Origin of the sequence: Escherichia sp. WS1368, from assembly GCF_046487485.1 — a bacterium.
Lineage (GTDB): Bacteria > Pseudomonadota > Gammaproteobacteria > Enterobacterales > Enterobacteriaceae > Escherichia > Escherichia coli.
In genome coordinates this window covers 1-57,671 of the sequence record NZ_JBJQJI010000018.1, presented here as the reverse complement: position 1 = coordinate 57,671, position 57,671 = coordinate 1, and the positions used below count along the sequence as shown (strand labels likewise).

Below are 57,671 nucleotides of genomic sequence, written 5' to 3'. Positions count from 1 at the left end.
ACTGGGGCATATTAAACTGTGGTAACTGGTTGAGGATTGAATACCCCACGCCGACCACCATTACCACCAGACCCAACCCCATGAGCACGTTACCGAGTAACGAAGCGTTTTTGCGTTTCATATGTCACCTCCGGAACTTTCTGGGTTGTAACAGGGAATACCCCTCTTCCTTATGTGTAAAGTATAGACAACACCCTGTGGGTTATGTGCGGGCGTGATCACAATTACAACCCTTATTTCAACAAAACTTTACAAATAAACGCCTGAACACCTTGACTTTCTAATAGTCCACTCAGGCAATTATTGCGTTATCTGCATTTGATACGCAGTTTTTTGTCAAGCGGGGCCGCAACCAGTAAACTACGCGCCAGTTATGTACACACTCAGGACAAAAAAACGTGACGATTAAATTGATTGTCGGCCTGGCGAACCCCGGCGCTGAATACGCCGCAACGCGACATAATGCTGGTGCCTGGTTCGTTGACTTACTGGCAGAGCGATTGCGCGCTCCGCTGCGCGAAGAGGCTAAATTCTTTGGTTATACTTCGCGAGTCACCCTTGGAGGCGAAGATGTCCGCCTGTTAGTCCCGACTACATTTATGAATCTCAGCGGCAAAGCCGTTGCGGCGATGGCCAGTTTTTTCCGCATTAATCCGGACGAAATTCTGGTGGCCCACGACGAACTGGATCTGCCTCCTGGCGTCGCCAAATTTAAGTTGGGCGGTGGCCATGGTGGTCACAATGGACTGAAAGACATCATCAGTAAATTGGGTAATAACCCTAACTTTCACCGTTTACGCATCGGAATCGGTCATCCGGGCGATAAAAATAAAGTTGTTGGTTTTGTATTAGGCAAACCGCCTGTTAGTGAACAGAAGTTAATTGATGAAGCCATCGACGAAGCGGCGCGTTGTACTGAAATGTGGTTTACAGATGGCTTGACCAAAGCAACGAACCGATTGCACGCCTTTAAAGCGCAATAAGTCGTTGTCTGCGGCATTTTTGCCGAGTGCCGTGTATAATAGGCAAAGTTATTTCCATTTCTGCAATCTGTTAGCAATAACAGGTTGATTATTAAGATATTAAGGTGATTTAAATCATGGGATTCAAATGCGGTATCGTCGGTTTGCCCAACGTCGGGAAATCTACCCTGTTCAACGCGCTGACCAAAGCCGGTATTGAAGCGGCCAACTTTCCATTCTGCACCATTGAGCCGAACACAGGCGTCGTACCAATGCCTGACCCTCGCCTGGATCAACTGGCTGAAATCGTAAAACCGCAGCGTACGCTTCCCACGACCATGGAATTTGTCGATATCGCCGGTCTGGTAAAAGGCGCATCGAAAGGCGAAGGTCTGGGTAACCAGTTCCTGACCAACATCCGTGAAACTGAAGCGATCGGTCACGTTGTTCGCTGCTTTGAAAATGACAACATCATTCACGTTTCCGGCAAAGTTAACCCGGCTGATGATATTGAAGTTATCAACACCGAACTGGCGCTGGCGGACCTCGACACCTGCGAACGTGCGATTCATCGCGTACAGAAGAAAGCCAAAGGTGGCGATAAAGACGCGAAAGCCGAGCTGGCGGTACTGGAAAAATGCCTGCCGCAGCTGGAAAACGCAGGTATGCTGCGCGCGCTGGATTTAAGCGCTGAAGAGAAAACGGCTATTCGTTACCTGAGCTTCCTGACGCTGAAACCAACAATGTACATCGCCAACGTCAACGAAGACGGTTTTGAAAACAACCCGTATCTTGACCAGGTGCGTGAAATCGCGGCGAAAGAAGGTTCTGTTGTGGTTCCGGTTTGTGCTGCTGTTGAAGCAGACATTGCCGAACTGGACGACGAAGAACGTGACGAGTTTATGCAGGAGCTTGGGCTGGAAGAGCCGGGCCTGAACCGTGTGATCCGTGCCGGTTATAAGCTGCTGAACCTGCAAACTTACTTCACCGCTGGGGTGAAAGAAGTACGTGCATGGACCATTCCGGTTGGTGCAACCGCGCCGCAGGCCGCTGGCAAAATCCATACTGATTTTGAAAAAGGCTTTATCCGTGCACAAACCATCTCGTTTGAAGATTTCATCACTTACAAAGGTGAACAAGGCGCGAAAGAAGCAGGCAAAATGCGTGCAGAAGGCAAAGATTACATCGTTAAAGATGGCGATGTAATGAACTTCCTGTTCAACGTCTAATTAATTTGTTGTCTCATGAGGTTTCGCTAAATCTCATGAAGAGCGCAAAAGTATATAAAATCCACGCAATTGCGTGGATTTTTCATTTCACCGAGTCCTAACCATTCTTATAACATCCTACACTTTTGTGCTTATTGCCTATAGTGAACCACGAGAATAATTAAAGACATAAGTGTTCAGATGAGGGATATCTCATTAGCAATGAGATAACGTAAGTTTGTGTTCCACTGCACATCAGACACCTTTTTACAGCTGATCAATATTGATCACGCTCCAATATGCTGGCGAGAAAAGGACTTACCTGAAGGGTAATATCCCGCAGATAAAATCCCCGAATAACGTGATTACGTGCGAACCTGGCAAGATGAAAATGATAACCAGTATCACGATAATAACGATATGCCAGAAAATCCATTGATCAAAAATGAATATCGATGTTTTTTGCTTTTTCTTATTAGTAATGCAAAAATGGCTCATATTGTTTTTGTTATGCAGATACATCAAGCGAAAATCCCATAACTAATTAGGATTATTACCAAAAATATTCACCAAATTATTTAACCGCTGTTTGTTGTAATGTTTTTGTCATATTCATAGTAACGAATTGGAGTAAGTAACGACAACTTAGGGAATAACTCGATCTAAACTCACCTTTGTAAGGGGGATGTTAAATATATATTAATTCCTGTGTTCCTGATTTTGCCCGGTAATAGAGAATTATTCTCAGAGCAGCTCATCATGATTGCACCATACAAATATCATGATGATAAGAGGATATTATTCATTGACTTAAACAAAATGACAAAATCCATAGACCCATAGCCTGGGTACTATATAGGAGTGGTATGGGCATCAAACAACACAATGGGAATACCAAAGCCGATCGTCTCGCTGAATTAAAAATCCGTTCGCCCTCCATTCAACTGATAAAATATGGCGCTATTGGTTTGAATGCAATTATCTTTTCCCCCCTGCTGATAGCTGCTGATTTAGGAAGTCAAAATGGCACCACTATTACTATTAGTGATGGTGACAGAATTACAGGAGATACCGCCGATCCATCAGGAAACCTCTATGGTGTAATGACCCCAGCAGGAAACACGCCTGGCAATATCAACCTGGGTAATGATGTCACCGTCAATGTCAACGACGCCTCTGGATATGCAAAGGGAATCATTATTCAGGGCAAGAACAGCTCCCTGACAGCTAACCGACTCACAGTAGATGTTGTTGGTCAAACCTCTGCCATCGGCATTAATTTAATTGGTGACTATACCCATGCTGACTTAGGCACAGGCAGCACCATTAAGAGTAACGATGACGGCATCATTATTGGACATAGCTCAACACTAACAGCCACTCAATTCACCATTGAAAACTCGAACGGTATAGGCCTAACCATCAATGACTATGGCACCAGTGTCGATCTTGGAAGCGGAAGTAAAATCAAGACCGATGGAAGTACAGGTGTTTATATCGGTGGTCTCAACGGCAATAACGCCAATGGTGCTGCGCGTTTTACGGCGACAGACCTGACAATCGATGTTCAGGGCTACAGCGCCATGGGGATAAACGTACAGAAAAACTCTGTTGTCGATCTCGGAACAAACAGTACCATTAAAACCAATGGCGATAATGCACACGGCCTCTGGAGCTTTGGCCAGGTGAGCGCGAATGCACTCACTGTTGATGTAACTGGAGCCGTGGCAAATGGCGTCGAAGTTCGTGGTGGTACAACCACTATCGGTGCTGATAGCCATATTTCTTCCGCGCAGGGCGGTGGCCTCGTAACCAGTGGTTCAGACGCGACAATCAATTTTTCTGGCACGGCAGCGCAACGAAACAGCATCTTTTCCAGCGGTTCTTATGGTGCCTCAGCCCAGACGGCAACGGCTGTTATCAACATGCAAAATACCGATATTACGGTTGATCGTAATGGCAGTCTGGCGCTGGGTTTGTGGGCGCTCAGCGGCGGTAGAATAACCGGAGACAGTTTGGCTATCACCGGCGCGGCAGGAGCCAGGGGGATTTATGCCATGACCAACAGCCAGATCGATCTCACGAGCGATCTGGTCATTGATATGAGTACACCCGACCAGATGGCCATCGCAACGCAACATGACGATGGTTATGCCGCCAGCCGCATCAACGCTTCGGGTCGTATGCTTATCAACGGTAGCGTTCTCTCCAAAGGTGGGCTAATCAATCTGGATATGCACCCTGGGTCGTTTTGGACAGGTTCTTCCCTCAGCGATAATGTCAATGGCGGGAAACTGGACGTTGCAATGAATAACAGCGTCTGGAACGTAACAAGTAATTCTAATCTCGACACGCTGGCGCTGAGCCATTCAACTGTCGATTTTGCCAGCCACACGTCAACTGCCGGCACATTTACCACATTAAACGTAGAGAACCTGAGCGGTAACAGTACCTTTATTATGCGTGCTGATGTTGTTGGCGAGGGTAATGGCGTTAATAATAAAGGGGATTTATTGAATATCAGCGGGAGTAGTGCTGGTAATCACGTATTGGCTATCCGTAACCAGGGCAGCGAGGCCACAACGGGAAATGAAGTTCTGACAGTGGTAAAAACCACTGACGGCGCGGCCTCGTTCAGCGCGTCTTCTCAGGTTGAGTTGGGAGGATATCTGTATGATGTGCGTAAAAATGGCACTAACTGGGAGCTTTATGCTTCCGGGACAATTCCGGAGCCGACTCCTAATCCTGAGCCCACACCAGCTCCCGCTCAGCCCCCCATAGTCAACCCCGATCCTACGCCTAACCCCACTCCCACACCTAAACCCACCACGACCGCAGATGCTGGCGGCAATTATCTCAATGTCGGTTACTTATTGAACTATGTTGAAAACCGTACGCTGATGCAACGGATGGGTGACCTGCGAAATCAGAGTAAAGACGGAAATATCTGGCTGCGCAGTTATGGGGGAAGTCTGGACTCCTTCGCCAGTGGCAAACTGAGCGGCTTTGACATGGGTTACAGCGGTATCCAGTTTGGTGGGGATAAACGTCTCTCTGATGTAATGCCGTTGTATGTCGGTCTGTATATTGGCTCAACACATGCATCGCCGGACTATAGCGGAGGCAACGGTACCGCACGTTCAGACTACATGGGAATGTACGCCAGTTACATGGCACAAAACGGTTTTTACAGCGATCTCGTTATAAAAGCATCGCGCCAGAAAAATAGTTTCCACGTACTGGACAGTCAGAACAACGGCGTTAACGCCAACGGCACTGCGAATGGAATGAGTATCTCCCTGGAAGCCGGGCAGAGGTTCAACCTGTCCCCTACTGGTTATGGGTTCTATATAGAGCCGCAAACCCAGCTCACATACAGCCACCAGAATGAGATGGCTATGAAGGCGAGTAATGGCCTCAATATACATCTGAATCACTACGAATCGCTGCTGGGGCGTGCCAGCATGATACTGGGATATGACATCACCGCAGGCAACAGCCAGCTGAATGTCTATGTGAAGACTGGCGCTATCCGCGAGTTTTCAGGGGATACCGAATATCTGTTGAACAACTCCCGGGAGAAGTACAGTTTCAAAGGTAATGGCTGGAATAACGGCGTGGGAGTCAGTGCACAGTATAACAAACAGCACACATTCTATCTCGAAGCGGATTACACGCAGGGTAACCTCTTTGATCAGAAGCAAGTCAACGGAGGATATCGCTTCAGCTTTTAAGTGGGGGATAGACAAGCCCTTAAACGATGCTGAAAATTGTTAGCGTGCGCCGGAATGAAATACAGATCACTCTGATGTATCATAAATCGTTTCTGTCTTTCATACCCGGCGCTTAAACTGCCCTGCATCAATGCCATGTTGCTTCATTTTCCGCCACAGCGTAGTGCGGCCGATTCCAAGTAAAGCCGACATTTCCTGAATGCGACCGCCTGTGACCTGGGCTGCGTTAATAATTGCCTCTTTTTCAACTTCCGCAAATGACAGACTGGTGGAAAGGCGGGTGGCGCTGACATCATCTGTCGCCTGCTCGGTAAACAGATGTTCAGGTAAATCACTGACGCGAATGCGCCCGTTATCACTACTCAGAGCAAGATTCTCGATGACGCTGTAAAGTTCAAAATCGTTGCCAGGCCATGCACAGGAAACCAGGCGAGCGAGGGCATCGTCATCAATTTTCAGCCGCGTAGAGAAGCGTTTTTCAAGACTGTGTAATTTGTTATTCACCAGCGCCGGAATGCTGCCACGCCGCATACGCAGAGGCGGGATGGTAATTTCAAATGCATGCAGCGCGTAATACAGCTGGCGACTAAAGCGATTTTGTTCCACCAGCATTGCGAGGTCCGCGGTCGTTGTGGCAATCACTTTGACATCAATGGGTATTAAACGCCGCGCATCCAGTCGCGTGATAACACCCTGCTTGATAACCTGAAGCAAAGCAGACTGTAACTCCACCGCCAGATATTCAATCTTTTCAAGAAACAGCGTGCCGCCGTGCGCCAGTTCCAGCCGACTCAGACGGCCATTTTCATTATCCGTGCGATCGCCACCAATAAATTCTTCCGCCAGCGCCGCATCACCATATAACTCACAATTGACGGCAATATAAGGCCCCGCTGCACGCTCGCTTTCATTATGAATTGCCTGACTTAGCAGTGCCTTGCCCACGCCCTCCTCTCCACAAAGCAGGACAGGAAAGCTACTGCGCGCCGCCTGGCGACCAAAATGAATCAAGCGGCGGGTTTGCGGATCCTCTTGTGGCATATGAGCGAAAGTATGGCTGACTTTTCCTAATTGACTGGTCATTAACTGCCGCATCTGTTCCACAGGATGGAGCAACAAAATAAAGCTGGTTCCCTGCGTTTCTATTATCGGTTTAAGGGTTATCACCGCATCAATAAACTGATGCTGACTTTCAAAGGTTGCTTCTACGTGTTTGAGCGGATGTGCCTGTTTTATTGCTTGTTGCAATACGGCGGGTAACGTTAAGAGTTCAGTGATCGCCCTTCCCTGACTTGCCGTCGCGTCAAGGCGCAAGACCCGCGCCGCCTGGGCATTGATAAATTGCAAATGACCCTGCTCGTCCCAGCTAATCACACCATCATCCATACTTTCTAACAGGGCATTAAGTTGATTTAAATGACGGTTAGTTTCAGCGAGCAAACTGTCCGTCAGCAGTAAATTTCCGACCTCGCGTGCGATTGCCAACGTCAACGGCAAATCAGCTGCGGTAGTTTGCTCAACCGGACACGCCAGCGCTATTGTTCCCGTCAATCGGCCCTTGCTGTCAAACAACGGCGTTGCACAAAAGGCCCAGTTCCAGAGTGCCTGTTTGAAATGTTGATCGGCCATCGTTTTCACGGCCTGACCAGAGATAGCCGCTAACGATAGCGCACAAGTACCAATAATTCCCTCGGCGCAATACGTGCCGTCATTGAATCCCAGTGTACTTAGTTGCTGCAAGGTTTGCGGATCGCCATTACGGCTGAGAATGCAGGCGGTTTCATCGAGGATAAGCAACGCACACTCTCGCGGTGCCATATATTCCCAGGCATCTTCCAGCGCAGCCTGCCCGAGCGTCAGCATCGCTTTCTTACGCCGATAAATAGAAGCAAATGTCACGCCCTGGGCCTGGTGTGGTACGTTCCATGTCTCCCGTTTCATCAGCTTATTGCATCTCTCCCAGGAGGTTGCAATTAAGGGAGATATGCCCCGACCATCGTTGTTAAAAGCGCCACTCATATCCCGCATCCCTTATGACAAAAGGTGTTCCGGCTCGCAATTTTAAGTATTAATACACGTAAAAGTTTCAATATGGAACATTCATTAAAGCATATGTTTCACTATGAATCATAATTTGGGCTAATTTTCTTTTCCCTTGCCTGATGCACAATGGATTCATCGGCAGTCAGTGGTCGCCGTGTCGTTGAACATCATCCATGCCCTACCGTAATTGCTGGAGCAAAATAATGAAAAAATTGATCAATGATGTGCAAGACGTACTGGACGAACAACTGGCAGGACTAGCGAAAGCGCATCCATCGCTGACACTGCATCAGGATCCGGTGTATGTCACCCGAGCTGATGCCCCCGTTGCAGGTAAAGTCGCCCTGCTGTCGGGTGGCGGCAGCGGACACGAGCCGATGCATTGTGGTTATATCGGTCAGGGGATGCTTTCGGGGGCCTGTCCGGGCGAAATTTTCACCTCACCGACGCCCGATAAAATCTTTGAATGCGCCATGCAAATTGATGGCGGCGAAGGTGTACTGTTGATTATCAAAAATTACACCGGCGATATTCTTAACTTCGAAACAGCAACCGAGTTACTGCACGATAGCGGCGTAAAAGTGACCACTGTGGTCATTGATGACGACGTTGCAGTAAAAGACAGTCTTTATACCGCCGGGCGGCGCGGCGTTGCCAACACCGTATTAATTGAAAAACTCGTAGGCGCAGCGGCGGAGCGTGGCGACTCACTGGACGCCTGTGCGGAACTGGGGCGTAAGTTGAATAATCAAGGCCACTCAATAGGTATTGCTCTCGGTGCCTGTACCGTTCCTGCCGCGGGCAAACCTTCTTTTACCCTGGCGGACAATGAGATGGAGTTTGGCGTCGGCATTCATGGTGAGCCGGGTATTGACCGACGCCCCTTCTCTTCTCTTGATCAAACCGTCGATGAAATGTTCGACACCCTGCTGGAAAATGGCTCATACCATCGCACTTTGCGTTTCTGGGATTATCAACAAGGCAGCTGGCAGGAAGAATCACAAACCAAACAACCGCTCCAGTCTGGCGATCGGGTGATTGCGCTGGTTAACAATCTTGGCGCAACTCCGCTTTCTGAGCTGTACGGCGTCTATAACCGCCTGACCACACGTTGCCAGCAAGCGGGATTGACTATCGAGCGTAATTTAATTGGCGCGTACTGCACCTCACTGGATATGACCGGTTTCTCAATCACCTTACTGAAAGTTGATGACGAAACGCTGGCACTCTGGGACGCCCCGGTCCACACCCCGGCCCTTAACTGGGGTAAATAAGGAGATAGCAATGTCACTGAGCAGAACTCAAATTGTTAACTGGCTCACTCGTTGTGGCGATATTTTCAGCACCGAGAGCGAGTATCTTACCGGACTGGATCGCGAAATTGGCGACGCTGACCACGGGCTAAATATGAACCGAGGCTTTAGCAAAGTGGTGGAAAAACTCCCTGCTATCGCAGATAAAGATATCGGTTTCATTCTCAAGAATACCGGTATGACGCTACTTTCCAGCGTCGGTGGTGCCAGTGGTCCGCTTTTCGGTACCTTCTTTATCCGCGCCGCACAGGCGACCCAGGCACGGCAAAGCCTGACGCTGGAAGAGCTTTATCAGATGTTCCGCGATGGCGCGGACGGCGTAATCAGTCGCGGTAAAGCCGAACCAGGCGATAAAACCATGTGTGATGTGTGGGTGCCGGTGGTGGAATCGTTACGTCAGTCCAGCGAGCAAAATCTCTCTGTTCCGGCGGCGCTCGAAGCTGCCAGTAGCATCGCCGAGTCCGCTGCACAAAGTACGATTACGATGCAAGCCCGCAAAGGCCGCGCCAGTTATCTCGGTGAACGCAGTATTGGTCACCAGGACCCCGGTGCGACCTCGGTGATGTTTATGATGCAAATGTTGGCGTTAGCCGCAAAAGAGTAAGGAATTGGTGATGGTAAACCTGGTCATAGTTTCACATAGCAGCCGACTGGGAGAAGGTGTCGGTGAACTAGCCCGTCAGATGTTAATGAGTGATAGTTGTAAAATCGCCATTGCCGCGGGAATTGACGATCCACAAAATCCCATTGGTACCGATGCCGTCAAAGTGATGGAGGCCATCGAATCTGTTGCTGATGCCGACCATGTGCTGGTCATGATGGATATGGGTAGCGCATTATTGAGTGCTGAAACTGCGCTGGAATTGCTGGCTCCCGAGATCGCCGCAAAAGTACGTTTGTGTGCTGCACCGTTGGTCGAAGGTACACTGGCAGCAACGGTCAGCGCGGCCTCGGGGGCGGAGATCGACAAAGTTATCTTTGACGCCATGCATGCGCTGGAAGCCAAACGTGAACAACTGGGTTTACCGTCCTCCAACACTGAAATCTCTGACACATGTCCTCCGTACGATGAAGAAGCCCGTTCTCTGGCGGTGGTCATAAAAAACCGTAACGGCCTGCATGTACGTCCGGCCTCCCGGCTGGTTTATACCTTATCGACATTTAATGCCGATATGTTGCTGGAGAAAAACGGCAAATGCGTCACACCGGAGAGTATTAACCAGATTGCGTTACTACAAGTTCGCTATAACGATACGCTGCGCCTGATTGCGAAAGGGCCAGAAGCTGAAGAGGCACTGATCGCTTTCCGTCAGCTGGCTGAAGATAACTTTGGTGAAACGGAGGAAGTTGCTCCACCTATTCTGCGTCCCGTTCCGCCTGTTTCGGGTAAAGCCTTTTATTATCAACCGGTTTTATGTACGGTACAGGCAAAATCAACCCTGACCGTGGATGAAGAACAAGAACGATTACGCCAGGCCATTGACTTCACGTTATTAGATCTGATGACGTTAACAGCGAAAGCAGAAGCCAGCGGGCTTGACGATATTGCCGCAATCTTTTCTGGTCACCATACACTGTTAGATGATCCGGAACTGCTGGCGGCGGCAAGCGAACTCCTTCAGCATGAACATTGCACGGCAGAATATGCCTGGCAGCAAGTTCTTAAAGAACTTAGCCAGCAATACCAGCAACTGGATGATGAATATCTACAGGCTCGCTATATTGATGTGGACGATCTTCTGCATCGCACCCTGGTCCACCTGACCCAAACGAAAGAAGAACTCCCGCAGTTTAACTCGCCAACTATTCTACTGGCGGAGAACATCTATCCCTCCACAATACTGCAACTGGATCCGGCGGTTGTAAAAGGTATCTGCCTTAGCGCCGGAAGTCCGCTATCCCACAGCGCCCTGATCGCCCGTGAACTGGGGATTGGCTGGATTTGCCAGCAGGGTGAGAAACTGTATGCGATACAACCAGAAGAAACGCTAACGCTGGACGTTAAAACGCAACGTTTCAGCCGTCAGGGTTAAACCACAGTTCGGATGGCATCGTTCTGATGTCATCCGGCAATTTATTCTGCACGGATGTTTTTAACTACCTGTTATATTTTTCACCAATTTGTGATGATTTTTCTTCGCTAATCGCGAACCCAACGCCGCTGGCTGGCTAACAAACAGACGTTATTTGATCACTCTATTTCGCCGTTATTTATCCCTTTAATTCCCTTTTCTAAAATGCCTGACCGTTCGCAGAATGAGATTTCGATCATGCAGCTAGTGCGATCCTGAACTAAGGTTTTCTGATACTTGAATACCGTTTTATTCGGTTTCGCCAAAGGAGAATGATTGATGAAATCCCCCACCCCTTCTCGCCCGCAAAAAATGGCGTTAATTCCAGCCTGCATCTTTTTGTGTTTTGCTGCGCTATCGGTGCAGGCAGAAGAAACACCGGTAACGCCACAGCCGCCTGATATTTTATTAGGGCCGCTGTTTAATGATGTGCAAAACGCCAAACTTTTTCCGGACCAAAAAACCTTTGCTGATGCCGTGCCGAACAGCGATCCGCTGATGATCCTTGCTGATTATCGGATGCAGCAAAACCAGAGCGGATTTGATCTGCGCCATTTCGTTAACGTCAATTTTACCCTGCCGAAAGAGGGCGAGAAATATGTTCCGCCAGAGGGGCAGTCACTGCGCGAACATATTGACGGACTTTGGCCGGTATTAACGCGTTCTACCGAAAACACCGAAAAATGGGATTCTCTGTTACCGCTGCCGGAACCTTATGTCGTGCCAGGCGGACGTTTTCGCGAGGTATATTACTGGGACAGTTACTTCACCATGTTAGGACTTGCCGAAAGCGGTCACTGGGATAAAGTCGCGGATATGGTGGCCAATTTTGCTCATGAAATAGACACTTACGGTCATATTCCCAACGGCAACCGCAGTTACTATTTAAGTCGCTCGCAGCCGCCCTTCTTTGCCCTGATGGTAGAGTTACTGGCGCAGCATGAAGGCGATGCCGCGTTGAAGCAATACCTGCCGCAAATGCAAAAAGAATATGCTTACTGGATGGACGGTGTTGAAAACCTGCAAGCCGGACAACAGGAAAAACGCGTTGTAAAACTTCAGGATGGTACCCTTCTCAACCGCTACTGGGACGATCGCGATACGCCACGACCAGAGTCATGGGTGGAAGATATTGCCACCGCCAAAAGCAATCCGAATCGACCTGCCACTGAAATTTACCGCGACCTGCGCTCTGCCGCTGCGTCTGGCTGGGATTTCAGCTCGCGCTGGATGGACAACCCGCAGCAGTTAAATACCTTACGCACCACCAGCATCGTACCGGTCGATCTGAACAGCCTGATGTTTAAAATGGAAAAAATCCTCGCCCGCGCCAGCAAAGCTGCCGGAGATAACGCGATAGCAAACCAGTACGAAACGCTGGCAAATGCCCGTCAAAAAGGGATCGAAAAATACCTGTGGAACGATCAACAAGGCTGGTATGCCGATTACGACCTGAAAAGTCATAAAGTGCGCAATCAGTTAACCGCGGCCGCCCTGTTCCCGCTGTACGTCAATGCGGCAGCGAAAGATCGCGCCAGCAAAATGGCGACGGCGACGAAAACACATCTGCTGCAACCAGGCGGCCTGAACACCACGTCGGTGAAAAGTGGGCAACAATGGGATGCGCCAAACGGCTGGGCACCGTTGCAGTGGGTCGCGACAGAAGGGTTACAAAACTACGGGCAAAAAGAGGTGGCGATGGACATTAGCTGGCACTTCCTGACCAATGTTCAGCACACCTATGACCGGGAGAAAAAGCTGGTGGAAAAATATGATGTCAGCACCACCGGAACAGGGGGCGGCGGTGGCGAATATCCATTACAGGATGGCTTTGGCTGGACCAATGGCGTGACGCTGAAAATGCTGGATTTGATCTGCCCGAAAGAGCAACCGTGTGACAATGTTCCGGCGACGCGTCCACTCAGTGAATCAACAACACAGCCGGTAAAACAAAATGAGGCGGAACCTACGCCTTAACTTTACTGTATATCGAGCAATGCCATTACGTGCATAAAATTGGCATTGCTCTTTCTTCACCACGAAATACCAAATACCACTCTTTCTACGGTCTATGCCTTTATTTTCTTTTATTAGAGAAGATTTTAATTTTATTTTATCAACTTGTTAATCATTACACCTCTATTTATATTTTCCCCCACTCCGCCATTCTCCCTGACAATTTTCTTGTGGAACAAAGTGTTATTTAAGAAACAAGCAAATCATTCTGTCTCTTTAGACAAATTTTGACATCAAACATGATCTTTTTCGCTATATGTGTAAGTATATAGCGGTTTTAATTATCAGGATATTACTTATGTCACTAACCAGACGGAGGTTTACACAGATTCTTGCGTCGACGTTGTTCCTGCATCATCTGCCGTCCTTTGCACAATCAGTCAAATTCTGGGCCTCACTGACGCTTCCCGAAGCCCAAAACATTACACGCATCGTCAGCGCAGGCGCGCCCGCCGATTTACTATTGCTGGCTGTCGCGCCAGAAAAAATGGTCGGTTTTTCCTCTTTTGATTTTGCCCGTCAGGCATTAATTCCATTGCCAGAGCACATTCGCCAGTTCCCCAGGCTGGGACGACTCGCCGGGCGCGCCAGCACACTCTCGCTGGAAGGGCTTATGGCGTTACATCCCGATTTGGTCGTTGATTGCGGCAATACGGATGAAACCTGGATCTCCCAGGCACGGCAGGTTAGCGAACAGACACAAATACCCTGGTTATTGCTTAACGGGAAACTGGAACAATCAGCAGAACAGTTAACAACGCTTGGCAAAACGTTAGGCGAAGAGCACCGCGCCGCAGAACAAGCCAATCTCGCCAGCCGCTTCGTTGGTGAAGCTCAGGCATTCGCCACCTCACCCGCCGCTAACCTCAGCTTTTATGCTGCGCGCGGTCCTCGAGGGCTGGAAACGGGCTTACAGGGTTCGTTGCATACCGAGGCGGCGGAATTATTAGGTTTGCATAACGTCGCGCAAATAGCCGATCGCCACGGTCTGACACAGGTTTCCATGGAAAATCTCCTGCGCTGGCAGCCGGATATTATTCTGGTTCAGGAGGCCGTTACTGCAGATTTTATTCGTCGTGATCCTCTCTGGCAGGGCGTGAAAGCGGTTGCGGAACAACGCATCTTATTTTTAAGTGGCCTGCCCTTTGGCTGGCTGGATGTCCCGCCGGGAATCAACCGTCTTCTGGGATTACGCAGACTTCACGCCTGGCTGGATCCCGCCATCAATCGCCAGTTTAAAAGTGACATGCAGCATTACGCCCAACTGTTCTGGCATTGCCCATTAAGTGACGCCGACTATCAAAAATTGGTGGCGAGCTAATGAGAACCGTAAACGGATGTATTTTGCTGCTGGCAGCTATCAGTATCACTTTTGCCGCCGTAAGTGGGGCTTATCATCTCGATATACAGCAACTGCTGGCGCTCATTCTGCGTCAAGAAAATGTTCCTGTGCAGGAACAAATTGTCTTCTGGCAAATCCGCGTGCCGCGTATTCTTGCTGCGCTGTTTCTGGGCGCGGCGCTGGCAGGGGCCGGAACCACCTATCAGGGAATGTTCCGTAATCCCTTAGTGTCACCGGATATTTTAGGCGTCTCCGCCGGTGCCGGACTTGGTGCCTGCGCGGCAATCCTGTGGGGATTATCCATTGTTTACATCCAGCTGTACGCATTTTGCGGCGGGCTGATGGTGGTCGCGGGCGTCTGGTTGATTACGCGTCGGGTGACCCGCCACGATCCGATCTTAACCCTGGTGCTGGTAGGCATTGCGTTAGGAACGTTGTGCGGAGCGGGGATATCGCTAATAAAAACGCTGGCCGATCCTTACACCCAGTTACCGTCAATTACCTTCTGGTTGCTGGGGGGGCTGTCCACCGTGACCTTACGCGATCTCTGCTATGCTGCACCGATCATTCTCATAGGCTCCTTGCCCCTGTTTTTTCTCCGCTGGCGCATGAATTTACTCACGCTTTCCGACGACGAAGCCCGTTCGCTGGGACTGAACGTGACACGTCTGCGCTTTGGATTAATTGTCTGCGCCACACTAATCACCGCCAGCACGGTAGCAATAGCGGGCATAATTGGTTGGGTCGGCCTGGTCGTTCCGCACATTGCCCGCTTGTTGACCGGTCATAACCATCAGCAACTGTTGCCCATGGCAATGTGTACTGGCGCGATTCTGCTCCTGCTTACCGATACGCTGGCACGCAGCATTGGAACAACAGAAATCCCACTTGGCATTCTGACCGCTTTTGTTGGTGCACCGTTTTTCCTGTTTTTGTTGTTACGCGGAGGTCGCCAGTGACTTTGCTTGCCGTCCGTCATGCGTCTCTGGGTTACTCCCGCCATCCGGTGCTACGCGACGTGTCCTTCACCCTGTCGCAAGGAACAATTTGTTGTCTGTTAGGAGCCAATGGTTGCGGCAAAACCACACTCATGCGCTCCATTCTTGGCGTTATACCGTTATTAAAAGGCGAGATCTTACTGGATAGCCTCCCTGTGCAGACACTCAGCCATCGCCAGCGCGCGCAGGCTATTGCCTGGGTGCCGCAGGCGCACGACGGCATTTTTGCTTTTAGTGTGCTGGATATGGTGTTGATGGGCCTGGCCCCCACCATAGGCGCTTTTTCCGTTCCCGGTAAGCAAGAACGCCTGAAAGCAACGGAGCAACTGGAAAAGCTGGGCATTTTGCATCTGGCGACACGACGCTGGAATACGCTTAGCGGCGGTGAACGTCAGCTGGCTTTAATCGCCCGTGCACTCGTCCAGCAACCGCGCTTGTTATTACTGGATGAGCCTGCCTCCAGCCTCGATTTCGGTCATCAGATCCAACTACTGGACACGCTGGCGCAGCTCAAAAATAACGGCATGACAATGTTAATGTCGACTCATCATCCGCTCCATGCCAACGCCATTGCCGACAGCATTATCCAGGTAGAGCCAGATGGACGAGTAACACAAGGCTTACCGACCGAACAGTTAACAACGAACAAACTGGCTGCCCTGTACCGGGTTTCTGCCGACCAGATTCACCATCACCTCTCTGCAATTAAGCACTAAGGAAAAATCATGCTCATTGACGATATTGATTTTGCAGACCTTTACCTTCAGCAACTCAAACTGGCCCACCGCACAGAAAAAACGCCGGATCACTGGGATCAACGGGCGGAAAAAATGGCGGAAAATTGCGCCTCGCCTACGGACAGCTACCTGCAACAACTGACCGCTAAAATTGATCTGCAAGGCGCGCAGACCTTATTCGATATGGGCTGCGGACCGGGTACCGTATCGCTGGCGCTGGCTGACAAACTCACGACGATTTATGGCGTTGATTACAGTCAGGGGATGCTGAAGGTTGCCGCCCGTCGCGCCGCCGCGCTAAAGGCAGACAATGTCCACTGGATCCAGCGCGCCTGGGAAGAGGACTGGAGTGACCTGCCACGCTGCGATATTGCCATGGCTTCCCGCTCCACTCTGGTGGCTGATATGCGCCAGGCAATGAGCAAACTGAATAATCAGGCACGGCTTCGCGTCTATACGACTCATCTGGTCAGCACCTCGTTCGTCTCTCCAGCCATTCAGCGGGCTGCTGGTCGGGAAGTGATCGAATTACCCAACTATATCTTTGCGCTCAACGTCCTGTATCAGATGGGAATTTATGCTCACGTTGATTTTATCCGTGGACAAAATTGCCAACAGGATAACAGCACCTGGGAACGTTTTGAGCAGAACGTCAGCTGGAGTCTGGGCGCGCTTAACGACGATGAGCGTGAGCGGTTATATCGCTGGTATCAACAACAAGATGCTCGTGCCCTCGCCCCTGCCAGCCGCGACTGGGCGCTCATCTGGTGGGATAGCGTGCAGCCGGAGGCACTGCGATGATTTTCCTTTCTCAGGCACAAATCGATGCGTTACTTCTGGAAGATATCCAGGGCGGTGACCTGACCACGCGAGCATTAAATATTGGACACCAGCATGGCTATATAGAGTTTTTTCACCGTCAGGGCGGCTGCGTCAGCGGAATTTCTGTCGCGTGTAAGATGTTAACCACGCTGGGGTTAACCATTGATGACGCGGTCAGCGACGGTTCACAAGCGAACGCGGGTCAGCGGCTAATCCGTGCGCAGGGTAATGCCGCAGCACTTCATCAGGGATGGAAGGCAGTCCAGAATGTGCTGGAGTGGAGTTGCGGTGTTTCTGATTATCTCGCTCAAATGCTGGCGTTACTTCGTGAACGTTACCCTGATGGCAATATCGCCTGCACCCGAAAAGCGATTCCGGGCACCCGCTTACTGGCCTCGCAGGCAATTCTGGCTGCCGGAGGACTGATTCATCGTGCCGGATGTGCGGAAACCATATTATTGTTTGCCAACCACCGTCATTTTCTTCATGACAATCAGGACTGGTCAGGCGCAATCAATCAGTTACGTCGCCACGCACCCGAGAAGAAAATAGTTGTTGAAGCCGACACGCCGAAAGAGGCAATCGCCGCGTTACGCGCGCAACCAGACGTACTTCAGCTCGACAAATTTAGTCCACAACAGGCAACTGAAATTGCGCAAATAGCACCGTCGCTGGCTCCCCACTGCACGCTGGCTCTGACCGGCGGAATTAATCTGACAACACTCAAAAATTACCTCGACTGCGGCATTCGCCTTTTTATTACCTCCGCGCCTTATTACGCGACACCGGCTGACATTAAAGTCAGTCTGCAACCCGCAGCCTCTATTTAATTCTTTGTTAAACGGAATTTATTCTATGAGACTCAAAAAACGTTATCTCTGCACAGCATTATCACTTGCCTTTACCCAGCAGGCCGTAGCGGCTCAGGAGAGTGACACGCTGACCGTATGGTCCAGTCCGGTATCATCGACGACGACCACCGTTCTCGATCAACCCACCATGAAGGCCCTGGATAAACAGAATGTCGCTCAGGCATTAAGTGTCGTCCCCGGCGTGGTGCTGCAAAAGTCAGGTAGCCGCAACGAAGAACAGGTCAAAGTTCGTGGCTTTGATAGTCGTCAGGTGCCGGTCTATTTCGACGGTGTGCCCATTTATGTTCCCTATGACGGCAACCTCGATCTGGCGCGGATTCTGACCAACAATTTGGGGGCAGTTGAAGTTTCCAAAGGGTATTCGTCGCTGCTTCAGGGGCCTAATCAGATGGGCGGAGCCATTAATATCACCACCCAGAAGCCAACAAAACCTCTGGAAGCAAATCTGGGATATCGCCAGGGATGGAGCCGTAGCCAGGACAATGCCTACGATATGCATGCTTCATTTGCCGCCAGCAGCGATCTGGGGTATTTGCAAGTCAGCGGTAGCCAGCTAAAGCAGGATTTTCTCGGCCTGCCGCATGGTGTAAATAATGATATTGCAGGCAAACACGGCAAGATGATTAATTCATCGGCTGATGATAAACGCGGCATTGTGAAGCTCGGTTTTACACCACGCGAAAACGATGAATACACATTGACTTACATTAAGCAGGATGGTGAAAAAGATAACCCGCCATACAGTGGAAATAGTGGTCAAAAATCACGCTACTGGCAGTGGCCAGAGTATGACAAAGAAAGTTTTTATTATCAGGGAACGACCCAACTAAACGATCGTTTTACCCTGAAAAGTCGGCTGTATCGCGACACCTTTGAAAATACGCTGATGATGTACAACTCGCTGGCTGATTTGAAAAATAAAAAAGGCAGCTACAGCCATTATTCCGATTACAGCGACGGTGCCGGGTTACAACTGGCAGCCGATGTGCGTGAAAACGATCTGCTGTCGTTTGCCGTTAACTGGAAAGATGACGTACACCGGGAAAAAGGTGCGCCGCACGCCGCTTACGATCGCTATGAAGATCGTACCTGGTCGCTCGCCAGTGAATATCAATGGGCTGCTGCCGATAATGTCGATGTCGTGGCTGGAATCAGCTATGACTGGCGCGATAGCGTAGAAGCGAAAAAACATGAGAAAGATGGAAGCATCACCCATTATGACGACAACAATCAGTCAGCTTTTAACTGGCAGGTGATGGGGAAATACCACTTTGCCAATGAAGACACGCTGGCGCTTTCGTACTATGACCGCACACGCTTTCCGACGCTGAAAGAACGCTATACCACGTCCAAACCTGCGTATAACCAGATAGCGATTGTTAACCCGCAGCTCAAACCGGAACGCGCGCGCGGGGTGGATTTAACCTGGAATGGTGCCTTCACGCACGACTGGGGGTTTGAGGTCAGCGTTTACTATAACCGGGTGAGTGATGCCATCCTCTCGCACAATATCGATGCCGATACCATTCAAAATCAGAACAGCGGCACGGTGGATTACAGCGGTCTGGATGCCGGTATTAAGGGGAAAATCAGCAATATACTGGATGTAGGATTGAGCTACGCCCTGATCCACGCTGATGCCAAACGCAAAGACATCGGCAAGATAACCGATCTGCCAACGCAGACAATGACCGCATGGATGACTCTCAAACCGTGGGAGCCGTTAAGCGTAACGCTGTCGGAAGAGGCGCGTTCCTCCAGCTACAGCAACAGTGACGGTTCACAAAAAGCCGCCGGTTTTGCGGTGACCCACATTCGAGCCGATTACACCTTAGGTCATGGCTTCAGCGTCAATGCGTCGGTCAATAACCTGTTTGATACCCAATATGCCTACAGTGAAGGGTTTATTGAAGAAGGTCGCAATTTCTGGGCAGGTATCGAGTATACGTTCTGATGTGAAAGCGGATAGCGGCATCTGTATCGCTATCCGCCTTATGAAAATCTTATTCTCTTCGCAGGAGGCGGAATACGCCCAGCACCAGAATAGCGCCCACTACCGCCACCAGGAAGCTGTGCAAATTAAAACCGCTGATGGAGCCGCCAATGCCAAACATGGTCGCCAGCCAGCCGCCGACCACCGCACCGACTATCCCGAGAATACAGGTCAGGAAAAATCCACCACCATCACGCCCCGGCATGATTAGCTTGGCGATAATGCCGGCTATCAGGCCAAAAATAATCCAGGCAATAATTCCCATGTTCAGGCCCTCGTTTCGATGAATCGGACGCAAGAAATGCTTACGTCAACGCTCTAAGTATAGGCAAGGGCGGAATCGATGCTGGGCGTATGTCGGCTGATTTAAGAACAACATGTAAAAAATATTCACGCATTTGTATTAAGTTTTGTTAACTGTGACCGATAAACCAAAGACAGTTTGTCAGTCAGGAGTTTTTCCGCGTGAGTCATTACCATGAGCAGTTCCTGAAACAAAATCCGTTAGCCGTCCTGGGCGTGTTACGCGATTTGCACAAAGCCGCAATTCCTTTGCGTATCAGTTGGAATGGCGGGCAGCTGATCAGCAAAATACTGGCAATAACCCCGGATAAACTGGTGCTGGATTTCGGCAGCCAGGCCGAAGATAACAACGCTGTGTTAAAGGCGCAGCACATTACCATTACCGCCGAAACCCAGGGCGCGAAAGTCGAATTTACTGTTGAACAACTACAGCAGAGTGAATACTTGCAGCTTCCGGCATTTATTACCGTACCGCCTCCCACCTTGTGGTTTGTACAACGACGCCGATATTTCCGCATCTCCGCCCCACTCCATCCGCCTTATTTTTGCCAGACCAAACTGGCGGATAACAGTACGTTACGTTTCCGCCTGTATGATTTGTCGTTAGGCGGCATGGGCGCATTACTGGAAACAGCAAAGCCTGCCGGATTGCACGAAGGCATGCGCTTCGCTCAGATTGAAGTCAACATGGGGCAATGGGGTGTTTTTCACTTTGACGCCCAGTTAATCTCAATCAGCGAGCGCAAAGTGATTGATGGCAAGAATGAAACCATCACCACTCCCCGTCTGAGCTTCCGTTTTCTTAACGTCAGCCCGACGGTGGAGCGGCAATTACAGCGGATTATTTTCTCTCTCGAGCGGGAAGCCCGGGAGAAAGCGGACAAAGTGCGCGACTGATTTACATCGCGTCCAGTGCCTGCTCAAGTTTGTAGATATAGCGCGGAGCCTGCGGCGCAGGATGATTTCGCGCTACGTGATCGAGGAACTCGTCAGCATCCAGATCGTTGATTTTGCTGATCGCCTTTTTCCGATCTGACGAGAAAGTCCGTAGCAGCGCACCTGCCCCGTTAGCGTATGACACCACCAGCGCATATTGCAGTACCTTCGGATCTTCAATACCTGCCAGCGGGCCGGTTTCCAGAATATTCAGGTAAGCCGCCCCCATTGAAATATTACGCTCCGGATTTTTCAGCTCGCTGGTCGTCGGCTCACCACTCCAGCCCATACGGCGATAAACATCACGTCCGGAGGTTGAAGCTTTTAACTGCATCAAACCAATGGCATTCGATTTACTCACCGCATTCGGATTACCACCCGATTCGATAGCGATAATCGCTGTGATCAATTGTGGATCGACGCCCCAGGCTGCACCGGCTTTCTGGCTTATTGGCATCCACTGCATCGCACGTTGCACCGGAACTTTCGCGTTCCACGGCGGGTTCGTGTAGTCATGCTTTGATGAACAACCTGCTAATAACACAATCAAAAAGGCAAACCATCTCAATTTCACTTCTTCTATCCTTATAGCCTGGAATCGCCGTTGAGGTGACAACGGCACACCTAAGCGGCATGATATACATTTCGTTTCTGTTGTCAGCAAGGAATTGCCATGTCTCTGTTTCACTTAATTGCCCCATCGGGTTACTGCATTAAACAGCACGCCGCGCTGCGTGGTATCCAGCGCCTTACCGACGCGGGGCATCAGGTCAATAACGTCGATGTTATTGCCCGTCGTTGTGAGCGTTTTGCGGGTACGGAAACGGAGCGTCTGGAAGATCTCAATTCCCTTGCCAGACTGACTACCCCCAACACTATCGTGCTGGCTGTACGCGGTGGTTACGGTGCCAGTCGTTTACTGGCGGATATTGACTGGCAGGCACTGGTGGCTCGCCAACAACATGACCCGTTGCTCATTTGCGGACATAGCGATTTTACCGCCATTCAGTGCGGTCTTCTGGCGCATGGCAATGTCATCACCTTTAGCGGCCCCATGCTGGTAGCAAACTTTGGCGCGGATGAACTGAACGCCTTTACCGAGCACCATTTCTGGCTGGCGTTACGCAATGAAACCTTCACCATTGAATGGCAAGGGGAAGGCCCGACATGTCAGACCGAAGGCACGTTATGGGGAGGCAATCTCGCGATGCTGATTTCACTGATTGGTACACCGTGGATGCCGCAAATCGAAAACGGTATTCTGGTGCTGGAAGATATTAACGAGCACCCTTTCCGCGTCGAACGTATGCTGTTGCAGCTCTATCATGCTGGAATTTTGCCACGTCAGAAGGCGATTATTCTCGGTAGCTTTAGCGGCAGCACGCCCAATGATTATGACGCAGGTTACAACCTGGAGTCAGTGTACGCGTTTTTGCGTTCCCGCCTGTCGATTCCACTCATTACCGGCCTCGATTTTGGTCATGAACCACGCACGGTTACGCTGCCGTTGGGCGCACATGCCATTCTTACTAACACCCGGGAAGGCACTCAGTTGACGATTAGCGGTCATCCTGTTCTTAAAATGTAAAAAAATCACGCTTCAGGGCTAAGTAAAACGCTGTCTCTGCCGCTAATATGGTAGGGTTTATATAAGAGACAGCGTAATCAGGAGTAACCGACCGTTGGATGCCACAACAATAATTAGCCTTTTCATCTTAGGATCCATCCTTGTCACCAGCAGTATATTACTTAGTTCATTTTCTTCCCGTCTTGGCATTCCTATTCTGGTTATTTTTCTGGCGATCGGCATGCTGGCGGGAGTCGATGGCGTCGGAGGTATCCCGTTTGATAATTACCCCTTCGCCTACATGGTAAGTAACCTGGCGCTGGCGATTATTTTGCTCGACGGCGGGATGCGCACTCAGGCCAGTTCCTTTCGTGTGGCGTTAGGACCGGCCCTGTCGCTGGCGACGCTGGGCGTGCTTATCACCTCTGGTTTAACCGGCATGATGGCGGCGTGGCTGTTTAATCTTGATTTGATTGAAGGCTTATTAATCGGCGCTATCGTCGGCTCCACCGATGCTGCAGCGGTCTTTTCTCTGCTGGGTGGTAAGGGGCTTAACGAACGTGTTGGCTCGACGCTGGAAATTGAATCCGGCAGTAATGATCCAATGGCGGTCTTTCTGACGATTACCCTGATTGCGATGATCCAGCAACATGAAAGCAGTGTCAGTTGGATGTTCGTAGTCGATATTCTGCAGCAATTTGGCCTCGGGATTGTCATCGGTCTTGGCGGTGGTTATTTACTGCTGCAAATGATTAATCGCATCGCCCTGCCCGCCGGATTATATCCATTGCTGGCATTAAGCGGCGGTATTTTAATTTTTGCTTTAACCACGGCGCTGGAAGGTAGCGGTATTCTGGCTGTTTATCTGTGCGGTTTTCTGCTGGGTAATCGCCCGATTCGCAACCGCTATGGCATCCTGCAAAATTTCGACGGCCTCGCCTGGCTGGCGCAAATCGCCATGTTCCTGGTGCTGGGGCTATTGGTTAACCCAAGCGATCTGCTGCCTATTGCTATTCCGGCGCTCATTTTGTCCGCATGGATGATATTCTTCGCTCGTCCTCTTTCGGTATTTGCCGGATTGCTACCGTTCCGTGGTTTTAATCTGCGTGAGCGCGTGTTTATCAGCTGGGTGGGATTACGCGGCGCGGTGCCAATCATCCTGGCCGTGTTCCCGATGATGGCGGGGCTGGAGAATGCGCGACTGTTCTTTAATGTCGCCTTCTTTGTGGTTCTGGTTTCACTGCTCTTGCAGGGAACATCACTCTCGTGGGCGGCGAAAAAAGCCAAAGTGGTCGTTCCGCCAGTGGGACGTCCGGTGTCACGCGTTGGTCTGGATATTCATCCGGAAAATCCGTGGGAGCAGTTTGTTTATCAGTTGAGTGCCGATAAATGGTGCGTGGGCGCGGCACTGCGTGATCTGCATATGCCAAAAGAGACGCGTATTGCGGCACTGTTTCGTGATAACCAGTTGCTTCATCCTACCGGCAGCACCCGACTGCGCGAAGGCGATGTGTTGTGTGTAATTGGTCGGGAACGCGATCTCCCGGCGCTCGGTAAACTGTTCAGCCAGTCGCCGCCGGTCGCGCTGGATCAACGCTTCTTTGGTGACTTCATTCTCGAAGCCAGCGCCAAATATGCAGATGTGGCGCTGATATATGGCCTGGAAGACGGGCGAGAATATCGTGATAAGCAACAAACGCTGGGTGAAATTGTCCAGCAGTTGTTAGGCGCGGCACCGGTTGTCGGTGACCAGGTAGAGTTTGCCGGAATGATCTGGACGGTGGCCGAGAAAGAAGATAATGAAGTGTTGAAGATTGGCGTACGGGTGGCGGAAGAGGAAGCTGAATCTTAAATTTAATACAGCATCTATCGCCGGATGCGATGCTTTGCGAACGCAGCCTGAGCCTGCATATAAACTTGTCATTTCCTGATTTTGATATGCTCATACCAACATCAGAAGAAGGTTAAATTATGGATGACAAACCATTGCAGGCTCTGGCTAATCAACTCAAAACGCCGGCTCAAGAAAGTCAGCATAATGGCTTCTTCTGACTGCAACAGGTGAAGAATAACCAGCCCCGCATTACCGGTATCCCCGTCAACCATCAGGGGCCCCAGCCTGACATCGCCTGAACATATTCCCCCACGCAACCTGCCGCACTGGCGTAGCCCACACAATACGCGTTTCAGACTGCTCAGTAACTGTAGTGGCGTTTCATCCGCCTGTAGCACCGGATGCATGAGCGATTTCTTATAGTTATTCCTTTGCTTAATAACGATTATTTCCGGGTCGTTCGCTCTCGTATTTTCTTTAATACGTCAGAGCTGCCTGGGCCGTAATACAGCATGTACCAGACCCGACACGGCATTTCTGACCAAGGGAAAAAGTCAACGATGAGTCGTTATATCAGCGCAAATGACGTCCTGTGGCACCTTTGCGGTGACCACATTCACGTCTCCGGCGCTGCCAGAGGATATTTATTTCAAGGATACGTAGCATTATGGCCAGCATTAAAGACATCCGCCCATTCGCCCCCGGCATTCCCCCATCTTCCGTTAACCCAGGCGTACGCCCACCAGGGCAGTTCTTCCTGCCGGTGGAACTCAAGAATGAAATTTTGCGGAACATGAAGTATATCGGCCCGCAAATATTTAGCTGGGGTGATGACCACCGGCAGATCATTGACCTCAGTACCGCGGGCGAAGTGAAAATACATATGGTAGACAATACCATCATCACGTTGGAGCGCCTGAATCCGAATCCGCAACATAACGAGTTCATGATGGTCGCCGAATGGTGCCAATGGGCTATGGAGCGGGATGGTTTGCAAGAAAACCTGCAAAAAAACCTGTACGAAATCCTGGAAGAAAACCAGCAAAACAAACAGTCAGAAATTCCCCAAGAAGACCTGAAAGAAAGTCTGGAAGAAATCAAGGAAAATATCCTGGAAGAAAACCTGCCAGCAAGCCGGAATGAAAACCGGGCAGAAGCATTGCGCAGAATGAAGGAATGTCTCATTACAAGACAGAGTATGCTCAATCTTAGCAACCTGGGATTGACTTCACTCCCTGAGAATTTGCCTCCACATCTGATTGAATTTTACTGCAGTAAAAACGTGTTGACCGCGTTACCGAAGGTGATGCCAAAGTGGCTGCTGGTGCTTGACTGTACAGATAACGTCTTGATCTTGTTACCGAAGGTGCAGCCCTCAAAACTGATGGTACTGAAGTGCTATGAAAACTGTATTATCTGGCTGCCTGAGCTGTCGACTAACCTGAGAGTGATTAACTGTTCTGAAAACTTCTTGCAATTTTTACCGCCGTCGATGCCCCAGTACCTGTATAAACTATCCTGTGCCGGCAACAATATTCACTCAATACCTGATGAGATGCTGGAGAACTTGACTCGCCTGAAAGTATTTGACTGTTCTAGTAACGATTTGATCTCTGCACCACGGCTGCCGCCCAAACTAATAATTTACTACTGTGGAGAAAACAAGTTTAAAACGGTACAGGTGCCACAGCCCCAGAGCCTGAAGGTGTTTGACTGTAATGGTAACCCGTGGGACAAAGACAATTTACCGACGCTGTTCAAAGCCGTCGAGGGCCTGAAAAAACAGCAGGGCCTGAAGGACCTTTTGGGCTTTTTGCACAAGGAGGGCCAGATGAAGCTGGAGAAGCTGGAGAAGCTGGAGGATCTGGATGACCTTATGGATCTAGAGCTCCTGGATGACCCGGTACTCCTGGAGCGCGTGAAGGTACAGGAGGACCTGGAGCTCCTGAATCAGCAGTTGGGCCTGTTGATTCTGGAAAGACAACAGGACTCGCAGCCTGTTAATCAACATTCTGAACATGAACCCGAATCTGCATCAAGGGTGAAGCGTGATTTATCTGAAGTCGAGTTCGAGTCAACAATGAAACGTAAGCGTTTTATGTAGAACGCCTGTGCGGTGAACTCAGGTTCCGGGGAAATAGTGTCCATCATTGTAATGGACACTATCATGGGAAATGGCTCTGTCACATCAACAACTACAGTTGCTGACCAGCCGGATGGATGATTTTTTCGCAACCAGAAGACGCTGCCTCCGATCCGGCTTACAACAAGTTACACTGTCATAACCGGGACACGTAACGCCAGCGCGCACATCAACTCATAGCCCACCGTTCCGGCAGCGGCGGCGACATCATCAATTTTGATCTCCTTGCCCCACAGCTCAACCGGCGTACCAATCCCCGCCTGCGGGCAAGGCGTTAAATCAACCGCCAGCATATCCATCGAGACGGTCCCCACCGTCATGGTGCGCACGCCGTCCACTAAAACAGGAGTACCGGTAGGCGCATGGCGCGGATAACCGTCGGCGTATCCTGCGGCGACAATGCCGATTCGCTGTTCATCGCGCGCAGTATAGCGACCGCCGTAGCCCACACGCTCGCCCGCTTTTAGCGTCTGGACACCAATAATCTCACTGCTTAGCGTCATCACCGGACGTAATCCGGTATTGGCGATATCACGCCACTGACCGGACGGCGAAGCGCCATACAAAATAATGCCAGGCCGAACCCAGTCAAAATGCGCTTCCGGGTGCCACAGAGTCGCCGCCGAATTGGACAACGAACGCCGACACTCCAGCCCTTCCGCCGCCTGCTCAATACGCTCCATCGCGCCGGAAATTCCATCAGGATGTTCCGCCTCGGCAAAATGCGACATCAGGGTCATTTCGCCAACATTCGCCATCGCCCGCAACTGCTGCCAGACGGTAAGTACGCGATCGGGCTGGAAGCCCAACCGATTCATCCCACTATTCACTTTAAGATAAATATCCAACGGTGCTTTTAGCCGCGCATTTTGCAGTGCTTTGAGCTGCCAGTTGCTGTGTACGCAGGTGGTCAGGCGGTGCTGGTCATAAATCTCCAGATCCTGAGCATGGAAAAATCCTTCCAGCATCAGGATCGGTCCTTTCCAGCCGCGCTCACGTAACGTTATTGCCTCTTCCAGGTTAAGTAATGCAAAGCCATCGGTGGCCCCGAGCGCGCTCCAGATACGCTCAATACCGTGCCCGTAAGCGTTCGCTTTTACCACTGACCAGACGCGCGCGTGCGGCGCGGCCTGGCGGACAATGGACAGATTCTGTTTTAATGCCTGCAGATCGAGGCTGGCCTGTATCGGACGGGTCATCTCGTTTCCTTAGCTGTGCGCGCCATGTAAATGGCCCGGGCGTGATGGCGTAAATCCACGGCTGTAGCGCGCTACGCTTAGATCCTCATACGGAATCGCTGGCGTGCGACCAGAGAGCAGATCGCTTAACAACTGACCGGAACCGCAAGCCATCGTCCAGCCGAGCGTGCCGTGACCGGTATTCAGCCACAGATTTTTAAAGCGTGTACGCCCGACAACCGGCGTGCCGTCTGGCGTCATCGGGCGCAGACCCGTCCAGAAAGTCGCCTGCTCGACATGACCGCCGCGTGGATAGAGATCGCGAACCACCATTTCCAGCGTTTCACGACGCGGTTGCAACAGCTCGGTGTTAAAACCAACAATTTCCGCCATTCCGCCAACACGAATGCGGTTATCGAAACGGGTAATGGCGATTTTGTAGGTTTCATCAAGGATAGTAGACACCGGCGCACCATCTTCCTGCGCAATCGGAATAGTCAGCGAGTAGCCTTTCAGCGGATACACCGGAATATCAACAATGCCTTTGAGCATCGCCGTCGAGTAAGAACCAAATGCCATCACATATGCATCGGCCTTAATCACTTCATCGCCACACTTCACGCCGTAGATTTGCTCGCCGTCGCAAAGCAGTTGGTCAACGGGCGTATTAAAGCGGAATTTAACCCCCGCCTGCTCCGCCATCCGCGCCAGATTCTGGGTAAACAGCTGGCAGTCTCCGGTTTCATCATTGGGCAGCTGGAGCCCCCCCGTCAGTTTGTGCGCTACTTCTGCCAGCGCGGGCTCCACTTCCGCCAGGCGGCTGGATTCCAACAGTTGATACGGTACGCCAGCATCTTCCAGCACGGCGATATCGCGGGTCGCATTTTCATACTGTTGTTCGGTACGGAACAGTTGCAGCGTCCCACCCTGACGCCCTTCATACTGAATATTGGTTTCGGCGCGCAATGCTTTCAGGCAATCACGGCTGTATTCCGCCAGACGCACCATCCGCCCTTTGTTTTCCATGTAGTGGCTGGTGTCGCAGTTACGTAACATTTGCCACATCCATTTCAACTGGAACTGCGTACCGTCGAGACGAACCGCCAGCGGCGCATGGCGCTGGAACATCCATTTAATCGCTTTTAAAGGCACACCTGGTGCCGCCCACGGTGCTGCATATCCGGGGGAGATTTGCCCGGCATTCGCGGCACTGGTTTCCAGGGCGGCCCCCGGCTCTCGATCAATGACGGTGACCTCATGTCCTGCCTGATTTAAGTACCAGGCGCTGGCAACGCCTACCACACCACTTCCCAGTATGACAACTCGCATAGCCACTCCGATAACGGTAGATACAGTAAAAGAATAATAATCTAATTACATCTTGATAACTCAGTTGAAAATATTATTCAACATACGGCTTTTTTATGGTGAGCTGGCTCACATCTCCCTGACTCTGCGGCAATATGACGTCTTTAGTATCTCCTGCTGAACGCCCTTTTTATCCAGCATAAAATTCCGTTCAGAAGCGGATTAGTGGCACTCTGATAATAAGAAATCGCAAAGAAAAAAATTCTCCGGCGACGCGGTTTTTAACAGGTGTTCTATGCTTGAAATGAGGTGCTCCACACAGAGAGCGCCGACAACAATGAGGTGCGCGTATGGCGACGATCGATTCTATGAATAAGGACACCACACGTTTGAGCGATGGACCCGACTGGACGTTCGACCTGCTGGATGTTTATCTGGCAGAGATAGACCGGGTGGCGAAACTCTACCGGCTGGATACCTACCCGCACCAGATTGAAGTGATAACCTCAGAACAGATGATGGATGCCTACTCCAGCGTCGGCATGCCAATTAACTATCCGCACTGGTCATTCGGTAAAAAGTTTATCGAGACTGAACGGCTGTATAAGCACGGTCAGCAAGGACTGGCCTATGAAATCGTCATTAACTCTAACCCGTGTATCGCTTACCTGATGGAAGAAAACACCATTACCATGCAAGCGCTGGTGATGGCACACGCCTGCTATGGGCATAACTCTTTCTTCAAAAACAATTACTTATTCCGTAGCTGGACCGACGCCAGTTCGATTGTCGATTATCTGATTTTTGCCCGTAAATATATTACCGAGTGCGAAGAACGTTATGGCGTTGATGAAGTAGAACGGCTTCTGGACTCGTGCCACGCGCTGATGAACTACGGCGTGGACCGGTACAAACGCCCGCAAAAAATCTCGCTGCAAGAAGAGAAAGCCCGGCAGAAAAGTCGCGAAGAGTATCTGCAAAGTCAGGTCAATATGCTCTGGCGTACCCTGCCGAAGCGCGAGGAAGAGAAAACGGTTGCTGAAGCGCGCCGCTATCCGTCCGAGCCACAAGAAAACCTGCTCTATTTTATGGAGAAAAATGCGCCACTGCTGGAATCATGGCAGCGTGAAATTCTGCGTATTGTGCGTAAGGTGAGCCAGTATTTTTATCCGCAAAAACAGACTCAGGTGATGAACGAAGGCTGGGCGACCTTCTGGCACTACACCATCCTTAACCATCTGTATGATGAAGGGAAAGTAACGGAACGTTTTATGCTGGAGTTTTTGCACAGCCACACCAATGTGGTCTTCCAGCCACCCTATAACAGCCCGTGGTACAGCGGCATCAACCCGTATGCCCTCGGGTTCGCCATGTTCCAGGATATTAAACGGATTTGTCAGTCGCCAACGGAAGAAGACAAATACTGGTTCCCGGATATCGCCGGTTCCGACTGGCTGGAAACGCTGCATTTCGCGATGCGTGATTTCAAAGATGAGAGTTTTATCAGCCAGTTCCTGTCACCGAAAGTGATGCGTGATTTCCGCTTCTTCACCGTGCTGGATGACGATCGGCATAATTATCTGGAGATTTCCGCTATTCATAATGAAGAAGGTTATCGGGAGATCCGTAACCGGTTATCGTCTCAATATAATTTAAGTAATCTGGAGCCGAATATTCAGATCTGGAACGTGGATTTGCGCGGCGACCGTTCGCTGACGCTGCGTTACATTCCACATAATCGCGCACCGCTAGATCGGGGGCGCAAAGAAGTACTGAAGCATGTGCATCGCCTGTGGGGATTTGATGTAATGCTGGAACAGCAAAACGAAGACGGCAGCGTCGAGTTGCTGGAACGTTGCCCGCCGAGAATGGGAAATCTGTAAAAACAACAAAACCCCTCGTTTGAGGGGTTTGCTTTTTAAACGGAAGGGATTATCGCCCCTGAATGGCTAAATCACCCGGCAGATTTTTCTGCATCCGGTGCCAAATCTCGCCGCTCTCATGCCCATAGCGACGCACTGTTTCGTATACCTGATCGTGTGCGCCTTCACTGCACAATGCCGACAGTTTGTGGTAGAAACCCAGCGCCAGACTGCGCGCTTCCGGATTGGCGAAATAGTGACGACCAATGCGCGTATACAGCCCTTTCATCCCGTTAAGGATCAGACCGTAAATCGGGTTGCCGGAAGCAAACGCCAGACCGCGGAATATGTTGTAATCCAGCTCGGCAAAGGCATCGGCGTGATCGGCCACTTCATTAGCGGTTGCCAGTACTTCCTGCGCTTTATCAGGATGCTGACGAAACGCGGTGCGAATAAAAATCGTTGAAATATTGGTACGCACCGACAGCAAATTATCAATAAGCTGCGGCACACTTTCGTGATCCAGTCGTGCCAGTGTTTCAAGGATATTTAAACCGGAGGTTTCCCAGAAATTATTCACCTTCGTCGGCTTGCCGTGTTGAATGGTCAACCAGCCATCTCGTGCCAGACGTTGTAACACTTCACGTAACGTAGTACGCGTTACGCCAATTAATTCTGAAAGTTCACGTTCTGCGGGCAAAATAGTCCCGGGAGGGAAGCGGTTATTCCAGATACTTTCAATAATGTACTCTTCCGCGAAACCCGCCGGGCTTTGCGCCTTAATGACCATAGTGAGATTTCCATAACACAGCAAAACAAAGTTGGACTCATCATACCAGAGGGCTAACTACGCTGATAGCAGACAAAAAGAAGAAAAAAGGGATCAAGGCTTCATTTTCCGCATCTCTTTACCCTTGACTATCAAGACTTGCCTCACTCCTGCCTGACCGTTAAGCTTTGCGTTTAAACATAAAAACATCATTGATTATTTGTAAGGTAAGGGAAACCATCATGGAGATCTCCTGGGGCCGCGCGTTATGGCGCAATTTTTTGGGCCAGTCCCCCGACTGGTACAAACTCGCCCTCATCATTTTCTTAATCGTAAATCCGTTAATTTTCCTCATCAGCCCTTTCGTCGCTGGCTGGTTGCTGGTAGCGGAATTTATTTTCACTCTGGCGATGGCCCTGAAATGCTACCCGCTACTCCCCGGTGGCCTGTTGGCTATCGAAGCGGTATTCATCGGCATGACCAGCGCGGAACACGTCCGTGAAGAGGTGGCGGCAAATCTTGAAGTCTTGCTGTTACTGATGTTTATGGTGGCGGGTATCTATTTTATGAAACAGCTGTTGCTGTTCATATTTACCCGTTTGCTGTTAAGCATTCGCTCCAAAATGCTGCTGTCGCTCTCTTTTTGCGTGGCGGCGGCGTTCCTCTCCGCGTTCCTCGATGCCTTAACCGTCGTGGCGGTGGTGATCAGCGTTGCAGTCGGTTTTTATGGGATTTATCACCGCGTAGCCTCTTCCCGTACCGAAGATACCGACCTGCAAGACGATAGTCATATCGACAAGCATTACAAAGTGGTTCTGGAACAGTTCCGTGGCTTTCTGCGTAGCCTGATGATGCATGCCGGTGTCGGCACCGCATTAGGCGGCGTAATGACCATGGTGGGCGAACCACAGAACCTGATCATCGCTAAAGCGGCTGGCTGGCATTTTGGCGATTTCTTCCTGCGCATGTCGCCAGTGACCGTTCCGGTTCTGATTTGTGGCCTGTTAACCTGCCTGCTGGTAGAGAAGCTGCGTTGGTTTGGCTATGGTGAAACGCTGCCGGAGAAAGTCCGCGAAGTACTGCAACAGTTTGACGATCAAAGCCGCCACCAGCGTACCCGTCAGGATAAAATCCGTCTGATTGTCCAGGCGATTATTGGCGTCTGGCTGGTGACTGCGCTGGCGTTGCATCTGGCGGAAGTTGGCTTGATTGGTTTGTCAGTCATTATTCTGGCGACATCATTGACCGGTGTCACCGATGAACATGCTATCGGTAAAGCCTTCACCGAATCTCTGCCATTCACCGCACTGTTGACGGTGTTTTTCTCGGTAGTCGCGGTGATTATCGACCAACAACTGTTTTCGCCGATTATTCAGTTTGTGTTGCAGGCATCGGAACATGCTCAGCTGTCGCTGTTCTATATTTTCAACGGTCTGCTGTCATCCATTTCGGATAACGTCTTCGTGGGGACGATTTATATCAACGAAGCGAAAGCGGCAATGGAAAGTGGCGCTATCACGTTGAAGCAATACGAGCTGCTGGCGGTCGCCATTAATACCGGTACCAATCTGCCCTCTGTCGCTACGCCGAACGGTCAGGCTGCGTTCCTGTTCCTGCTGACCTCTGCACTCGCGCCATTGATTCGCCTCTCTTATGGCCGCATGGTGTGGATGGCCCTGCCTTACACCCTCGTCCTGACACTCGTCGGACTACTTTGCGTCGAGTTTACGCTTGCCCCTGTAACCGAATGGTTTATGCAAATGGGCTGGATAGCAACGCTTTGATAACAACTTACCGGGCATATAAATGCCCGGTTTGCCTTTTCGCCCGATAATTGTCCAATTGCGTCCTATTTTTGCTGCCTCCTGGTGGCGCAGCGAATGAATTGGTTTAAACTGCGCACTCTATGCATATTGCAGGGAAATGATTATGTTGCGATTTTTGAACCAATGTTCACAAGGCCGGGGCGCGTGGCTGTTGATGGCGTTTACCGCTCTGGCACTGGAACTGACGGCACTGTGGTTCCAGCATGTGATGTTACTGAAACCTTGCGTGCTCTGTATTTATGAACGCTGCGCATTATTCGGCGTTCTGGGTGCTGCGCTGATTGGCGCGATCGCCCCGAAAACTCCGCTGCGTTATGTAGCGATGGTTATCTGGTTGTATAGTGCGTTCCGCGGTGTGCAGTTAACTTACGAGCACACCATGCTTCAGCTCTATCCTTCGCCGTTTGCGACCTGTGATTTTATGGTTCGTTTCCCGGAATGGCTGCCGCTGGATAAATGGGTGCCGCAAGTGTTTGTCGCCTCTGGCGATTGCGCCGAGCGTCAGTGGGATTTTTTAGGTCTGGAAATGCCGCAGTGGTTGCTCGGTATTTTTATCGCTTACCTGCTTGTCGCGGTGCTGGTGGTGATTTCCCAGCCGTTTAAAGCGAAAAAACGTGACCTGTTCGGTCGCTAATCCATTCAGCGCTCCTGCGGGAGCGCTTTTTTCCTGCCGCTATGTTTATTTGACCCGCAGTAAATCAGAACTTCGCGTTGTATAACGTGGTGAAAGCATAGCTCGCTTCATCTGCCATTGTTGTTGGATCCCCTGCCCGGCAAAATAGAGTGTTCCTCTGCCCTCTTTAGCATTCAGAGTATCCATTACCGCCATCAATTGCTCACTCCCGGGGGGCGGTGCGTTGTCATCGAATAAATTGAGCTGCGCGACTCCCTGACTGAAGAAATCTCCCAGCATCACGCCCGCTTTTTGGTAGCGATGGCCCGCTTGCCAGATGGCATCCAGAGATCGCGTAGCGGCGTTAATGATATCCCTGCTGTCCTGAGTGGGCGTCAGCAGTTTTACCGACGCGCTATTGCCGTAATAAGGTTCATTGAGCGCAAATGGTGACGTCTTAATAAACGTGGAAATAAACCGACAATATTGATGCTCACTGCGAAGTTTTTCCGCCGCCCGGGCAGCGTAACTACAAATGGCCTGCCGCATCGACGTATAATCCGTGATGCGTTCACCAAACGAACGGGAACAGATAATTTCCTGCTTCGTCGGTGCAAACTCTTCCAGTTGCAAACAGGGTTCACCGTGCAGTTCACGCACCGTTCTTTCGAGCACGACATTAAAATGTTTACGGATAAACCGGATATCTGTACCCGCCAAATCGAGAACGGTTTTGATCCCCATCGCGTCCAGTTTTTTGCTGATCCGCCGTCCAATCCCCCAGACTTCATCCACGGGGAGAGCAGACATTAATTTACGCTGGCGTTCCAGATTTGATAAATCCACCACCCCACCCGTCTGCCGCTGCCATTTTTTTGCCGCATGATTGGCAAGCTTAGCCAGCGTTTTGGTCTGGGCGATCCCCACGCCAACAGTAAGATGGGTACGTTGTAGCACCGTTGCGCGAATTTCTCGGCCAAAATCAGTCAGATCGCGACAATTACGCACACCGGTCAGATCGCAGAATGCCTCATCAATACTGTAAATCTCGACGCGGGGCGATAATTCTTCCAGCGTCGACATCACCCGATTGCTCATATCGGCGTAAAGCTCATAGTTACTGCTAAAGCAAACCACGCCACAGCGGCGAAACAGATCTTTTTGTTTGAACCAGGGATCGCCCATTTTAACGCCCAACGCCTTTGCCTCAGCGTTTCGGGCGATAACGCAACCGTCATTATTCGATAGCACAACCACCGGTTTACCCCATAAATCAGGGCGAAACACCGTCTCACAGCTGGCATAAAACGCGTTTACATCACAGAGGGCAAACATCAGCGCATCGCCTTAACGACGTGGATCACCACACCAAAGACATCCAGCGTATCTTCGCTACTGATGGTAATGGGTGAATATGCACTGTTCATGGGAATAAGCTGCACTGTCGGGCGTAGTTGCAATTTTTTCACCGTAAACTCGCCGTCAACAGCAGCGATGACAATATCACCATGGCTGGCGGTAATAGCGCTATCGACAATCAGTAAATCACCGTCACTAATCCCACCGTCAATCATAGAATCACCACTTGCTTTGACGAAGTAAGTCGCGCTGGGATGCTGGATCAACAGTTGATTCAGATCGATGCGCTGTTCAACGTAATCTGCGGCCGGTGAAGGAAAGCCACACTGAACAAGATCGCTAAATAGCGGAAAAGTCACAATTTCGCGGAGATCCGCAGGCTTGATAAACAACATAATAATCTGCCTGAAGTTATACTGTTTTTATATACAGTAGTCTGTTCTTGCCAGCAGATCAATACTGATTCAGGCTATCAATATTTGTCGCTGCATAGACTGCTGATTTTTCGTTCTCTTATCCTGTGCTCACGCGGCCTTCTGGCGACGACGCTCATCCAGCAGAAATGAAAAATATCACCCGGCTAAAAATAGAATAGAAGCATTCGCCATAATGACATTAAACATTGTTTGATATTTATCATATTAATAGAAATAAAGACATTGACGCATCTCGCCCGCCTAACTATGAATTAGATGAAGTAAAATTCATTAATAGTTGTAAAACAGGAGTTTCATTACAATTTATATATTTAAAGAGGCGAATGATTATGACTGAAATCGTTGCAGATAAAACGGTAGAGGTAGTTAAAAACGCAATCGAAACCGCAGATGGAGCATTAGACCTTTATAATAAATATCTCGATCAGGTCATCCCCTGGCAGACCTTCGATGAAACCATAAAAGAGTTAAGTCGCTTTAAACAGGAGTATTCACAGGCAGCCTCCGTTTTAGTTGGCGATATTAAAACCTTACTTATGGATAGCCAGGATAAGTATTTTGAAGCAACCCAAACGGTGTATGAATGGTGTGGTGTTGCGACGCAATTGCTCGCAGCGTATATTTTGCTATTTGATGAGTACAATGAGAAGAAAGCATCCGCCCAGAAAGACATTCTCATTAAGGTACTGGATGACGGCATCACGAAGCTGAATGAAGCGCAAAAATCCCTGCTGGTAAGCTCACAAAGTTTCAACAACGCTTCCGGGAAACTGCTGGCGTTAGATAGCCAGTTAACCAATGATTTTTCAGAAAAAAGCAGCTATTTCCAGTCACAGGTAGATAAAATCAGGAAGGAAGCGTATGCCGGTGCCGCAGCCGGTGTCGTCGCCGGTCCATTTGGATTAATCATTTCCTATTCTATTGCTGCGGGCGTAGTTGAAGGGAAACTGATCCCAGAATTGAAGAACAAGTTAAAATCTGTGCAGAGTTTCTTTACCACCCTGTCTAACACGGTTAAACAAGCGAATAAAGATATCGATGCCGCCAAATTGAAATTAACCACCGAAATAGCCGCCATCGGGGAGATAAAAACGGAAACTGAAACAACCAGATTCTACGTTGATTATGATGATTTAATGCTTTCTTTGCTAAAAGAAGCGGCCAAAAAAATGATTAACACCTGTAATGAGTATCAGAAAAGACACGGTAAAAAGACACTCTTTGAGGTACCTGAAGTCTGATAAGCGATTATTCTCTCCATGTACTCCAGGTATAAGGTTTATCACATTTAAAAACACAGCCGTTTTTTAAAGATTGAGAGTTACCTGTTGATAATAAGGTATCGGGTAACTCTCATTATGACAGAGCGCTTTCAAAAACAGGGCTACGAAATGGCGAGTATCCAGACGTATATTAAGAAAGCCCCCATCAACATCTATTAAATTTATCACTGCGCCCAGTCAGGTTTATTTAAGATATGATCCTGCCAGTCAATCACTTCTGATTCTTTCACTGCGATATGACGCACAGAGATACGTTCGCCATGCATTGCCGCTTTCGAACCAGTAAGCAGCGGATGCCACGCAGGTAAATCTTTACCTTCCGCCAGCAAGCGATAAGCGCAGGTCATTGGCAGCCATTCGAATGTTGGCAGATTTTCACGGGTTAATTTAATGCAGTCAGGTTCAAACTCGAAACGACGTTCGTAGTTCCGACATTGACAGGTTTTAATATTGAGCTGGCGACAGGCGACGTTAGTGAAGTAGATTTCGTCGGTGTCTTCATCCATCAGTTTATGCAGGCAACACTGACCGCAACCATCACACAACGACTCCCATTCCGCATCGCTCATTTCGTCCAGGGTTTTACTTTGCCAGAAAGGTACATCGCTCATCAGGTGTTCCGCCATTACGTTAAAACGCACCTTATAACCAGTCTGGCACAGCGATGCAAGTTTTGCCGCCGCTTTCAGGCGGCAAAAAGTATTACAAAACGCGAGTTGTCAAAGAATGCCCATCGAAAGTGACTGTCAGCTCATCACCACTTTGCAACGGGCCGACGCCATCAGGCGTGCCTGTCAGCACAACGTCACCGGCCTTGAGGGTAAAGAACTTGCTCATATAAGCGATCAGCGGAACGATTTTATGGATCATGTCCGCAGTCGTACCTTGCTGGCGTTGTTCGCCGTTTACGCTCAGGCCCAGCGTTGTATTTTGCGGATCGCCGGTGAATTCCGCCGCGGGAATAAACCCGGAAAGCGGACAAGAGTTATCAAACGCTTTGGCCTTTTCCCACGGCTGCCCGGCTTTCTTCATTTTTCCCTGAACATCACGCAATGTCAAATCGAGCGCCACGCCGTAACCGGCAATGGCTTTACGGACATGCTCTTCCGTAGCCTGACGCAGCGTCGCGCCAATCAATACCGCCAGTTCGACTTCATGATGAACTGAACCGAAATCGGATGGGATCGCCAATGGCTGCCGCAGATCGCACAGTGCCGTTTCTGGTTTAATAAACAGCACTGGCTCTTCGGGCACTGCGCTGCCCATCTCTTTAATATGTTTGGCATAGTTACTGCCAACACAGACTACTTTACTCACCGGATAATCCAGCAGCGCACCTTGCCAGTTGTGATGTTGATACATAACGTTCCCCTCACCTTATCGTGGATATGAAAACCCGCGCCGACAAAGATAATGCCACCGCCGGATATCGGTTATTTGTTCGTGTCGTCTGTTTTCTGCCCCATGACGGAAAGATGTTGCTTCAGCAAATCTTCGGGTGGTGGCGGTAACTGCAAATAGTAACCTTGCTCGGTTAATGCCTGTTTAACCTTTTCAATATCGGCATTGACCAGTTTCTTCCGCCCATCCAGCGGCAGAATCATCGCTAACTGAGGCTGACCAAAACCTTTCATCAGTTCCTCAGGTACACGCGAAAAATCGTCTTTTTTTTCGACATATAAATAGGTCTGGTCACGCTTGCTGCTTCGATAAATCACACAAAACATACTTTTACTCTTTAAGATGCCAGGTTTTGGCATAAGCTAACATCAATGAAACCCGCGCCACAAGCCAGCCAGCTGTAGATTTCTGCGGTTTGTTCAGTCCATGCGCCCTTAATAAGTGATCCCCCGGCAAAAATGCCGCGCCGGGATTTAACCGAACACAGGAAAGCCACTGGAATTCTCCTGTGATGAATTGTTATATTATAACAGTTCATCGTACTCATTCTGAACAGGAGACTACCTATGAAAATCAAGAGCATCAGTAAGGCTGTATTATTGCTTGCACTGCTAACCTCCACGAGCTTTGCTGCGGGTAAGAATGTCAATGTTGAGTTCAGAAAAGGCCATAGCAGCGCTCAGTACTCCGGCGAAATAAAGGGATACGATTACGATACATATACCTTTTATGCCAAAAAAGGTCAGAAAGTGCATGTGAGTATCTCTAATGAAGGCGCTGATACTTACCTCTTCGGGCCAGGAATCGATGATTCTGTTGATTTATCCAGATATTCCCCAGAACTCGATAGTCACGGACAATACTCACTCCCTGCTTCTGGCAAATATGAGCTGCGAGTGCTGCAAACTCGAAACGACGCCCGTAAAAACAAAACTAAAAAATATAACGTCGATATTCAAATTAAGTAAATGTCAACCGACGGGGACTCTCCCCGTCATAAACGTTAACGCCCCACTCCTCTCTGTCGCTCAAGAGGTTAATGACGAATAGAACATAATGTAAACAAGACATCACTCACGACACATAAATAACATCTTTGTGGTGGTTTGATTGATTTTTCCACTCCGCTTACCATCCACACCAAAATAACGATCATCACGACATAATTTTTCTTTAACATCGCAAAATACACCGTTAGCGAATGTAAATTCGCTGGGATCGTAGCCTTGTACTGATTGTAAGTTTTCAGCGGCTTTTTCGCCGAGATATTTCCTTGTTAACTCTGGGGAAATGCCATCTGAGTTAACACAAATATACGGGTCGCAAACAACGCCACACGCAGGAGATTGAAGTCCGCCAGCGTCATGTCCAGACGCCATTGATGAGAACATCATCCCCACACCTGACAATCCGATATAAATAATACGCATCATATTCATAGCACATCCTGATAATCCAACCGTGCAACACTTATGCTCATTTCGTCATCAATCCGTAATCAAAACCGCTGACCTGGACGAGTTACGATGACCTGACAGAAGTATCAGACGTCTTCTGCGGTTTCTATGATAGAGCAATTCTGTGGCGGATATTAAGATAACGGGTATCTGTTCTTTAATGATGCCGCAAAAAATGGAAAGTTAAGAAAGCCTGGCGTGGTGAAAAAATACACTTGCCTCAATACTGGATATTTAAACAGGTTTGGAGATGCTGTCACGATTAGGGTGCGGAAAAAGGAAGCGTAAATAAGAAGAATCAAAAGTACGACGGCAATGGGTTGATTGACAAGGGTATTTTTTAAGCTATGAATCAGCGCCATTTATCACAGAATAGACTTTTACTCTGAATAAATGGGAGGGTGACTTGCCTCAATATAATCCAGACTATAACATGCCTTATAGTCTTCGGAACATCATCGCGCGCTGGCGATGATTAATAGCTAATTGAGTAAGGCCAGGATGTCAAACACGCCAATCGAGCTTAAAGGCAGTAGCTTCACTTTATCTGTGGTTCATCTGCATGAGGCAGAACCTAAGGTTATCCATCAGGCGCTGGAAGACAAAATCGCTCAGGCCCCCGCATTTTTAAAACATGCCCCCGTTGTACTCAACGTCAGTGCACTGGAAGACCCGGTAAACTGGTCAGCGATGCATAAGGCGGTTTCGGCAACCGGTTTGCGGGTTATTGGCGTAAGTGGCTGCAAAGATGCGCAACTTAAAGCCGAAATTGAAAAAATGGGGCTGCCTATCCTGACGGAAGGAAAGGAAAAAGCGCCGCGTCCAGCTCCCGCACCGCAGGCTCCAGCGCAAAATACAACGCCGGTCACAAAAACGCGTTTAATAGATACCCCGGTGCGTTCCGGTCAGCGTATTTATGCTCCACAATGTGATCTGATTGTTACAAGCCACGTTAGCGCTGGGGCCGAATTGATTGCCGATGGGAACATTCATGTCTATGGCATGATGCGCGGTCGTGCGCTGGCAGGGGCAAGTGGTGACCGGGAAACGCAAATATTTTGTACGAACCTGATGGCGGAATTGGTGTCCATCGCAGGTGAATACTGGCTGAGTGATCAAATCCCAGCAGAATTTTATGGCAAAGCGGCGCGACTGCAGTTAGTCGAAAACGCTTTGACCGTTCAACCGTTAAATTGATCCCTTTTTAACAAGGAATTTCTATGGCACGCATTATTGTTGTTACTTCGGGCAAAGGGGGTGTTGGTAAGACAACCTCCAGCGCGGCCATCGCCACTGGTTTGGCCCAGAAGGGAAAGAAAACTGTCGTGATAGATTTTGATATCGGCCTGCGTAATCTCGACCTGATTATGGGTTGTGAACGTCGGGTCGTTTACGATTTCGTCAACGTCATTCAGGGCGATGCAACGCTAAATCAGGCGTTAATTAAAGATAAGCGTACTGAAAATCTCTATATTCTTCCGGCATCGCAAACTCGCGATAAAGATGCCCTCACCCGTGAAGGGGTCGCCAAAGTTCTTGATGATCTGAAAGCGATGGACTTTGAATTTATTGTTTGCGACTCCCCGGCAGGGATTGAGACCGGTGCGCTAATGGCACTCTATTTTGCAGACGAAGCCATTATTACCACCAACCCGGAAGTCTCCTCAGTACGCGACTCTGACCGTATTTTAGGCATTCTGGCGTCGAAATCACGCCGCGCAGAAAATGGCGAAGAGCCTATTAAAGAGCACCTGCTGTTAACGCGCTATAACCCAGGCCGCGTAAGCAGAGGTGACATGCTGAGCATGGAAGATGTGCTGGAGATCCTGCGCATCAAACTCGTCGGCGTGATCCCAGAGGATCAATCAGTATTGCGCGCCTCTAACCAGGGTGAACCGGTCATTCTCGACATTAACGCCGATGCGGGTAAAGCCTACGCAGATACCGTAGAACGTCTGTTGGGAGAAGAACGTCCTTTCCGCTTCATTGAAGAAGAGAAGAAAGGCTTCCTCAAACGCTTGTTCGGAGGATAAGTTATGGCATTACTCGATTTCTTTCTCTCGCGGAAGAAAAACACGGCCAACATTGCAAAAGAACGGCTGCAGATTATTGTTGCTGAACGCCGTCGCAGCGATGCAGAACCGCATTATCTGCCGCAGTTGCGTAAAGATATTCTTGAGGTCATTTGTAAATACGTACAAATTGATCCTGAGATGGTAACCGTACAGCTTGAGCAAAAAGATGGCGATATTTCTATTCTTGAGCTGAACGTGACCTTGCCGGAAGCAGAAGAGCTGAAATAGGCCCGCTGTAAAAGCGCATTTCTCTTCAAGGCAGAGTCATCTCTGCCTTGCGTTTTTCATCCCCCTCATCCACGTTTGATAAGAGCGGCGAGTATTCTTGCTGATGCTACTCATTGCTTCCCCCCTTTACACCTTAATGCCGTTCCCCCCACACAGATCAAATTGTTTATACCTGGCTGAGTAAATAACCTTATTGTTAGTATGGGTATACTGGGTGATGATAACCCCGCAATTTCATTATTCATTGTTCTCCCATAGGATGAGGTTTCCCGCCGTAACTGGCGGGCTTTTTTTGCCGCAGAATTTTTCCTTTTAACACCCTGTAAACGAAAACTGCGCCGAAGCGCAGTTTAATCGTTGATGGTCAGAACGACCAGTTCGCACCAGCCACCGCGTTCCACGGGGATTCCACACCGGCACCATGGCTATACCCCACCCCGAGATGCCCGCTTAACGAACTGCTGAATGAGGCTTTAATACCTGCCTGATATATTCCACGTCTGCCCGACAAATCATTGACAAAATTACCGTCATTATTCACTTTCACCCGGTTATCATCGACAAATTCTTTGCGCACAGCCGCCTTCAGCCACGGCTCAACTTCCATGCCGTTCCCCAGACGCATGTTGTAACTCAGCGTTGCGCCCAGTTCACGATATATACTGCGGGTATCGACTGATTTCGATTCCATACCATTGGATAAATGATATTCGGGGTTATCAGCGGTGAACCCCGTTAACGATGCATACGGCGTCAGGTTCCAGTTACCATCGGTAAATCGCATCCCGGTTTCAATGTGACCGCCCAGCCCGTTGCTGCGATAACTGCCGTTGGCGGCTCCACCGCTGCTCATTTTACCGGCTACGTTACTTTCAAAGCGGTTCAGCTTCACGATACCGTCCAGATAGAAACCACTTTCATGTTCCCAACTGGCATAGCCGCCCAGAGAATAACTGCCCACACTGCCATGACCTCCGCGATCAAAACCGATATGTGAATGGGAATAACCCATAAAAGCGCCCAGCGTGGCAATTCCTTCTGGAATATCATTACGGCTGTCGATCCCCACTGTCATTCCGATCAGCGTCTGCTCAAACCCGGCACCCGCATCGGTGGTGACATTATTACGGGTGTTATACGTCGCCCCCCAGACATTATTGTTGTGTGGACTCGCTTTCATTATGTTCAACCGCTCGCGAATACTGTTTAGCTCAGCATCAAATACCAACGGTAATGTTGCTGCCATATTGAGTACAGCTGCCGTAGAAGGCGTGATGCGTTTCTCCGGAACGGGTGTCGGCGTTGGATCGGGAGTCGGGTCTGGATTTGGATTTGGGTTTGGGTTTGGGTTCGGGTTCGGGTTCGGGTTCGGGTTCGGGTTCGGGTTCGGGTTCGGGTTCGGGTTTGGATTTGGATTCGGATTTGGGTTTGGATTTGGGTTTGGGTTCGGATTTGGGTTGACATCATTAGTCAGGTTCCAGTTGCTGTTGCCGTCGCTTTTCAGGACATACTCATAGGTCCCAAGATCAACGAAACCACCGGTATTGCCCAGCGTAAACGACGCATCCCCTCCCCCTGTTTTCACCAGCGTCATCGCATCGTCAGACTGAGGGCTGACGCCGGTATCCTGAACAAAGATTTTAAAATTACCAGTGGCATTGTTGTTGACGACCAGTTGATCGCCCCGGGAGCCTGCAATGTTGGTATGCAGGTAGAAATTACCGCTGCCGGAAAGTTCACTGGTGGTCAGCGTATTGTAGATACCGTTAGTTGTGGCAGGCGCTGATAAATAAACATCACCGTCGTTGAGTAGCAAACTGTTTACTCTATATTCGCAGTTGCTGGTGCCTGCACAGGAATTATTGCTGTTAAGCCAGACACTGCCCCGGCTGGCAGCCGTCAGGTCGGCAAGCGTCGTATCAACGCCATTGCCGATAGTGAATGTCGCGCTATCGGTAATCCGGATCGCCCCTTCGAGTTTAACTGGCGTAACATTATCCCGTGGCGTCATTAACGACAGGCTTCCTGTCGCGCCACTGACCGATGCATCCGCCAGCGTACCTGCGTAGACGATTGCTGTCCCGCCAGCAACCTGGAGATCTTCTGCCCGGGCCAGAGCCTGAAACTCATCTTTTGACCGCCCAAGGGTATATTGCCCACCAGAGTTAACCTTTGTGGCGGAGTCCTGACCCAGGTTTTGCATTGCACCACCCTTGTCAACCGTGGAGTCACGGGCTTCGGTACCTGCTAATACCAATAAATTACCGCCATTTTCCAGCAACATATTGGTCGCTAAATTGCTGGCAATGGAAAAGGTGCCGTACTGGTGCGTACCGCTGATTTCAATACCGTTAGCCGTGCTCGTCTGGAGAGCGGCACCGCTGTTCTGGACGATATCTGTCGCTTTGCCATTATCGTTGACTGTCAGCGTTCCGCCTTCATTGATCGTTGTTTTTATTGCCTCTCCGTTAGCTGAAACTGTTTGTATTCCGCCGTCGTTAATTGTTGTCTCATTTGCCACACCCTCGACGATTTGTTCACCGCCAGTGAGCGTCGTGCCTGTCGCAGTGGCTTTTGTTTTGACGATCTCCCGACCGCCCGCATTGACCTGTGTTTTGGCGGAAGTGGTGTCTGACTCCACGGTTAACACGCCGCCATTTGTCAGCAGGATATTGTTCGCCGCACCCTGCTCGATGCTGAACGCGACGCCATCAGCGCGTGTCCCTGTGACCCGCGTCGCCCTGGTGGTTGCAACCAACGCGCCCTGACTACTCTGCTGTATCCCCGTTGCGCTGCCTTTCTCCCGCACATCGAGTATGCCGCCATTGTTAAGTCTGGTGGTATATGCTACGGCCTCCTCGTGGACAATCAGCTTACCGCCAGCATCAACGATGGTATCTACCGCCGAGGTTTGAGCTACGACCGTCAGTTGGCCGGTATTTTCCAGCACAACATGCTCAGCCCTGCCTCCGGTAATAGTGAAGTGAGATGACCTCTGGTATCCATCAATATCAGTCCCCGCGCCCGTGTTGGCAACTAAAGCACTCCCCGTGTCCAGGTAAACCCCATGTGCGATACCGCCGGTATCGACAATCAGCGTGCCTCCGGCACGAATATTGCTGCCAGTTGCCGTACCTCCTTTCTCAACAACCTGCTTGCTCCCGGAAGAGATATTTGTTGTGTCAGCTTTCCCGCCGCTCTTGATATTTTGCGTGCCACTGTTGATATTAGTTCCCGTAGCAATACCATGATTATAAATATTCTGTGTACCGCCATTAATTATGGTATTAGTCGCGTTCCCGGCAACATCCATGGCCCCGCCGTTATCTATTCGGGTCGCATCAGCTTTAGCATTCGTTAAAACTGACATTGTTCCTTTATCGTTAATTATCGTCCCTGTAGAAATTCCTCCCTCACTAATTGTCTGGCTGCCACCGTTAATGACTGTATTATTAGCCTGCCCCTGATAAGAGCCATGACCAGATACCTCTTGATGTCCACCAGTATCAATAACACTTCCATTAGAAATCCCGCCATATACCTCCTGATTGCCGTGATTGATGATATGAGCATTATTTGTTGCACCTCGTTCATCTACTCTTTGGCTGCCGTCTACAGTCTCATCATTTACAACGCCAATAACATTAGAAGTGAAGGCCGTCATCCCAGGCGGGGCATATATCATGGCAGCTATCAATAAGGAAAGTACTGAGCGGTGAAAATAATAGCGACTGATTCTGTTCATAAATTTCATCCTCTGAAAAATGAATACTGAGTACTGAGTAGCGTCTAAGTAACCTAAGCTCGGCTGCAACATCAGCCCGCAGGCACCAGACCAGGGGATTCATCCTGAAGAGACAGCGCAGGTGTATTGTGTTCACCGCTCACCAAAGACATCATGATGAAATGATGATATCCCGCATAAGAAAGAGGCATTTTTTAAACGCAATGCGCTGAAGTGTAGTTGGATAAAAAATCACTCTTTTCAGATAATACTGTCGTACGCTTATCTTTCGACAATGAGGCCGTCGGCAAAATAAAATGACTAATGTAATCGTTGCTGATGAATATCTTCTGCTCACATAAAAATCACACAATAATATTGATAAATCAGATTATCTTACCTTTACAACATTGCGTTAACAGTCAATGACACTTCTTGAATAAAAATATTGTCAATCAATGAGTTATTCCTCATTTAAGATTATTCTCATTCACGTAAAAAACATAATTCCTATCATCACAGCCACGCTCATTTTGAATTATCTGAATAATAGCGAGCGTTCTTTAGTTAAGCAGATCTTAATTGAAGACGAAATTATTGTGTGTGCAACTTACTTAATACCGGACATCTAAGTTGAAGAAAAAAATACTTGCCTTCGGGCTTATCTCAGCATTGTTCTGCTCCACGCCAGCGATGGCGGATATGAACCGCACCACGAAAGGTGCATTGCTAGGCGCAGGCGTTGGTTTACTTACTGGCAATGGTGTTAATGGCGTACTGAAAGGTGCAGCTGTTGGCGCTGGTGTTGGTGCAGTAACAGAAAAAGGCCGCGACGGTAAAAATGCGCGTAAAGGTGCAAAAGTGGGTGCCGCCGTTGGTGCTGTCACTGGCGTTCTGACCGGCAATGGCCTCGAAGGGGCGATTAAAGGTGCCGTGATTGGCGGTACGGGTGGTGCAATTCTGGGTAAAATGAAATAAGGAATGATGATGAAAAAATTTGCTTTACTGGCGGGTCTGTTTGTTTTCGCACCAATGACCTGGGCGCAGGACTACAATATTAAAAACGGTTTGCCGTCAGAAACCTATATTACTTGCGCAGAAGCCAACGAAATGGCAAAAACTGACAGCGCACAGGTTGCAGAAATTGTTGCGGTAATGGGTAATGCCAGCGTTGCCAGCCGTGATTTAAAAATTGAGCAATCTCCGGAACTAAGCGCCAAAGTGGTAGAAAAACTGAATCAGGTTTGCGCTAAAGACCCGCAAATGCTGTTGATCACGGCAATTGATGACACTATGCGTGCTATCGGCAAAAAATAATATTTAATATGTTACCGCGTCGATGAATTCGACGCGGTATTTTAGCTAACGGGGATCAGAACTTATATTTCAGGCCCACCATCATTGCGGTGTCATTGTAGCCATTATCACCCAGCTGCACGCCCACATTACCCCAGACGCTGGCCGCCGAATTCAGATTGCCATTTACGCCAAGTTTAATTTCCCCCAGATTACGCGCCCCGTCTTGTTCAACTTTCACACCGTTCATTGAGACAGCAAAATCTTTACTGTTATGGATCCAGTTCATTTCAACAAAAGGTTCAAAGTCGTCACCGTGCGGACCGCTGTTTTTCTCCTGAGTACGAATAAAGGTGCGGAAGCCGAGTCGGGTCTGGATGTTGTTATTTGCGTCATTCTCAATACGTGAGCCATTGGCTTCCGTGTGCGCATTATGATCGACGCCCATCCAGATAGCCTGTGCCTGTGGCTGGAAGATCCACGTATATTTCGCCGCTTCCAGACCAAAGGATTTATTCAGGGCAAAACCGTAACCCGCTTCCAGCGAGACGGTTGCACCTTTCGCGCTATAGGATTCATAGGCTAACTCATCCCCTTTCACCGAGTTTTTAAACCAGCTATATTGCGCCCAGGCGTCAATGTATGCGCCTTTTTTACTGATGTCATCGGCAAACCAGGTGGCATACAGCCCTGCGCTATAGCCTCTGACACTCCCTTTCGAACGATAATCCGACACGCTGGAATGAGTTGAGTTGTAGTCGCGGGCATAACCAGCCATCACTCCCAAACGCCAACTGTCACTGTCGGTAAAACCACCGGTTAACAGATCGGCCCCTAACTGCGAGACGTAGCGATGCGAGGTCGTTCTCAACTGTCCGTTGCTGTCACGCCAGGCATTATGCCCGCCAACTTGACGTAGCCAAAGCCGGCTTGAACGCTCCTGTTCAGTTACAGGATCGATGTAACGCGTTTCACCTGCACGATCGTTCAGACGCATAACAAAAAGAGTGTTAGCGGCTGCCAGGTTGGCGACGTAACTTCCAGCTTCGGGGCGCAGGACGGGGGTAGGCGTTTCTGTTGATTCTGAATTTCCCTCTGAGCTGTTATCCTCCTCATTCACTGACTGATAACTTGTCAAATACCAGTTTTTGCCTTGTTGTTTTAGTTGATATTCGAAAGCTCCAGCTGCAATCCTTGCATCACCTTGTCTGAAGGCATCTGCTGGAGATTCATCGCCATTCACAGTTATGAGTTCGATCCCATTTAGCGTGGCCGCGCCGCTTCCTCCAGCATTTTTCACATAGACGGTAGTTGACCCCGAAGTATTACCCTCAACAATAAGTCTGTCAGTAGCCGATTTATCATCACCTAATACGGTGCGGATATTAAGCTGACCATTATTACCGACATAATTACCTTTTACGGTTAACGTTTTTCCCTGGGTAAATGTTTGACCATCATCATACGAAAGATTGATAATACTGTCTGAATTAGTCAGATGGATAACAACGGAGTCATCTTTCATATTCCAGATTGTGTTTTCTGAAAGCTTCAGTGTAGTTGTGCCGCTAACGAGTTTAGTCGCTCCATTTAGAGTAGAGTCGGACGAAATTATGTTTAAGCCACCTCCAGTATTATTAACCAGAATATTATTACCAGGCGTGATAATACTTCGATTAAGGATGCTTACATCCGTTGTAGTTTTGTTAACATCAATACTATCCAAAGCACTTGAAAGTTCGACACTTGATAGTGCTATTTTGGCTTGAGAATCGATATTTGATGCATCAATTGATATTCCTTTATCTTGTTCTGATACCGCGGTGACATTGGAAAAAAATAACTCTCCACCATTGTATATTTTTGCAATGGGGGCTTTAGTGCCTTTTGTTGTAATAGAACTATTTTTTATATCAATGTTACCTTGTCGAATAGCAACTGCATAACTTCCATGCTCCCCGGTTTCAAGTGCCACATAATCTAAATTAATATATGCTTTTTCCCCATTAGCATAAGCACCATAGCTATTAGTGCCATTAGTTGTTATGGAACCACCATTCATTTTTAAATCAGCACGGCTAATAACTTCGTAACTGTTAGAATCACTAACTTCATCATCTACAGCATCGACACATGTTCGAGACTCTCCAGGACTTGAACATGCAAGAACACCTACTGCATTTTCCCCATAGGTAACAATGTTCGTTTTATCTGTGGTTTCAAGACGGGTGTTATTTTCCACAATCCCAGAATCATTAACCTGACTTAAAAGTCCCGCTGAATATGCCCCCCTCGTCTCGACTGAATTATCACCATTCATAACGATGGTGCCACCAAATTCACTGACTACTGCGCTGGCTGTTATCCCTCCATTAACATCTTGGTTATTTCCTTTGTCAGATACGCTTCCAGAGGTCTTAATATCGCTATCGCTTATATATAATACTTTGTTATGACTATCAACAGAAATACCATAAGATCCATCACCACTAGTCATCACACTGGCATTATTTATATATCCAGTTACACCGTCATCCACTTTCACAGCATGGCTTTCGTCTTTAGTGGTTAGATACTCTCCATTACTTATCGAATTATTATCTTTGATTTCAATCGGCGATTCTTCATCAGTTATATAGGAAAGTATACTATAATCATCCAACAATTGTGTTGCATATGCATTACCCACCGCCAAAGCAATAAGTCCTAAACTAAACCCGGGGAGTTTTTTCAGTTTCATAGATTAACCATCCATTCATTGGATTAACAAACATTCCTGGTCAAATAACCTATGAGTTCAGATTACCAAAACGGAGGGTAAAGACAAAAACAAAAGCACAAAAAATTTAAATAGATAAACAGCGACAATATATAAATGATAAATAAGGCGGCATTATCATTTTTCACCTTATTTTCATGACATTGATCACTTTGGGGTGACGATTTTGTTTAACAAATAACTCTTCGACATCAAAATTATTAATAGTTGCCATAGAAATTATTTCGATGATATATAAAACCAACTGTGATAACACCAGGGTTGACAACTATTTGCGCAATAATTCCTTTCCTTCAATGATCCAGGCGTTCACTGTCAGCACCCCATTCAGCCGCATACTGACAGTGAGAAACTGAAAGATTATTGCTGATCCCTGTGGCTGACGAGTCTTTCCCTTAATCGATTAATCAGATTGATCGCCAGCCAAACAAGGGCATTAAGCAAATTTATCGTCACAAGCACTTCTCCCAGCCCGGTACTGGGTTTTGCAATAAGGATGACCAGGATAGTGATCAGCATAAATGCAATGGAAAAGATGATATAGAGAGTGAAATAATCCAGATTATTACTATTGTTCATGCTACTAATGGCAATCCTGTCAAAACTTTCAAACAATTATAGCAAACAAAATAATGAACAATAGTAACAAGAGGCAACGAGCTAATTAGCTGTCTATAATTACACCGCACTATGGCCTTACTGATCGATTTTTACTCAACCACAACCTTCACCTTCGGTTTAGAAAGGATAATTTTGACCAGGTCGATGTATGTTACCGGTTTATAGAAATAATAACCCTGCTGAAATGTGATATTATTTTGATTCAGATAGTCAAGTTGTTCTTTCGTTTCGACACCTTCAGCGACGATACTGATCGAAAGTTTACGCGCCAGATCCAATACACAATCCAGAATCCGAGTTGATTCTGGGTCTGCGTTTACGCGGCCAACGAAACTGTGATCAATTTTGATATAATCAATATGCAGGTCATGCAGATAAGAAAGCCCTGAGTAGCCAGTACCGAAATCATCCAGCGCGATGACAAAACCATTTTCATGCAGAATGTTCAACCGCTGAACCAGACTTTCATCAACATTTAATGGCTCACGCTCGGTAACTTCCAGAACGAGGTTTAAATCGCGACGGGTAAAACTGTCACGGTAATTTAAGCACTCGTCGACAAATGTCGGCGAAATAATATGCGAGGCGCTAAAATTAATCCCAATATGAAAACCTTCCGGCAGTTTACTCGCGATAGCGTTCATCTGTCTGGCAACCTGATTCATCAGGCTTTGCGTAAGCGGAACGATTAATCCGGATTTTTCAGCAAGTGGAATAAATGCCGCGGGTGATATATATCCACCGTGAGGTTGTTTCCAGCGGGCTAACACCTCAACTCCCCGCAATGTCCCTTCCCGACCATTTACCACAGGTTGGTAAAATGGGACGATCTCCCCATTATTTATAGCCCGTCGCAGGATCTCTTCAGGCGTTGCGCTTTTATTGAAATACCTATCAAGCAGGAAGGCAGCGGCGCAGGCGATTAACAGAATAAATATCAAAATCCCAAAGCCTTTATCGATAAGTCTGTAGAAGCTAAAGAGTGGCGGCGGGTTAAAGATAATAGTGAAATGATATTTTGTGGAGTGAACCTTCTCGGTATAGGGATAGTGTCCATTAAGCGTCATCACATCACCCGTAGGTCCAATAATGTCATCTGCCACGCGTAATACATACCTTACCCCTTTCAAGGGTACATTAAGCGCCCCGCGAATATGCTGATCACTTATCGTAACCAAAATGCGCGTATCTGCAAATTGGCTCTGATAGAGCAGGATAGGTAATCTATTAACGGTGTCGATTGCCGGAGCCAGCAGTAAATTACTGTCCGGGAAAACAGGAATACGAGACAGTAGGACCCGATTCCCCGGTAAGGATGTACACCAGACCGTTCCCTGTTTGAGAATGATGATTGTGCGCAGGTGAGGTTTCAGAGCTGCTTCAGTGCCAAGCTGATATTGCTCCTCGAGGTCGCATTCCTTCCCGGCAATGTTAACCGCCGTTTGAGTCGCCTGTGACGCTTCTTCAAGTATATGATTGATATTGTTGGCTGCATATCTTGCTCCCGCCAGGTACTCTGCTTTTGCGGAATACCAGAGCTGGATGTTCAAAATAGTGACACCGGTTATAAACAAGCATATCGCAATGAAGATGGGTATGAGTGTATTGCGCATTTGCTTGTCCCGGCCAAAGGGTTTAATACATGAAAATGCCATTCATTCGCTCGCACTGGCATCTACAGAGAGCATGGTAGAGAGCATAAGAAATATCCACGCCGAAGATAAAATTTTCTCCATCTTCATCTAACCTATTAATTATTGAGCACAATGTAGTCAGAATTAAACAAATTAGGTGGGATATCAGGCGTCAAGAATGGAAAACGAGCGCTCTCCATTCCTGTTTGCCCCCTGATATTGCGGATATATTAAGAAAGCATAACGCCTGAAATGCTCACTTTGCACCAGCATGATGATACAGCTGATGTTTATTCTATAACCTTACTCAAGTTCTAAGAGAGCACTGATTCCCTGTCATTAATAATGATATCCGTTAGTGTAGTCTTATGCATTTCAATGTACTGCAAGATTTGCAGATAGAGATCAGAAAGAATCACACTAGTTTCATCTTTTAAACGCAAGCGTAAAGCCTGATCAATAATATGACTATCAACATACCCGTGCGTCATGAGCACCTCCCTCTCGAGATTTTTAAACAAAGCACATTGAAAAATAAATCTCTCGGGGATTGAATTATTCATGTCAGCCTCGTAGGAATATTGACCCAATAAAATTATGCTGTGTATAGTCTAAAGCGACAGACAAAAATAAGATGACTGAGTTTTCTATAAACTTATACTTAATAATTAAAAGTTACATATCATCAGCTGTGTATCGCAACACGATTTCCAGTGTTTTTCTAATCACATCAGCTTTGAGAATATCACTTGTTGTTTCCAGAGAGTGTATCAGACTTAAGATAATATTTTTATTATTAACATTATCGCCTGAAAGCATTAAATTGGTCACAGCCTGCCCTAACACAGCTGACTCTTCTTCTAACAAATTACCTGAACTACGAAAGTAGCTTGATAACGCTTTATCAGTTATTGCATTATGAATTGTAGTATCTTCAAGCATGGTAACCTCTCATCTTACTTATGAAATTTTAATGTATTCTGTTTATTTTCTTACCATTGAACATACTTTTATTGTCAGCTATCGCTGTTCTTCTGTTTGGCTCTCCTGTATCACTGTTGCTAAAATCACGAATTATGCTGTCAATTAAATCTCGTCGGAAAGCATTTTCCTCAGCCGATTTCATTACGAGTAATTGCTTAATAAGAGTCTGTAACGAAAAATTTATCTTCATGCGCAGTATATGGAGCACCGCCTGGCCAGTAATTTCATATTTTGTACTTTCATTATCAGATGTCTTCATAACGACTTCATAGCTAACCTGTTAAATAATCAGGCTGTTGCATTATTCAAAAAGCAACCCAATTAGTGCATTATAATGTTTCTGTTCCTCTTCCCCTGTCGCTTGTTCCAGTCGGCATAGAAGTTTGGCACAAAGCGACTTTCGACTCAGATTACGTCCATCTTTCAAAATCTCAGTCACAATTTCCCCGAGAGTTTCCTGCTGAGTAGGCAAGTTAGCTTTTGCAAAGTAACGAGTGATTGCTCCCGCAGAATCTAAAGTCACTGAATTTTGATGCATGCTACGCCTCTGTTAAAAATGTTAATCAATGTTAAGTGAGGTAACAATAGCAAACTTGTACGAAATATGTGTACAGAATGATAAATTAATTTTTTGCATTTAGTGCTAATACATATAAAACAACAGGTTATGATAAAAAATATTGCATCATTTAAATGACAACCTATACAAGAATTTTCGCCAACTCATCTTCAACTTTTTCCATTTTTTATCAATGTAAAGAAACAGTTATGTTTTGGTATTAAAAGAAAGACACCGGAAGATATGTCTGTTACCGTCTTACTCTCGCCTCTCCCATTACCCTGGACAGTTAATGCTTACCACCCTTATTTATCGTAGCCATATACGTGACGACGAACCTGTCAAAAAAATCGAAGAAATGGTTTCGATAGCAAATCGCAGGAACATGCAGTCTGACGTAACAGGGATCTTACTGTTTAATGGATCTCATTTTTTCCAGCTTCTGGAAGGTCCGGAAGAACAGGTTAAAATGATATATCGGGCTATATGCCAGGATCCACGGCACTATAATATTGTTGAGCTGCTGTGCGATTACGCGCCTGCTCGCCGTTTTGGCAAAGCGGGAATGGAATTATTTGATTTGCGCCTGCACGAGCGAGATGACGTTTTACAGGCCGTATTCGACAAAGGCACATCAAAATTTCAGCTAACTTATGATGACAGAGCGCTACAATTTTTTCGTACTTTTGTCCTTGCAACCGAACAAGCAGCCTATTTCGAGATCCCTGCCGAAGACTCCTGGCTTTTTATCGCTGACGGATCTGATAAAGAACTTGATTCCTGTACCCTTTCACCAACTATAAACGACCACTTTGCCTTTCATCCTATTGTCGATCCCTTATCGCGGCGGATAATCGCTTTTGAAGCCATTGTGCAAAAAAATGAAGACAGCCCGTCAGCTATAGCGGTTGGGCAGCGTAAAGAAGGGGAAATCTATACAGCGGATCTCAAAAGTAAGGCGCTTGCATTCGCGATGGCACACGCACTTGACCTCGGTGATAAAATGATTTCAATCAATCTATTACCTATGACCCTGGTTAACGAACCTGACGCAGTCTCTTTTTTACTTGATGAAATAAAGGCCAATGCTCTGGTGCCTGAACAAATCATCGTTGAATTTACTGAAAGTGAAGTCATATCTCGGTTTGATGAGTTTGCAGAAGCGATTAAATCGCTTAAGGCTGCCGGTATCAGTGTAGCAATTGATCATTTTGGCGCAGGTTTTGCCGGTTTGTTACTCCTGTCACGCTTCCAGCCTGACAGAATTAAAATCAGTCAGGAATTGATTACCAATGTTCATAAAAGCGGGCCACGGCAGGCAATTATTCAAGCGATCATAAAATGCTGTACATCACTTGAAATTCAAGTCAGTGCTATGGGCGTGGCAACACCAGAAGAGTGGATGTGGCTTGAATCCGCAGGAATTGAGATGTTTCAGGGAGATCTGTTTGCGAAAGCTAAATTGAATGGTATCCCTTCAGTTGCGTGGCCAGAGAAAAAATAATTTTCAGCATATTATTTCACATGATTTCAGTAAATCATCGTGAAAATGAATACGTTATGTTTAAATTTAATCCACATTAAAAATAATGTTTCATTCAATTTAGCTGAAATCTTATTTATACTTTGTACAATTTTAGCGTATATTGTACAAAGTATTATTGGGTCGTGTACAGGCGACGGAGATTTGTGACCGCAAGGAGGAATTGTGGCTTATTACAGCATTGGTGATGTTGCTGAACGTTGCGGGATTAATCCTGTCACTCTCCGGGCCTGGCAACGCCGCTACGGTTTGTTAAAACCACAGCGCAGTGAAGGCGGACACCGACTCTTTGATGAAGAAGACATACAACGCATCGAAGAGATCAAGCGTTGGATAAGTAATGGCGTCCCTGTAGGCAAAGTTAAAGCATTACTGGAAACCACCAGCCAGGATACGGAAGATGACTGGAGCCGCCTGCAAGAAGAGATGATGTCAATTCTTCGTATGGCTAATCCTGCCAAACTACGCGCGAGAATTATTTCACTGGGTCGAGAGTACCCAGTAGATCAATTGATTAATCATGTTTACCTTCCTGTTCGCCAGCGTCTCGTGCTTGATCACAACACCTCCCGCATTATGAGCAGTATGTTTGACGGCGCATTAATTGAATACGCAGCAGCCTCGCTTTTCGAAATGCGCCGTAAGCCCGGTAAAGAAGCCATTCTGATGGCGTGGAATGTTGAAGAGAGAGCACGATTGTGGCTGGAAGCATGGCGTTTATCATTGTCAGGATGGCACATTTCTGTTCTTGCTGATCCCATTGAAGCGCCGCGCCCGGAACTGTTCCCAACGCAAACATTGATTGTCTGGACAGGCATGGCACCAACGAGAAGGCAAAACGAACTTTTACAACACTGGGGTGAGCAAGGTTATAAAGTCATCTTTCATGCCCCCTAATTTCACCTTTATCCCGCCCCTTAGACAGAATCTTATAATCTGAACCCACAACAGCGTTTGTACCGGAGCTGGTCCGTTGCAAAATGCTCACCGGGAGAATTCAGGTAATCCCCCTTTCACACTTTGTACATATCACAGCCAAAGGACAGACCAGATTGAAGTGGTAAAACCGATCGTGCACACTACGCAGTCTCACAACTAACAAGAGGTTATTATCCTGATGGATCAGGTTGTTGTTTTTCAAAAGATGTTTGAGCAAGTGAGAAAAGAGCAAAACTTCTCCTGGTTTTATTCAGAATTAAAACATTACCGTATTGCACATTACATTTATTATCTGGCTACGGATAACATCAGAATTATTACTCACGATGACACGGTTTTGTTATTAAGAGGAACCAGGAACCTGTTAAAAGTTAGTACGACCAAGAACCCTGCTAAAATAAAAGAGGCCGCATTGCTTCATATTTGCGGAAAATCAACATTTCGGGAATACTGTTCAACACTGGCAGACGCGGGCGTTTTCCGGTGGGTTACTGATGTTAATCATAACAAACGCAGTTACTACGCCATTGATAATACGCTTTTATATATTGAAGATGTAGAAAATAATAAACCATTAATCTAGCTAAAGTTGGATGCTTAAAAAATGCTTCATAATTCAGTAAGGCATTAGCATAATGGAAATAAAAGTGCAGAGACTATTCATATGGATGAGTAATACTATCTTTTTATTGCCACCCATAAATAATCACCAGATCAATACTATCAACTTGATATTTGAAATGTGATCACTTGACTTTTGATACGTTATTTTATAGCGGTTAACATATTTATAAATAAATATCCTCCGGCATAGCCGGAGGTTTTTCAAATGCGCCTATAAGGCTCTCTTACCAGCCGCGCCCTAACAGGCGCACACGATCTGACATTTGCATCCAACTTC

At 48.3% G+C, this 57,671-nt stretch carries 56 protein-coding genes (1 of these 56 running past the window's edge); 32 read left to right on the top strand and 24 right to left on the bottom strand.

Annotated features, from left to right (window positions below; translation table 11 throughout):
* Positions 1-121, bottom strand: the 5' portion of a protein-coding gene (gene ychH / locus ACJHYD_RS21350; RefSeq protein WP_000823885.1) for a stress-induced protein YchH. The gene continues 158 nt to the left of window position 1, outside the view; 121 of the gene's 279 nt are visible here — the first part of the coding sequence; the start codon lies at positions 119-121; its stop codon lies beyond the left edge, outside the window.
* Positions 122-398: 277 nt separating this feature from the next.
* On the opposite strand from ychH, the gene pth reads away from it, so the two are divergent.
* The 3 genes from pth (at position 399) to ACJHYD_RS21335 (ending at position 5,904) form a co-directional block, all read left to right on the top strand.
* Positions 399-983 (top strand): aminoacyl-tRNA hydrolase, encoded by a 585-nt coding sequence (pth, locus tag ACJHYD_RS21345; protein ID WP_000152933.1) that lies wholly within the window; start codon positions 399-401, stop codon positions 981-983.
* A 116-nt stretch (positions 984-1,099) separates the two neighbouring features.
* Positions 1,100-2,191, top strand: a complete 1,092-nt coding sequence (ychF, locus tag ACJHYD_RS21340) for a redox-regulated ATPase YchF (RefSeq protein ID WP_001550995.1) — start codon at positions 1,100-1,102, stop codon at positions 2,189-2,191.
* A gap of 845 nt (positions 2,192-3,036) precedes the next feature.
* Positions 3,037-5,904, top strand: a complete 2,868-nt coding sequence (locus tag ACJHYD_RS21335; protein ID WP_001550993.1) for an autotransporter outer membrane beta-barrel domain-containing protein — start codon at positions 3,037-3,039, stop codon at positions 5,902-5,904.
* Between the two features lie 99 nt (positions 5,905-6,003).
* On the opposite strand, the gene dhaR is transcribed toward ACJHYD_RS21335, so the two are convergent.
* The gene (gene dhaR / locus ACJHYD_RS21330) at positions 6,004-7,923 is read right to left on the bottom strand and encodes a dihydroxyacetone kinase operon transcriptional regulator DhaR (protein ID WP_001550992.1); all 1,920 of its coding nucleotides are present in this window, start codon (positions 7,921-7,923) and stop codon (positions 6,004-6,006) included.
* A gap of 227 nt (positions 7,924-8,150) precedes the next feature.
* Between dhaR and dhaK the strand changes: the two genes are divergently transcribed.
* The 10 genes from dhaK (at position 8,151) to ACJHYD_RS21280 (ending at position 20,073) form a co-directional block, all read left to right on the top strand.
* Positions 8,151-9,221 (top strand): dihydroxyacetone kinase subunit DhaK, encoded by a 1,071-nt coding sequence (dhaK, locus tag ACJHYD_RS21325; RefSeq protein WP_000733697.1) that lies wholly within the window; start codon positions 8,151-8,153, stop codon positions 9,219-9,221.
* A 10-nt stretch (positions 9,222-9,231) separates the two neighbouring features.
* Positions 9,232-9,864, top strand: coding sequence for a dihydroxyacetone kinase subunit DhaL (gene dhaL, locus ACJHYD_RS21320; RefSeq protein WP_001300421.1), 633 nt, complete (start codon positions 9,232-9,234; stop codon positions 9,862-9,864).
* Positions 9,865-9,874: 10 nt separating this feature from the next.
* Entirely contained in the window at positions 9,875-11,293 is a 1,419-nt protein-coding gene (gene dhaM / locus ACJHYD_RS21315) for a dihydroxyacetone kinase phosphoryl donor subunit DhaM (protein WP_001550991.1), read from the top strand.
* A gap of 318 nt (positions 11,294-11,611) precedes the next feature.
* Positions 11,612-13,309, top strand: a complete 1,698-nt coding sequence (gene treA, locus ACJHYD_RS21310) for an alpha,alpha-trehalase (protein WP_001550990.1) — start codon at positions 11,612-11,614, stop codon at positions 13,307-13,309.
* Positions 13,310-13,646: 337 nt separating this feature from the next.
* Entirely contained in the window at positions 13,647-14,669 is a 1,023-nt protein-coding gene (locus ACJHYD_RS21305) for an iron ABC transporter substrate-binding protein (RefSeq protein ID WP_001550989.1), read from the top strand.
* Positions 14,669-15,649 (top strand): FecCD family ABC transporter permease, encoded by a 981-nt coding sequence (locus tag ACJHYD_RS21300; RefSeq protein WP_001261254.1) that lies wholly within the window; start codon positions 14,669-14,671, stop codon positions 15,647-15,649. Before ACJHYD_RS21305 ends, ACJHYD_RS21300 begins: the two co-directional genes overlap by 1 nt.
* A complete protein-coding gene (locus ACJHYD_RS21295; protein WP_001563812.1) occupies positions 15,646-16,404 on the top strand; it encodes an ABC transporter ATP-binding protein in 759 nt (252 codons plus the stop codon). The genes ACJHYD_RS21300 and ACJHYD_RS21295 overlap by 4 nt, the downstream gene beginning before the upstream one ends.
* Before the next feature lie 9 nt (positions 16,405-16,413).
* A complete protein-coding gene (locus tag ACJHYD_RS21290; RefSeq protein WP_001550987.1) occupies positions 16,414-17,226 on the top strand; it encodes a class I SAM-dependent methyltransferase in 813 nt (270 codons plus the stop codon).
* A complete protein-coding gene (gene modD / locus ACJHYD_RS21285; protein ID WP_000576817.1) occupies positions 17,223-18,077 on the top strand; it encodes a ModD protein in 855 nt (284 codons plus the stop codon). Before ACJHYD_RS21290 ends, modD begins: the two co-directional genes overlap by 4 nt.
* A 25-nt stretch (positions 18,078-18,102) precedes the next feature.
* On the top strand, positions 18,103-20,073 hold the full coding sequence (locus ACJHYD_RS21280) for a TonB-dependent receptor plug domain-containing protein (RefSeq protein ID WP_001550986.1): 1,971 nt from the start codon (positions 18,103-18,105) through the stop codon (positions 20,071-20,073).
* A 49-nt stretch (positions 20,074-20,122) separates the two neighbouring features.
* On the opposite strand, the gene ACJHYD_RS21275 is transcribed toward ACJHYD_RS21280, so the two are convergent.
* Positions 20,123-20,377: a GlsB/YeaQ/YmgE family stress response membrane protein gene (locus ACJHYD_RS21275; RefSeq protein ID WP_000511315.1), complete on the bottom strand. Its 255-nt coding sequence runs from the start codon at positions 20,375-20,377 to the stop codon at positions 20,123-20,125.
* 200 nt (positions 20,378-20,577) lie between these two features.
* Between ACJHYD_RS21275 and ACJHYD_RS21270 the strand changes: the two genes are divergently transcribed.
* A complete protein-coding gene (locus tag ACJHYD_RS21270; protein WP_000020139.1) occupies positions 20,578-21,312 on the top strand; it encodes a flagellar brake protein in 735 nt (244 codons plus the stop codon).
* A 1-nt stretch (position 21,313) separates the two neighbouring features.
* On the opposite strand, the gene emtA is transcribed toward ACJHYD_RS21270, so the two are convergent.
* Positions 21,314-21,925 carry a membrane-bound lytic murein transglycosylase EmtA gene (gene emtA, locus ACJHYD_RS21265; RefSeq protein ID WP_001295616.1) on the bottom strand — a complete coding sequence of 204 codons (612 nt, stop codon included), beginning with the start codon at positions 21,923-21,925 and terminating at the stop codon, positions 21,314-21,316.
* Positions 21,926-22,024: 99 nt separating this feature from the next.
* Between emtA and ldcA the strand changes: the two genes are divergently transcribed.
* Both ldcA and ACJHYD_RS21255 read left to right on the top strand, forming a co-directional pair.
* Complete coding sequence (ldcA, locus tag ACJHYD_RS21260) at positions 22,025-22,939, top strand: muramoyltetrapeptide carboxypeptidase (protein WP_000051549.1); 915 nt, start codon at positions 22,025-22,027, stop codon at positions 22,937-22,939.
* 94 nt (positions 22,940-23,033) lie between these two features.
* A complete protein-coding gene (locus tag ACJHYD_RS21255) occupies positions 23,034-24,770 on the top strand; it encodes a potassium/proton antiporter (RefSeq protein WP_000340206.1) in 1,737 nt (578 codons plus the stop codon).
* 101 nt (positions 24,771-24,871) lie between these two features.
* Here ACJHYD_RS21255 and ACJHYD_RS21250 read toward each other — a convergent pair whose 3' ends face one another.
* Complete coding sequence (locus ACJHYD_RS21250) at positions 24,872-25,159, bottom strand: hypothetical protein (RefSeq protein ID WP_001544521.1); 288 nt, start codon at positions 25,157-25,159, stop codon at positions 24,872-24,874.
* Between the two features lie 260 nt (positions 25,160-25,419).
* Between ACJHYD_RS21250 and ACJHYD_RS21245 the strand changes: the two genes are divergently transcribed.
* Positions 25,420-26,856 (top strand): hypothetical protein, encoded by a 1,437-nt coding sequence (locus ACJHYD_RS21245; RefSeq protein WP_069903852.1) that lies wholly within the window; start codon positions 25,420-25,422, stop codon positions 26,854-26,856.
* A 167-nt stretch (positions 26,857-27,023) separates the two neighbouring features.
* Here the strand turns inward: ACJHYD_RS21245 and dadX are convergent, their stop codons facing one another.
* Positions 27,024-28,094, bottom strand: coding sequence for a catabolic alanine racemase DadX (gene dadX, locus ACJHYD_RS21240; RefSeq protein ID WP_001550984.1), 1,071 nt, complete (start codon positions 28,092-28,094; stop codon positions 27,024-27,026).
* Between the two features lie 9 nt (positions 28,095-28,103).
* On the bottom strand, positions 28,104-29,402 hold the full coding sequence (gene dadA, locus ACJHYD_RS21235) for a D-amino acid dehydrogenase (protein WP_001266908.1): 1,299 nt from the start codon (positions 29,400-29,402) through the stop codon (positions 28,104-28,106).
* Between the two features lie 329 nt (positions 29,403-29,731).
* Here dadA and ACJHYD_RS21230 point away from each other — a divergent pair, with 329 nt between their 5' ends.
* Positions 29,732-31,264, top strand: a complete 1,533-nt coding sequence (locus ACJHYD_RS21230; protein ID WP_000190855.1) for a SpoVR family protein — start codon at positions 29,732-29,734, stop codon at positions 31,262-31,264.
* 49 nt (positions 31,265-31,313) lie between these two features.
* On the opposite strand, the gene fadR is transcribed toward ACJHYD_RS21230, so the two are convergent.
* Positions 31,314-32,033, bottom strand: a complete 720-nt coding sequence (fadR, locus tag ACJHYD_RS21225) for a fatty acid metabolism transcriptional regulator FadR (protein WP_000234823.1) — start codon at positions 32,031-32,033, stop codon at positions 31,314-31,316.
* Between the two features lie 221 nt (positions 32,034-32,254).
* Between fadR and nhaB the strand changes: the two genes are divergently transcribed.
* Positions 32,255-33,796: a Na(+)/H(+) antiporter NhaB gene (nhaB, locus tag ACJHYD_RS21220; protein WP_000406391.1), complete on the top strand. Its 1,542-nt coding sequence runs from the start codon at positions 32,255-32,257 to the stop codon at positions 33,794-33,796.
* A 145-nt stretch (positions 33,797-33,941) separates the two neighbouring features.
* The gene (dsbB, locus tag ACJHYD_RS21215) at positions 33,942-34,472 is read left to right on the top strand and encodes a disulfide bond formation protein DsbB (protein ID WP_001550983.1); all 531 of its coding nucleotides are present in this window, start codon (positions 33,942-33,944) and stop codon (positions 34,470-34,472) included.
* A gap of 45 nt (positions 34,473-34,517) precedes the next feature.
* Here the strand turns inward: dsbB and umuC are convergent, their stop codons facing one another.
* On the bottom strand, positions 34,518-35,786 hold the full coding sequence (gene umuC, locus ACJHYD_RS21210; RefSeq protein ID WP_001550982.1) for a DNA polymerase V catalytic protein: 1,269 nt from the start codon (positions 35,784-35,786) through the stop codon (positions 34,518-34,520).
* On the bottom strand, positions 35,786-36,205 hold the full coding sequence (locus tag ACJHYD_RS21205; RefSeq protein WP_000897378.1) for a translesion error-prone DNA polymerase V autoproteolytic subunit: 420 nt from the start codon (positions 36,203-36,205) through the stop codon (positions 35,786-35,788). The genes umuC and ACJHYD_RS21205 overlap by 1 nt, the downstream gene beginning before the upstream one ends.
* Positions 36,206-36,576: 371 nt before the next feature.
* On the opposite strand from ACJHYD_RS21205, the gene hlyE reads away from it, so the two are divergent.
* On the top strand, positions 36,577-37,488 hold the full coding sequence (gene hlyE / locus ACJHYD_RS21200) for a hemolysin HlyE (protein ID WP_001306826.1): 912 nt from the start codon (positions 36,577-36,579) through the stop codon (positions 37,486-37,488).
* A gap of 206 nt (positions 37,489-37,694) precedes the next feature.
* On the opposite strand, the gene ACJHYD_RS21195 is transcribed toward hlyE, so the two are convergent.
* From ACJHYD_RS21195 to ACJHYD_RS21185, 3 genes are all read right to left on the bottom strand, one after another.
* Positions 37,695-38,141: a YcgN family cysteine cluster protein gene (locus ACJHYD_RS21195; RefSeq protein WP_001306825.1), complete on the bottom strand. Its 447-nt coding sequence runs from the start codon at positions 38,139-38,141 to the stop codon at positions 37,695-37,697.
* Positions 38,142-38,232: 91 nt separating this feature from the next.
* Positions 38,233-38,892, bottom strand: coding sequence for a fumarylacetoacetate hydrolase family protein (locus ACJHYD_RS21190; protein WP_000284277.1), 660 nt, complete (start codon positions 38,890-38,892; stop codon positions 38,233-38,235).
* A gap of 71 nt (positions 38,893-38,963) precedes the next feature.
* Positions 38,964-39,257: a YcgL domain-containing protein gene (locus ACJHYD_RS21185; protein ID WP_001295992.1), complete on the bottom strand. Its 294-nt coding sequence runs from the start codon at positions 39,255-39,257 to the stop codon at positions 38,964-38,966.
* Between the two features lie 240 nt (positions 39,258-39,497).
* Between ACJHYD_RS21185 and pliG the strand changes: the two genes are divergently transcribed.
* Positions 39,498-39,899, top strand: a complete 402-nt coding sequence (gene pliG, locus ACJHYD_RS21180; RefSeq protein WP_000695220.1) for a g-type lysoyme inhibitor PliG — start codon at positions 39,498-39,500, stop codon at positions 39,897-39,899.
* Positions 39,900-40,001: 102 nt separating this feature from the next.
* Here pliG and ACJHYD_RS21175 read toward each other — a convergent pair whose 3' ends face one another.
* On the bottom strand, positions 40,002-40,370 hold the full coding sequence (locus ACJHYD_RS21175) for a YcgJ family protein (protein ID WP_001056861.1): 369 nt from the start codon (positions 40,368-40,370) through the stop codon (positions 40,002-40,004).
* 519 nt (positions 40,371-40,889) lie between these two features.
* Here ACJHYD_RS21175 and minC point away from each other — a divergent pair.
* From minC to minE, 3 genes are read left to right on the top strand one after another with little or no spacing between them, the layout of a single operon-like run.
* Positions 40,890-41,585: a septum site-determining protein MinC gene (minC, locus tag ACJHYD_RS21170; RefSeq protein WP_000072536.1), complete on the top strand. Its 696-nt coding sequence runs from the start codon at positions 40,890-40,892 to the stop codon at positions 41,583-41,585.
* A 23-nt stretch (positions 41,586-41,608) separates the two neighbouring features.
* Entirely contained in the window at positions 41,609-42,421 is an 813-nt protein-coding gene (minD, locus tag ACJHYD_RS21165; protein WP_000101055.1) for a septum site-determining protein MinD, read from the top strand.
* A gap of 3 nt (positions 42,422-42,424) precedes the next feature.
* Positions 42,425-42,691: a cell division topological specificity factor MinE gene (gene minE, locus ACJHYD_RS21160; RefSeq protein ID WP_001185665.1), complete on the top strand. Its 267-nt coding sequence runs from the start codon at positions 42,425-42,427 to the stop codon at positions 42,689-42,691.
* Between the two features lie 364 nt (positions 42,692-43,055).
* Here minE and ypjA read toward each other — a convergent pair whose 3' ends face one another.
* The 3 genes from ypjA to ymgJ form a co-directional block, all read right to left on the bottom strand.
* The gene (ypjA, locus tag ACJHYD_RS21155) at positions 43,056-46,436 is read right to left on the bottom strand and encodes an adhesin-like autotransporter YpjA/EhaD (protein WP_001550981.1); all 3,381 of its coding nucleotides are present in this window, start codon (positions 46,434-46,436) and stop codon (positions 43,056-43,058) included.
* A 71-nt stretch (positions 46,437-46,507) separates the two neighbouring features.
* The gene (locus tag ACJHYD_RS21150; RefSeq protein WP_001131446.1) at positions 46,508-46,627 is read right to left on the bottom strand and encodes a hypothetical protein; all 120 of its coding nucleotides are present in this window, start codon (positions 46,625-46,627) and stop codon (positions 46,508-46,510) included.
* Positions 46,588-46,773, bottom strand: coding sequence for a protein YmgJ (gene ymgJ / locus ACJHYD_RS21145; protein WP_071591522.1), 186 nt, complete (start codon positions 46,771-46,773; stop codon positions 46,588-46,590). The genes ACJHYD_RS21150 and ymgJ overlap by 40 nt, the downstream gene beginning before the upstream one ends.
* Positions 46,774-46,873: 100 nt before the next feature.
* Here ymgJ and ymgI point away from each other — a divergent pair, with 100 nt between their 5' ends.
* Genes ymgI through ACJHYD_RS21130 form a run of 3 tightly spaced genes read left to right on the top strand, consistent with a single transcriptional unit; the run spans position 46,874 to position 47,732 of the window.
* Positions 46,874-47,047 (top strand): protein YmgI, encoded by a 174-nt coding sequence (gene ymgI, locus ACJHYD_RS21140; protein ID WP_000122462.1) that lies wholly within the window; start codon positions 46,874-46,876, stop codon positions 47,045-47,047.
* Between the two features lies 1 nt (position 47,048).
* A complete protein-coding gene (locus tag ACJHYD_RS21135) occupies positions 47,049-47,393 on the top strand; it encodes a YMGG-like glycine zipper-containing protein (protein ID WP_000726974.1) in 345 nt (114 codons plus the stop codon).
* A 3-nt stretch (positions 47,394-47,396) separates the two neighbouring features.
* Entirely contained in the window at positions 47,397-47,732 is a 336-nt protein-coding gene (locus ACJHYD_RS21130) for a YmgD family protein (RefSeq protein WP_000979977.1), read from the top strand.
* A gap of 55 nt (positions 47,733-47,787) precedes the next feature.
* On the opposite strand, the gene ycgH is transcribed toward ACJHYD_RS21130, so the two are convergent.
* The 7 genes from ycgH to ycgZ all read right to left on the bottom strand — a co-directional run bounded on the left by ycgH (position 47,788) and on the right by ycgZ (position 54,267).
* Entirely contained in the window at positions 47,788-50,451 is a 2,664-nt protein-coding gene (ycgH, locus tag ACJHYD_RS21125) for an autotransporter YcgH (RefSeq protein WP_001563811.1), read from the bottom strand.
* Positions 50,452-50,850: 399 nt separating this feature from the next.
* Entirely contained in the window at positions 50,851-51,069 is a 219-nt protein-coding gene (gene ymgF, locus ACJHYD_RS21120) for a cell division-associated protein YmgF (RefSeq protein WP_001563810.1), read from the bottom strand.
* A gap of 131 nt (positions 51,070-51,200) precedes the next feature.
* Entirely contained in the window at positions 51,201-52,724 is a 1,524-nt protein-coding gene (locus tag ACJHYD_RS21115) for a cyclic diguanylate phosphodiesterase (RefSeq protein WP_001246461.1), read from the bottom strand.
* A 335-nt stretch (positions 52,725-53,059) separates the two neighbouring features.
* A complete protein-coding gene (gene ymgC / locus ACJHYD_RS21110; protein ID WP_001065757.1) occupies positions 53,060-53,308 on the bottom strand; it encodes a protein YmgC in 249 nt (82 codons plus the stop codon).
* Between the two features lie 112 nt (positions 53,309-53,420).
* Positions 53,421-53,687 carry a biofilm/acid-resistance regulator AriR gene (gene ariR, locus ACJHYD_RS21105; protein ID WP_000888778.1) on the bottom strand — a complete coding sequence of 89 codons (267 nt, stop codon included), beginning with the start codon at positions 53,685-53,687 and terminating at the stop codon, positions 53,421-53,423.
* A 28-nt stretch (positions 53,688-53,715) separates the two neighbouring features.
* The gene (locus tag ACJHYD_RS21100; RefSeq protein WP_000858017.1) at positions 53,716-53,988 is read right to left on the bottom strand and encodes a hypothetical protein; all 273 of its coding nucleotides are present in this window, start codon (positions 53,986-53,988) and stop codon (positions 53,716-53,718) included.
* A gap of 42 nt (positions 53,989-54,030) precedes the next feature.
* The gene (gene ycgZ, locus ACJHYD_RS21095; protein WP_000554146.1) at positions 54,031-54,267 is read right to left on the bottom strand and encodes a regulatory protein YcgZ; all 237 of its coding nucleotides are present in this window, start codon (positions 54,265-54,267) and stop codon (positions 54,031-54,033) included.
* 313 nt (positions 54,268-54,580) lie between these two features.
* Here ycgZ and bluF point away from each other — a divergent pair, with 313 nt between their 5' ends.
* The 4 genes from bluF (at position 54,581) to ACJHYD_RS21075 (ending at position 57,516) form a co-directional block, all read left to right on the top strand.
* Entirely contained in the window at positions 54,581-55,792 is a 1,212-nt protein-coding gene (gene bluF / locus ACJHYD_RS21090) for a blue light-responsive regulator BluF (RefSeq protein ID WP_001522901.1), read from the top strand.
* A 204-nt stretch (positions 55,793-55,996) separates the two neighbouring features.
* Positions 55,997-56,728 (top strand): DNA-binding transcriptional repressor BluR, encoded by a 732-nt coding sequence (bluR, locus tag ACJHYD_RS21085; protein ID WP_000332298.1) that lies wholly within the window; start codon positions 55,997-55,999, stop codon positions 56,726-56,728.
* A gap of 220 nt (positions 56,729-56,948) precedes the next feature.
* The gene (locus ACJHYD_RS21080; protein ID WP_001522899.1) at positions 56,949-57,353 is read left to right on the top strand and encodes a DUF1398 domain-containing protein; all 405 of its coding nucleotides are present in this window, start codon (positions 56,949-56,951) and stop codon (positions 57,351-57,353) included.
* Positions 57,354-57,405: 52 nt separating this feature from the next.
* Positions 57,406-57,516, top strand: coding sequence for a hypothetical protein (locus ACJHYD_RS21075; protein WP_019842521.1), 111 nt, complete (start codon positions 57,406-57,408; stop codon positions 57,514-57,516).
* The last annotated feature ends 155 nt before the right edge of the window (positions 57,517-57,671 follow it).

Excerpts from the sequence above, each read along its gene's own strand:
- ACJHYD_RS21280 (WP_001550986.1), top strand. The coding sequence starts at position 18,103 with ATGAGACTCAAAAAACGTTATCTCTGCACAGCATTATCACTTGCCTTT.
- ACJHYD_RS21305 (WP_001550989.1), top strand. The coding sequence starts at position 13,647 with ATGTCACTAACCAGACGGAGGTTTACACAGATTCTTGCGTCGACGTTG.
- ariR (WP_000888778.1), bottom strand. The coding sequence starts at position 53,687 with ATGCTTGAAGATACTACAATTCATAATGCAATAACTGATAAAGCGTTA.
- ldcA (WP_000051549.1), top strand. The coding sequence starts at position 22,025 with ATGTCTCTGTTTCACTTAATTGCCCCATCGGGTTACTGCATTAAACAG.
- ymgF (WP_001563810.1), bottom strand. The coding sequence starts at position 51,069 with ATGAACAATAGTAATAATCTGGATTATTTCACTCTCTATATCATCTTT.
- ycgZ (WP_000554146.1), bottom strand. The coding sequence starts at position 54,267 with ATGCATCAAAATTCAGTGACTTTAGATTCTGCGGGAGCAATCACTCGT.
- dadX (WP_001550984.1), bottom strand. The coding sequence starts at position 28,094 with ATGACCCGTCCGATACAGGCCAGCCTCGATCTGCAGGCATTAAAACAG.
- ACJHYD_RS21275 (WP_000511315.1), bottom strand. The coding sequence starts at position 20,377 with ATGGGAATTATTGCCTGGATTATTTTTGGCCTGATAGCCGGCATTATC.
- pliG (WP_000695220.1), top strand. The coding sequence starts at position 39,498 with ATGAAAATCAAGAGCATCAGTAAGGCTGTATTATTGCTTGCACTGCTA.
- treA (WP_001550990.1), top strand. The coding sequence starts at position 11,612 with ATGAAATCCCCCACCCCTTCTCGCCCGCAAAAAATGGCGTTAATTCCA.
- hlyE (WP_001306826.1), top strand. The coding sequence starts at position 36,577 with ATGACTGAAATCGTTGCAGATAAAACGGTAGAGGTAGTTAAAAACGCA.
- ACJHYD_RS21130 (WP_000979977.1), top strand. The coding sequence starts at position 47,397 with ATGATGATGAAAAAATTTGCTTTACTGGCGGGTCTGTTTGTTTTCGCA.
- ACJHYD_RS21185 (WP_001295992.1), bottom strand. The coding sequence starts at position 39,257 with ATGTTTTGTGTGATTTATCGAAGCAGCAAGCGTGACCAGACCTATTTA.
- nhaB (WP_000406391.1), top strand. The coding sequence starts at position 32,255 with ATGGAGATCTCCTGGGGCCGCGCGTTATGGCGCAATTTTTTGGGCCAG.
- dhaK (WP_000733697.1), top strand. The coding sequence starts at position 8,151 with ATGAAAAAATTGATCAATGATGTGCAAGACGTACTGGACGAACAACTG.
- ymgI (WP_000122462.1), top strand. The coding sequence starts at position 46,874 with ATGAGTTATTCCTCATTTAAGATTATTCTCATTCACGTAAAAAACATA.
- minC (WP_000072536.1), top strand. The coding sequence starts at position 40,890 with ATGTCAAACACGCCAATCGAGCTTAAAGGCAGTAGCTTCACTTTATCT.
- ypjA (WP_001550981.1), bottom strand. The coding sequence starts at position 46,436 with ATGAACAGAATCAGTCGCTATTATTTTCACCGCTCAGTACTTTCCTTA.
- dsbB (WP_001550983.1), top strand. The coding sequence starts at position 33,942 with ATGTTGCGATTTTTGAACCAATGTTCACAAGGCCGGGGCGCGTGGCTG.
- dadA (WP_001266908.1), bottom strand. The coding sequence starts at position 29,402 with ATGCGAGTTGTCATACTGGGAAGTGGTGTGGTAGGCGTTGCCAGCGCC.
- minD (WP_000101055.1), top strand. The coding sequence starts at position 41,609 with ATGGCACGCATTATTGTTGTTACTTCGGGCAAAGGGGGTGTTGGTAAG.
- dhaM (WP_001550991.1), top strand. The coding sequence starts at position 9,875 with ATGGTAAACCTGGTCATAGTTTCACATAGCAGCCGACTGGGAGAAGGT.
- fadR (WP_000234823.1), bottom strand. The coding sequence starts at position 32,033 with ATGGTCATTAAGGCGCAAAGCCCGGCGGGTTTCGCGGAAGAGTACATT.
- ACJHYD_RS21205 (WP_000897378.1), bottom strand. The coding sequence starts at position 36,205 with ATGTTGTTTATCAAGCCTGCGGATCTCCGCGAAATTGTGACTTTTCCG.
- ymgC (WP_001065757.1), bottom strand. The coding sequence starts at position 53,308 with ATGAATAATTCAATCCCCGAGAGATTTATTTTTCAATGTGCTTTGTTT.
- ACJHYD_RS21300 (WP_001261254.1), top strand. The coding sequence starts at position 14,669 with ATGAGAACCGTAAACGGATGTATTTTGCTGCTGGCAGCTATCAGTATC.
- dhaR (WP_001550992.1), bottom strand. The coding sequence starts at position 7,923 with ATGAGTGGCGCTTTTAACAACGATGGTCGGGGCATATCTCCCTTAATT.
- ACJHYD_RS21290 (WP_001550987.1), top strand. The coding sequence starts at position 16,414 with ATGCTCATTGACGATATTGATTTTGCAGACCTTTACCTTCAGCAACTC.
- ycgH (WP_001563811.1), bottom strand. The coding sequence starts at position 50,451 with ATGAAACTGAAAAAACTCCCCGGGTTTAGTTTAGGACTTATTGCTTTG.
- ACJHYD_RS21175 (WP_001056861.1), bottom strand. The coding sequence starts at position 40,370 with ATGAATATGATGCGTATTATTTATATCGGATTGTCAGGTGTGGGGATG.
- minE (WP_001185665.1), top strand. The coding sequence starts at position 42,425 with ATGGCATTACTCGATTTCTTTCTCTCGCGGAAGAAAAACACGGCCAAC.
- ACJHYD_RS21150 (WP_001131446.1), bottom strand. The coding sequence starts at position 46,627 with ATGCCTCTTTCTTATGCGGGATATCATCATTTCATCATGATGTCTTTG.
- ACJHYD_RS21190 (WP_000284277.1), bottom strand. The coding sequence starts at position 38,892 with ATGTATCAACATCACAACTGGCAAGGTGCGCTGCTGGATTATCCGGTG.
- ACJHYD_RS21195 (WP_001306825.1), bottom strand. The coding sequence starts at position 38,141 with ATGAGCGATGTACCTTTCTGGCAAAGTAAAACCCTGGACGAAATGAGC.
- ACJHYD_RS21080 (WP_001522899.1), top strand. The coding sequence starts at position 56,949 with ATGGATCAGGTTGTTGTTTTTCAAAAGATGTTTGAGCAAGTGAGAAAA.
- ACJHYD_RS21335 (WP_001550993.1), top strand. The coding sequence starts at position 3,037 with ATGGGCATCAAACAACACAATGGGAATACCAAAGCCGATCGTCTCGCT.
- ACJHYD_RS21075 (WP_019842521.1), top strand. The coding sequence starts at position 57,406 with ATGGAAATAAAAGTGCAGAGACTATTCATATGGATGAGTAATACTATC.
- modD (WP_000576817.1), top strand. The coding sequence starts at position 17,223 with ATGATTTTCCTTTCTCAGGCACAAATCGATGCGTTACTTCTGGAAGAT.
- ACJHYD_RS21115 (WP_001246461.1), bottom strand. The coding sequence starts at position 52,724 with ATGCGCAATACACTCATACCCATCTTCATTGCGATATGCTTGTTTATA.
- ACJHYD_RS21230 (WP_000190855.1), top strand. The coding sequence starts at position 29,732 with ATGGCGACGATCGATTCTATGAATAAGGACACCACACGTTTGAGCGAT.
- ychF (WP_001550995.1), top strand. The coding sequence starts at position 1,100 with ATGGGATTCAAATGCGGTATCGTCGGTTTGCCCAACGTCGGGAAATCT.
- ACJHYD_RS21245 (WP_069903852.1), top strand. The coding sequence starts at position 25,420 with ATGGCCAGCATTAAAGACATCCGCCCATTCGCCCCCGGCATTCCCCCA.
- umuC (WP_001550982.1), bottom strand. The coding sequence starts at position 35,786 with ATGTTTGCCCTCTGTGATGTAAACGCGTTTTATGCCAGCTGTGAGACG.
- ACJHYD_RS21100 (WP_000858017.1), bottom strand. The coding sequence starts at position 53,988 with ATGAAGACATCTGATAATGAAAGTACAAAATATGAAATTACTGGCCAG.
- ACJHYD_RS21250 (WP_001544521.1), bottom strand. The coding sequence starts at position 25,159 with ATGCATCCGGTGCTACAGGCGGATGAAACGCCACTACAGTTACTGAGC.
- bluF (WP_001522901.1), top strand. The coding sequence starts at position 54,581 with ATGCTTACCACCCTTATTTATCGTAGCCATATACGTGACGACGAACCT.
- dhaL (WP_001300421.1), top strand. The coding sequence starts at position 9,232 with ATGTCACTGAGCAGAACTCAAATTGTTAACTGGCTCACTCGTTGTGGC.